The organism is Gluconobacter sp. ESL1110, from assembly GCF_058107395.1.
The window spans coordinates 1-57671 of the sequence record NZ_JBYLUK010000011.1; the positions used below are offsets into that span (position 1 = coordinate 1).

Here is a 57671-nt window from a genome sequence, read left to right on the forward strand (position 1 = left end):
CGCATTCTGCGGCTTCGGATCATGGGCGGAGGAATCCGCAGGAGGACGTGGCAGCAGAACAACCATCCTGCCCCCTTCATGCAAATTACCGGCCACATACTGGGCAAAAGCGCCCCATCCGGTGAACAGATCGGCCCGCCCTGCGCCTTTGATGTCCGTCCCGATATCCTGTGCAAAGACCAGATGCTGCCATGGCGCAGGCTGACCTTTGGCATCCGGCAGTTTTGTCTCGATCCAGAGCGGGGTCGCGAACGGAATAACAGACCGATCAACAGCGACAGACCGACCAGCCGTCAGCGGCACGCCAAATGCACCGGTTGCGCCCTGTGCCAGACTTCCATCATCACGACGGAAAAAAACGTAATTCGGATTACGCTCCATCATTGCCATCATGCGATCCGGATGCGCTTCCAGCCAGCCGCGGATGCTGTCCATGCTGACGGCCGAGGACGCCAATTCGTTATCCTGAACCAGCACCCGGCCCAGCGGCACATAAGGCTGACCGTTCTTCCCGTCGTAACTCATGCGGATCTGGGAACCATCAGGAAGAATTAATCGACCCGATCCCTGAATTTGCAGGAAGAACAGGTCCACCGGACTTTTCAGCCAGGCAATTTCCAACCCCTGCCCGTCCAGCGCGCCCTGATCAATCTGGGCACGATCGTAGTAAGGCTTGAACTGACCGTTTTCCCAGCGCCCCGTCACCATCTGACCATTGGTAGCCTTGGTCCGAACAAGATCTTTGGGCCGCCCGTAAACCGGGGTTTGATAAGGGCCACCGCGTGTCAGAGAGGCTTCAATCTGTGGTTCGAAATAGCCTGTGTAGAAGGCGTTTCCATCAACAGCATAAGGCTGGAACCATGTCTGAACATAGCTCCGGGCATCCGTCGTGGTCTCAAGAGCCGCACAGGCTGCAGACCAGTTCCCCGCTTCCCGGCCATAGGGCAGTTCGTCCGCGCCCCCCAAAGGGGTTTCTGGCGAAAGCTGCATGACCCGATGACAGTTCTGCCGCAGAACGGGCAGGAGAGAGGAAAAATCCTCCCTGTTCCAGCCTGCAAGGGCATCAAAGCTGGTCGCTGTCAGGGAAAGGGGAGCGAACGTCTCATTCTGTGTGGCGCAGCCCGCCACGAAGGCAAGCGCAGCCAGTGTCAGCAGTTTTTTCATGATGCGCGTATATAATCAGGCCGGGCAGGATGCCGCCAGACGCCATTGTGTTCCAGAGGCTCCAAACTCGCGTTCGAACAACCACAGATCATGGAACTCGGTCACGGCATCCGTGCCCTGTACTGGCTCGCCCTGACGATCCGTCAACATGTTCACCTGACGCGACACAATCCGTACTTCGATTCGACCGGTCTGCGTATTGGCGTTCCCGGCAACAAGCATCGCATCCAGAATAGCCATGCTATCGATGCCACGAAGATCACTACGCTGCGTCTCACCAGCTTCCGCTCGGGCGTTAATGGCAGCCAGAAATGCCTCTTCTGTCTGCGGTGTCATCAGACCTGACAGTGCCGCCCGGTCTCCCGCAGCGAAAGCAGGAACCACCTGTCGGAAAATAGTCTCGGCGTCTTTCAGGAAGCCCTGCGGCGTGAAACTGCCATCAAGCTGCGTCATCTGCCCCAGAATACCCCCCACACGCGTGGCTGGTGCGGGAATGTCATAATCGACCTGAACTGCAGGCTCGGCTTGCCCCTGTCCGGCAGCGGCTGGAAGAGGCGGCGGCGTCTGGCGCGTCTGAGCCTGTCCTGCCGCGCCCGAGAACACCGGGGGGCGTGCCTGACGAACGCCCTGCATCCCGATACGACGTCCCAGCACGCGATAAAGTCGGAAACCCAACGCAACCGCCAGAACGGCCAGCACCACGATGTCCCATGGGAAGTCGTGGCCAGTATGACCGATCAGGGCGGACGGGAGATGAATGTCGTCAGAAGACATGAAGGTTATGTTTCACGCAGATCGTTAAGGTTTCTATTCTCTTACAGATAGGGCGACCGCGGCCCAATCTCAACCTCATGCATGCAGGAAGCCTGTCTTGGCGTGCATGACACATCATGCTACCGCCACTGTATCGCAATCGTTCCATTGCTATCCGCCTCGCGGATCGGGAGACCGTTTTATGTCCGAGACCATCAACGACAACGCCACGCAAAATCTTGACGGCGCTCCGCCGCAGATGCCGCTTGCTGTTAACCTGCAGTACACGAAGGACCTGTCCTTCGAAGTCCCGGCTGGCGCTTCCATTTTCGCAACGCTCCGCACTGCACCGCAGATTTCCGTCAACATCGACGTTCAGGCAAACCGCCTCGAAGAAGAGCAGCCGGTTTATGAAGTGGCTCTGGCCGTCCGCGCCGAAGCTGCTGAACCCGCAGCAGAAGAAGGTGGCAAGGCTGGCCGTACGGTGTTCATCGCTGAACTGACCTACGCCGCTATCGTGACGCTGGGCAACGCCCCGCAGGAACTGGTTGAGCCAATTCTTCTGGTTGAAGTCCCGCGCCTGATCTTCCCGTATGTGCGCTCCATCATCAGCGACGTCACCCGTGACGGCGGCTTCCCCCCGGTGGTCCTGCAGCCGATCGACTTCGTGGCCCTGTGGCAGGCCAAGCGCGCCCAGCAGTTCCCGGAGCCAGCTGGCGAAGCCTGATCTTCCGATCAGTAAGGCCCGAGCCGTTCCAGCGGATCGGGCCACTCCACTGCACGCCAGTCCTTTTCGGTCAGGCGTGCAGCGATGGCCTCTGACAGACAGAGCGCCCTTACCCCGGACAGGCTTTTCCCGTCCTGTTCATCCAGCGCCTCCATGAAGGCGTCTGCTGTTTTCCCCGAATAAAAGACAACAGCCTCGACTTGATGCCTCAACAGGGCCTCCCGCGCGACATCCGTAAGCCTGACATTTTTGGTCACGCCATAAACGCTCACCCGGGATGCATTCAGTTCTTCTGCAAGATCCAGCCCGTAGCCTTCGCCGCAAGCCAGCAGGAGTGAGGGACCGATCAGATTATGGCTATGGCAATACGCAGCGAGAGAACGCGCATCACCATCGGCCGCCTCGACCCATTGAAATCCCATATCGCGAGCACGAGCAGCGGTACTTGAGCCCACAGCGACAATACGCTGATCGCGCGGCCAGTCCTGCAGCGCGACCAGAGCATTCGCACTGGTAATAGCGACAGCAACACATTCCCGCACCGCTATAGGCGCATAAGCCCGAACATCCAGCATTGGACAGGCGATCGCGTTCCACCCAAGGCGCCGGACGTCCTCCAGCGTGCCCGTCAGACCCGGTTCAGGACGCGTTACAAGAACGGCCTGCCGCTTCATGGTCAGGCGCGGATCATCTCAGCGAAAATGGCAGCAGGCGTATCCCGGCGCAGTTCCTCCGCCAGTTCCGTACCCATGCGGGCGGCCTCCAACGGTGCGCCAGCAATTTCACGGCGAATCAGGAATGTTCCATCTTCACTGGCAATCATACCGGTCAGCTTCAGAACGCCATTTTCGATGCGGGCATAACCGCCAATTGGTGTCCGGCAAGAGCCATCAAGCTCAGCCAGAAGCGCGCGCTCCGCCGTCGAAACAGCCCGGGCTTCCGGATCTTCGATCGCGGACAGCAACTCACGCAGTTCCGTATCGCTCTCACGCACCGTCACACCCACAATGCCCTGCCCGGCGGCAGGCAGCATCTGATCCGGCTCCAGCACGATATCAACGCGGTCTTCCATCCCGAGACGGCGCAAACCAGCAAGTGCCAGAAGCGTAGCATCACAAGCGCCAGCCTGAAGCTTGTCCAGGCGAGTCTGAACATTGCCACGCAGCAATCCGAACCGCAGATCAGGGCGGCGACTCAGCATCTGAGCCTGACGACGCACAGACGCACAGCCAATCAGAGCACCTTCTGGCAAGCACGCATACGGATCAGCTGGATCAACCCTGACCGTCCGATCACGCAGAATAATCGCATCCCGCGCATCTTCCCGCTTCAGCGTGCAGGCCAGAACCAGACCGGGAGGCAGATTTGTTTCAAGATCCTTGAGACTGTGAACCGCAAAATCAATCCGTCCAGCCACAAGTGCTTCGTGAATTTCCTTGGCGAACAGGCCTTTGCCACCAATTTCAGCCAAGCGCTGCGTAAGATTACGGTCGCCCTCAGTGCTGATCTGATGCTCCTGAAACGCTCCCATGTCTCGGAGGACAGGGCAAAATCGCGTCAGGCGGGTCAGAAACGTCCGTGTCTGCCAGAGCGCCAGCGGAGAGGCGCGTGAGCCAACTCTGAGCGGGAGTTTGCGCTGACCGGAGGGGCTGGCGGCATGAGATCGGCGGACGGCTTCCGCCGCGACCTTTTGGAGGGCGTCGGAAGACAGGACGGAAGCATTCATGGACGGCAGCTTTAGCTCATTCACGCGGGGCTGTCATGATGAGAGAGACTCGGTCATAATGCATGGCATGTCCGACCCTGCTGCATTGCGCCCGCTTCTGGCGATCGAAACGTCCTGTGATGATACTGCCTGCGCCATTCTTGCCTATGACGGCACCATTCTGGCCGAAGGCGTCCTTTCCCAGAATGATCATGCCATTCTGGGCGGCGTTGTTCCCGAAATTGCAGCCCGTGCGCATCTGGATGCCCTGCCCGCACTGGTCCAGTCCGTTCTCACCAAAGCATCTCTAACGCTGACTGACATCGATACCTTTGCAGGAACGACAGGTCCCGGCCTGATCGGTGGCCTGATTGTCGGCAGTTCCTATGCAAAAGGGCTGGCTCTTGCCCTCGGGCGGCCCTTCATTGCAGTCAATCACATCGAAGGCCATGTCCTGACGGCGCGACTACCCGCGCTTGACGCTAACCTTCAGTTCCCCTTTCTGACGATGCTGGTCTCTGGCGGCCATTGCCAGTGCATCTCTGTTGAGAAAGCCGGGCACTATACCCGCCTCGGAGGCACCATCGACGACGCCGCCGGTGAAGCTTTCGACAAGGTTGCCAAGATGCTCGGCCTCGGCTGGCCCGGCGGACCCGCTCTTGAAAAACTCGCCGCAGAAGGCCGGGATGATGCCTTCGCCCTGCCCCGTCCGCTCAAAGGACGCGAGGGATGCGACTTCTCGTTCTCTGGTCTGAAAACCGCCGTAAGCCGCCTTATCGAACCACAAGGGTTCGGCGCGCTCCCCCGCCAGTTCGCCGCTGATGTTGCCGCATCCTTTCAGCGCGCCGTTGCCGACGTCATGGCAGATCGTGCGGAACACGCGCTTGCCATGGCTCCCCATTCCACGGCCCTTGTCGTGGCCGGAGGGGTCGCGGCGAACCGCACGCTACGCAGCGCGCTCGAAGCTGTTGCCGAACGTCATGGTATCCCTTTCATCGCGCCGCCCCTACGCCTCTGCACGGATAACGCCGTCATGATCGGCTGGGCCGCCCTGGAACGTCTGCATGCAGGCGAACAGCCACACGAAATCGACGTCGCCGCACGTCCCCGCTGGCCTCTTTCGGAACGCCAGCCCGCCACCGCATTGTCCTGACCCCAAGCCGGAATACAGAACCCTTGAACTACCGCCACGCCTACCACGCGGGAAACTTCGCGGACTGCGTCAAACACGCGATCCTTCTGGTCCTTCTGAAAGCCCTTGCCCGCAAACCGGCCGGGTTCTGCGTTCTGGACACACATGCCGGCTGCGGACAATACGACCTCTCTTCCGAGGAAGCCCAGAAAACCGGCGAGTGGAAAACGGGGATCGGCCTCCTGGAAGATTCGGAAGACCCTGCGCTTCAGGAGTACCTGGCAGCCGTACGGGATCTCGGGCTCTATCCCGGTTCGCCGGCTTTCACGCGCCACGCCCTGCGCCCGCAGGATGAACTCATCGCCTGCGAACTCCATCCGGAAGACGTCCGCCCGTTGCGTCGCTTGTTTCGGGATGACCCACAGGTCTCCATCCATCATCGCAATGGCTACGAGGCCCTACGCGCACTCCTGCCACCGAAGCATTTGAAGCGCGGTCTGGTCCTGATTGATCCGCCCTTTGAAAAGCTGGATGATTTCCAGCAATGCGCGCAGGCCGTTTCACTTATCCGCAATCGCTTCCGCGCTGGGATCGTGGCTGTCTGGTACCCGATCAAACATCGCACACCTGTCCGCGCCTTCTACAATGCCCTGACCGATGCTGGCATCCGGGACATTATCGCCTGTGAATTCCTGCTACGCCCCGCCCTCGACCCCTCCCGCCTGAATGGATGTGGAATGCTGGTCGTGAACGCCCCATATGGGTTTGAGAACGAGGCCCGCACAATTCTGGAGGCTATGAAAACCGGACTGGCTACAGAGGATCGGGAAGACATGCAGGTGCATATCGAACGACTGGCCGAAGAATGAGCATGACGGGCCGCCATATCGCCGTCATCGGAGCAGGCGCCTGGGGAACGGCTCTCGCCTGCGCCGCAGCACGAACGGGAGCCCGTGTGACGCTTTGGATGCGTTCGCCTGTTGCCCCCGATGTTCGGGAACTCCCTCGCCTGCCAGGTATCCGCCTGCCCGATACAGTGCACGTCACGGGAGAATTTCCCACACAGGCCGATCTGGTCCTTCTGGTCGTCCCTGTTCAAACTGCTCGTCAGGTCTCGACCTCACTGGAGCAATCTTTAGCGCCCGGAATCCCCGTCATCACCTGTTGCAAAGGACTGGAACAGGACACATCCCTTCTCCCCCTCGATGTTCTCGCCGAGACCATGCCCGGTCGGCCAACAGCCGTCCTTTCCGGCCCGAATTTCGCCATTGAAGTCGCCCAAGGCCTGCCCGCTGCCGCAACGCTCGCCAGTGCGGATCTGTCGCTTGCCCAGCATCTGGCCAGTCAGCTTAATTCCTCATCATTCCGCCTCTATGCCAGCCAGGATATTGCGGGTGTACAGCTTGCTGGAGCCGCAAAAAACGTTGTGGCAATCGGTGCGGGCATCGTCATCGGCGCGGGGCTTGGTGAGAATGGACGCGCCGCCCTCATTACACGCGCTGTGGCAGAGATCGCCCGTCTGGCGGAAGCGCTCGGCGGTCGGGCATCCACCCTCGCAGGCCTCTCCGGCGTTGGAGACCTGATCCTGACCTGCACTGGCCGTGGGTCAAGAAACTACAGCCTGGGCATCGAACTTGGGGAAGGACGCTCACTAACGGACATCCTTGCCTCCCGCACAACCGTGGCTGAGGGTGTTCTGACAGCTCCGGCACTCGTGGCTTTGGCACGAAGCCTGAATGTTCAGGTGCCCATCATCGAAACCGTGACGCATCTGCTGTCAGAGAAGCTGACGATCGACGAGGCCCGATCCCTGCTGCTGGATCGTCCACCAACAGTTGAGTAGCTCATTATATTGAAACGACAAATATGAAGCTCTCGTAGCAATCTTTTCTGACGATGCTCATTTTTTCCCTACTCGGGATAAGCGTCAACCTACCGAAATTCTTCACGACCCAAGAGAACATCTTCAACAGCTTTCACTTCTGGGAATGGGTCGGGATCGCCATATCTTCCCTATGGGCAATGCTCGTTTTTAAAAGAACGTCGCCAAAGCCCTGACGCCCGTCTCCGAAGCCGCGTCAGACGAACAGTCCAGCGATAACAGCACTCATCGCGTTGGACAGCGTTCCAGCCACAACTGCCCGGACAGCCAGCTTCGCTACATCCGTCCGCCGACGTGGTTCCGCGCTCCCGAACGCGCCGATCAGAATTCCAATCGTGGAAATATTAGCAAACCCACACAGCGCAAAAGACAGGATCGTAATGGTTCTGTGAGACAGAGCATGCGCCTGAATCATCGGCGACAGGTTCACATAAGCCACAAACTCATTGAACGCGATTTTCTGACCCAACAGGCCACCCGCGACATTGCATTCCGCCCAAGGCACCCCGATCAGCCATGCGAAAGGCGCGAAAACCATTCCCAGAATGCGGGACAGAGACAGTCCGACCATAGCGAGAAGCCCATCCGTCAGCGCAATAATGCCCACAAACGCAATGAGAACCGCCCCAACGGCAACGGCAATTCTGGCCCCGTTCATCGCGCCTTCGGCCAAAGCTTCGAACATGCTGTGATGGCCATGATCCGCCCCGGCAATTTCCGTGCTGGCATGCCGCGGACCGGGGAACAGCACCCGGGAAAACAGCAAACCACCCGGAATAGCCATGGCAGACGCTGCAAGCAGGTTCTCCATCGGCACACCCAGAGACGCATACCCGGCCAGTACGGACCCCGCGATAGAGGACGTCCCGCTACACAGAACGGTCGCCAGTTCTCCCATCGACAATCCAGCCAGACAACTCTGAAGCACGATGGGCATTTCGCTTTGCCCGAGAAAAATCGTCAGAACTGCGGAGAAAGATTCAATCCGGGTGGTTCGCAAAATCTTGGCAAGACCCCGACCGATCAGTCGGGACAAAAACTGGAGAACGCCCCAGTGCTGCAACAGCGCCAGAAGGGCCGCGACATAAACGATTTCAGGCAGAACTTTCAGGGCAAAAACAAAGCCACCATTGCCCAGCACATTCGCCATTCTGGGCCCAACGAGCCCACCAAACAGAAAAGCGCTTCCCTGGTCGCCGTAAGACAGCACTTTTGTAATACCATCAGACACCAAATGCAGGAGATGCGCGCCCATCGGAACCCAGAGGATCACGGCAGCAATGGCAACCTGCAAAGCGAGTGCCCGCAGAACGAAAGCCCAGTCGATTGCCCGACGGTTCGTAGAAAACAGCGCGCCAAGACAAAGAAGACCGGCCATGCCGATCAGGACGCGCAGGATCACGAACAGAAGCTCCCTTTCAGAGACAGAACGGTTCCCAACCTGTCTGCATGACAGCGCCGTGTCCAGCCCTCCTCTCGCGTCCGACGCGTTATGCCATTACACTCATTCAAAACGAGAGGGAGAAATCCATGTCCTGCGCCTATGACTTCCACCTGCCGGGCCTGTCAGGTGAAACCATCGACCTCTCCGCCTATCGTGGCCGCCCACTTCTGGTGGTCAATACGGCATCAAAATGTGGTTTCACGCCTCAATATGAAGACCTGCAACATCTCTGGTCTCTCTACGGGCGAGACAAACCTGATGGACTGATGGTTCTTGGCGTCCCGTCAAATGATTTTGGCGAGCAGGAACCAGGATCAGCAGAAGAAATCAAAACATTCTGCTATCGGAATTATGGCGTGACTTTCCCCATGGCCGCAAAGGCTCATGTGAAAGGGCCAGAAGCCATTCCCCTTTTCCAGTGGCTTCGTCAGGAGGGCGGCTTCCTTTCGCGCCCACGCTGGAATTTCTACAAATACCTGATCGGCCGTGACGGTAATCTCACCCGCTGGTTCACGCCGCTGTCAAAACCGACTTCGGGACGGGTAGAAGAGTCCGTCCGCCGGATTCTTCTCGATCACTGATCCCGCATTATTCCGGAATGTCGTCAGCGCAAGAACCTCTTCAATCAGCGCAACATTCCGGAGATCAGCCTTGAAGACAGTATCAAACACATCTCCAAGAAGTGGCACCACACCAACAGCCGCTTCAATTCCGACATTCAGCAGCATCTTGCGAACAATGCGCCTTCCAACGCCCATCCGATGGCCTTCCCACACGATGTAAAGTGAAAGAAGCGTTCCGAACGCGAGCCCACCCGGAACAAGACCCAGAATCGTATCTGCACCCGCCCGCAGGCGCAGACCGGGAATGCGCACCGCAGCATTCAAAATCCAGGCAAGACGCCTCAGCTTCTCCAGCCTCTGCATGAGGTCTTCGGTGCTGGAGGGAGACGTAGTGAACAAAGTTTTGGTCATGATACAAAACAACACAGCAACGGGATCGGAAGTTGCGTCTTTTTCCTTGACGCCATGCACTCAAAAACACCAGCTTCATGACAGCAATATGACAGGAGGCTTGTCATGACGGTGTCTGTTCTGCGCCCTATTCTGCCGCTGCTGGTCGTCGCCGCTCTCGGGGCGCTCACGCCGTCTGTTGCCCATCACGTCTCAAGCTTTCTGGGCCTTCCCGGCATCTTCTGGGCCAGTGTCATGCTAACTCTGGAAATTGTCCTGCTCTGCATCGGGCTGGCCGCTGTTCGTCCGAGCATGACGCGCCCTTCCGAGAAGTTGTACGCCCGGGAAACCGTTCTGCGATAAAAATCGTTCCTCCTGCCCTCGGGAGGATATGTTACCCGCTGACGGGATAGGCTAGAGACGGGAAATGCTTCGCAATTTCCTGACCGTTGGCAGCTGGACCATGCTTTCGCGTGTTCTGGGCCTGATCCGTGACCAGCTTCTCGCAGCGTTCCTGGGTGCAGGCCCGGTTCAGGACGCCTATCTGGTCTCCCTGCGTCTACCCAACATGTTCAGACGCCTTTTCGGTGAAGGCGCGTTCAACGCGGCCTTCGTGCCAATGTTCACAGCGAAATATGAAACAGAAGGCCGAACGGCTGCCCTGCGTTTCGCGGGACAAGCCCTTTCGGCCCTTATCGCATGGCTCGTGATTCTGACGGTTCTCTGCGAACTGTTCATGCCGTTCATCATTTCAATTCTGGCTCCCGGCTTTCAGGGCGAACGTTTCGCACTGGCCCTGACACTGACGCAGATCACCTTCCCTTATATGATTATGATCTGTGCGGCGGCTCTTGTGTCCGGCGTACTGAATGGTCTTGGAAAATTCGGTGCTGCTTCCGCTGCCTATCTGAGTTTCAACATCATCGGCATCGCCGCCATCTTCCTGGGTGCGTATGTCTGGCACAATGTTGCCTTCACAAGCGCCTGGGGCGTGACGATTTCCGGCATTGTGCAGCTTGGCGCGCTCTACTGGGCAGCTCATCGTGCCGGAGTTGCTCCACACCTGATCCGCCCGAGTTTTTCACAGGACATCCGCGCCCTGCTGCGCCGCATGGGGCCGGGCCTTGTCGGGTCTGGCGTGACCCAGATGAACCTGATGGTAGACACCATCATTTCTACCCGTCTCCCGGTAGGTTCCCCCTCCATCCTGTACTTCGCAGACCGAATCAACCAGCTTCCTCTCGGCGTTCTGGGCGCTGCGGCTGGCACAACGCTCTTGCCGCTTCTGACCCGTCATGTCGCCAACAAGGATCGTGTTTCCCTTCACACCAGCCTGAACCGGGCCCTTGATTACGCGCTCCTCCTGACGCTGCCCGCCACCGTCGGGCTGATTGCGCTTGCACCATCCATCATGGCTGGCCTCTTCAGCTACGGACATTTCACGGTCGCAGACGCCATGAAATCCGCTCAGTCGCTCCGTGCCTATGCGCTTGGCCTGCCTGCCTTCGTGCTCATCAAGGTCTTTTCACCGGGCTTCTTTGCAGAAGGCGACACCAGTACGCCAGTCCGCATCGGCTTCTTCACACTTGCCCTGAACCTTGTTCTCAATCTGGCACTTTACAAACCGCTCGCCCATGTCGGCCCTCCGCTGGCCAGCACGATCGCCGCACTCGTCAACGTCGCCATTCTGGCCGTCCTTCTTCGTCGTCGTGACGTTTTCAAACCCGATCCTCGCCTGAAAAGTCGCGTCACACGTATCGTTGGAGCGGCCATCATGATGGGTCTGTGGGTTGCCGCCGCCCAGAAATTCGTCGCTCCCGATCTGCCCAACTGGCACGGTGTCTGGCGTCTGGGCATGCTTGGCGCACTGATCGTTTTTGGTGGCATGGTTTATGCCATTTCCCTCGACGCCCTGAAGGTCGTGCAGCTTCGGGACGTAGCCGCGGCGTTGCAAACGCGCATCGCCCGACGCCGCACTCGCTGAGAGAGTCATCCTGCCGGTTCACACACCGGCAGGGACAGGGTAGTTTCCCGCCCCTCCCCTTTCACTACCGGAGACTGGACCCATCGGCACGTTCATGCCCCTGCCTTCTGCTGCGAATGCCACGCCCTCCATGGCCCAGTGGTTTGACCTGAAGCATCAGGAGCCGGATGCCCTGCTGTTCTTCCGAATGGGGGATTTCTACGAGTTGTTCTTCGGGGACGCACAGGCAGCAGCCATAGCGCTCGATATCGCTCTGACAGCCCGTGGCAACCACAATGGCGAGCCGATTCCGATGTGCGGTGTGCCCGTCGCCGCCGCGCCAGCCTATCTCTCCCGCCTGATCCGCCGCGGCTTCCGCGTCGCCGTCGCAGAGCAGACGCAGACTCCGCAAAAAGGCCAGAAAGGCCCGCTGCCTCGCGCCATCGTCCGTGTCGTCACCCCCGGCACCCTGACCGAAGACGAACTGCTGGAAGCCGGACGGGCCAATCTTCTACTGGCCATTGCCCGCTCCGGAAATCGTCGGTCCGGTATGATCGGTGCCGCCTGGATCGACATTTCCACTGGGGCTTTCGAAACAACATCCGTTCCCGAAGCCGCATTGCCAGAACTCATGGCCCGGCTCGATGCAGCGGAAGTTCTGTCCGATCCGGAACTCATTCCCTCTGACCATGCGAGCCGTCTGGCGCCGGTTGCCGTCCCGCCGACCATAGATAGTGCCCGCACTCTGATCGCCCGCGCCTATGGCGTCGCCCAGCTTGATGCGCTGGGAGACTTCCCGGACGAACAGGCCATCGCCTGTGCCATGGCTCTGAATTACGTCCAGCGCAGTCAGGCGGGTGCACTTCCACGCCTGTCCCGCCCCATTCCGCAGGGTATCAGTGGCGTTCTGGGAATCGACCCGGCCACCCGCGCCAGCCTCGACATTCTCCGCACCCGCGATGGCGAAACGAAGTACAGTCTCTTTGGCGTCGTCTCCCGCACGGCTACAGCCGCCGGCTCACGCCTTCTTTCACAATGGCTGTCCTCACCGCTTACCAACGCCCAACAGATCACCGACAGACAGAACGCCTGGCTTTGGCTTCAATCCGTGCCGGGCCTCGTGGGATCGCTGGGTGACATCCTCAAACGCACCCCCGACCCAGCACGTGCCCTTGGGCGCCTGTCTGCCGGGCGCGGGCAGCCCCGTGACCTTGCCGCCATTCGGAACACGCTGATCGCCGCAGACGATCTCACCGGCCTGTTGCAACCCGTCTGTGACGCCCTGACCCCAACGCTGATCCGTACCCTGACAGCCGGATTGTACGGCAGGGCAGACACCCTGCTCGATCGCCTGAAAGCTGCTGTTGCCGAAGATCTTCCGGCCCGTATTGAAGATGGCGGGTTCATTGCTGCCGGATTTAATGAAGAACTGGATCGTTATCGCACGCTCCGGGACGAGAGCCGGCGTATTGTCGCAGCCCTTCAGGGGCGACTGTCAGAAGAATACGGCATCGGCAATCTGAAGATCCGCCACCATGCCCAGCTCGGCTATGTGATTGAGGTGCCGTCCGCTGCCGGTACGAAACTGAAGGATCGGCCCGAACTGTCCTTCCGGCAGGGAACAGCAAGCCTCGCCCGTTTTTCAACGGAAGAACTCGCTGCTTTGGACCGCGCCATTCTGGAAGCCGCCGACAACGCCAGCACGCTAGAACGTCGCCTCTTTGCCGAGCTCTGCACTCATATTCTCCAGACCCCCGCTCTGGACGAAGTAGCCGAATTTCTGGCGTTGGCAGACGTCCTGCGCTCCTGCGCGCTTCTGTCCGAAGGCGGATCATGGTGCCGCCCGGACGTCACAGACGGGACCGATTTCGAACTCATCGCCTGCCGTCATCCCGTTGTAGAAGCCGCACTGGCGGAATCAGGAAGTGCAGACGCACGCTTCATTCCCAATGACTGCAAACTGCCGCCTGAACATCGCGCCATGCTTCTCACCGGCCCGAACATGGCGGGTAAATCGACATTCCTCCGTCAGACAGCCCTAGCCGTCATCATGGCGCAGGCAGGGCTACCTGTTCCCGCGACGAGCGCCAAAATCGGCGTCGTGGATCGGCTATTTTCCCGCGTCGGCGGCGCGGACGACCTCGCCCGTGGCCGCTCGACCTTCATGGTTGAAATGACCGAGACCGCCGCCATTCTCAATCAGGCCGGACCAAAATCCCTCGTCGTCGTCGATGAAATTGGTCGGGGCACGGCCACGCTGGACGGTCTTTCCATCGCCTGGGCCACGCTTGAAGCGCTCCATACGCAACTCGGCTCCCGCACAATCTTTGCCACGCATTTCCATGAACTCGGTGCATTGACGGAGTTTCTTCCTCGTCTCGCACCTTACACCATGGCCGTGAAGGAATGGCGCGGCGAAGTCATCTTCCAGCATGAAGTCCGCCCCGGATCGGCACGGAAAAGCTGGGGGCTGCATGTCGCCAAGCTTGCAGGCATCCCGCAGTCGGTCGTCAATCGTGCCTCGCGCCTGCTAGCAACATTCGAACGTGAACAGGCCGAAGCACGCTCTTCCCTGCCATTATTTGAAGCCGTGGCGGACACACCAGACCCGGCCAGTGAGACATCAGAGCCACAGTCGCCCGCCCTGGAAGCACTCACAACGCTAAATCCCGATGAACTCTCTCCCCGGGAAGCATTAGCGGCATTATATGAACTTAAACGCCTCGCCTCAGGAGACAGGACTTGAAAAAAGCGGGTTTCTGGGGCGAAAGTCATCCTTCCCCTTTCGCTGACGATACGGATACGACCCTGTCTGACCGCAAAGCCATGACCCCGTCGCTGCAAACAGCCCTCCAGAATGCTGCAGCCAAGGGGCTGACATCCCGTGAAGATGTTCTCTCCATCCTCCGTCGTCATCTCGGAAATGGTCATGCAGCCATCCGTCAGCGGTTTGAAACCCGCCAGATGTCCGGGATTTCCGCCGCACGCGCTCTTGCGGCTCAGGCAGACAGTGTCGTCTGCGCGCTGGCAGACCTGTCAGCCCAGCAGGAAGGCGCATCCGATGAACCGCTCTGTCTTTGTGCAACAGGCGGTTATGGTGCGGGCCTTCTCGCGCCTTTCAGTGACATCGATATTCTCTTCCTGATTCCGGAAGACGCTTCCACCGCTCTCACAACCCGAATCGAGTTCATCCTCTACGCTCTGTGGGATCTCGGCCTGCGAGTCGGACATGCCACGCGTTCCATCAGTGCCTGCATCAAAGACGTCGCTGAAGACCTGACAATCCGCACCGCATTACTGGATCTGCGCCCGCTCTACGGAGATCGCACTCTTGCCCGCGATCTGCGCTCCGCCCTTGGTGCCGATCTTCAAAACGATACGCTGTGCGATTTCGTGCGCGGCAAGATTGAAGAACGCGAACTGCGGCACCGCCGCTTTGGCGACAATCCATACATGGTGGAGCCAAACATCAAGGAAGGTCGTGGCGGCCTGAGAGACCTCCAGACCCTGAACTGGATGGGCCGCGCCGCCCTTGGCTGCGCGATTACGACAGTTGACCAGACGGCAGCCCCAGCAGAAGCTGTGCCCACACCGTCCTTCATTTCCTTTGGCCTCCTGACCAACCGTGAAACCCACCGCGCCCGGCGCGCGTGGGATTTTTTCTGGACTGTCCGCCTGCATCTTCACTACATCACCGGCCGTGCTGAGGAACGTCTGACCTTCGATGTTCAGCCCGTCATCGGTGGCCGCATGGGCTATGCGACGCATGGTCGTCAGCGCGGCGTCGAGCGCTTCATGCGCCACTATTTCCTGACGGCCCGTGATGTCATGCGTCTGACGCATGTGCTTCAGCCCATCGTCCTGATGCGCCTTCAGGATCAGGCCAGCGACACCCAGCCGGAAACCCTGGCCGGACCTGAAGGCTTCGAGCGCATTGCGGGGCGTCTATGCCCTGTCGAACCTGTGACGTTCGCGAAAAATCCGCGTGACATGTTCCGCATGCTGGATTGTGCCCGTCGCCATGATCTGGAACTTCACCCCCTCGCCATCCAGCAACTCATTCGCAACGAACGTCATGCGGTCGAACTTCGGGATGATCCGGAAACGGCTCAGATCTTCCTGAACCTGCTCTGTGAACCCAGTGCGGATGAGACCAAAAATGTTCCGTTCTGGCTTCCGATCCTGAACGAAACAGGCCTGCTCGGACGTTTGCTGCCAGACTGGTCCCGCGTTGTCGGGCAAATGCAGTTCGACAGCTATCATATCTATACGGTGGACGAGCACATCATCGAGGCCGTCCGCATGATGGGGCAAATCGAAGCGGGGCACATGGCGGATGAAATTCCGCTGGCTTATGCCTTGGCCAAGGATCTGCGCTCCCGTCGTGCCCTGTATGTCGCCGTTCTTCTGCATGACATCGCCAAAGGCCGTGGCGGTGACCATTCAGAACTGGGGGCTGATCTGGCCTTGGAAATCTGCCCCCAGCTTGGACTTGATCCGGAAGAAACAGACACCGTTTCCTGGCTGGTCCTGCACCATCTCCTGCTGTCACAAACGGCCTTTACACGCGACATCGACGATCCACGCACCATTCTGGATCTCGCAGACACCATCCAATCTCCCGAACGCCTACGCCTCCTGCTTCTGCTGACCATTGCGGACATGCGCGCCGTCAGCCCGAAAGTCTGGAACGCCTGGAAAGCAACGCTGCTGCGCGAACTGTTTTCCCGTGTTGCCGAAGTTCTGGAAGGCGGACTGGCCGCTACGGAACAGGATGGACGCGTCAGCCATGCCCGCGAACTTGCCCGCGACGGTCTGACCCCTCTCCTGCCCGAGAGCAGCGTCGAACACTTCCTGTCTCTCGGCTATCCGAGCTACTGGCTGGGTTTTGATACCGACACGCACATGCGCCACGCCCGCATGATCCACGATTCGGACCGCTACCGCTCTCCCGTTACGGTAGAAGCTTATCCCATTCCGGACCGTGGCGTGACGGAGCTGACCGTGCTCTGCGCTGATCATCCGGGCCTGTTCTCACAGATCGCCGGAGCCCTCGCCGTTGCCGGAGCCTCCATCGTGGACGCCCGCATTCACACGCTCAGCGACGGTATGGCTCTGGACACGTTCTGGGTTCAGGACGCAGATGGATGCTCTTTCGAAGACCCGCACCAGCTTGGTCGTCTGAATCATCTCGTTGAGCAGGCTTTGTCTGGTCGTCTGGATCTGGAAAAGGGAATTGCCGAAGCCCGCCACCGTGGCGCATCGCGCCGGATGCGCGCCATTCATGTTCCGCCCCGGGTGGTCATGGATAACACAGCCTCAGACCGTCATACCGTCATTGAAATCAATGGCCGTGACAGACCAGGCCTGCTCCATGACATTACGCGTACCCTGAGCCAGCAATCCCTCCAGATTTCCTCGGCCCATATTACGACTTACGGGATGCGCGCTGTGGACGTCTTCTACGTCCGCGACCTTCTGGGCATGAAAATCACGGACCCAGTTCGCCTAGCCCATATCCGTGACTCCCTGCTGTCTTCACTGACACCACTCCCTGTCAAGAAATCGGCTGCTGCTCCCACACTCTGAGGGCTTCGGCCACTCGTTCAATAACGAGTGGCCAGTCCTCAGGCAGAAAGCCATCAGGCCGAAACTGTCGAACATTCTGATACCAAGGCACATTTTTCCAGCGCCAGTCTCCCCCTCGCCGATTGAGAATCCAGAGAGGACGGCCTGTCGCCCCCGCAACATGCGCCACCAATGTATCAACACTGATCACCAGTTCGCATTGGCTGACAGCACGTGTCAGAGCCTGCAAAGTCGAGAGATCGACCTTTTCCATCCAGTCCGGACATTCTCCCCGCTGAAGAGACACGAATCTCAAGCCTGAAACGTCTCTCAACGGGTCCAGCCACTCTGGCTTCAACGAACGTCTCGAATCAAAGCGGTATGATGGATTGCCCGCCCAACACACACCAATCGTCTTCGGTACCGGGTCCAAACCTGTTTCAAGATAAGATTCTGAGTCTGGTGCGCCCTGAAGACCCAGAACAAACGGCAAGCTGAGAAGGCTGACTTCGCTCTCTACCGGGCCCTGGCGATCCAGAATTCGGGATGCCCCCAGTTGAGGCATGAAAGACACAAGATCAGCAGCCGGGAACTGAAGCCTCAAAGGACGGCGCTTTGCAGCTTCCCTCAGAAACCGCAAAAACTGCACGCTATCGCCCAGCCCCTGCTCCGCCGTGACCGCAATCGGTTCTTCCCCGGAGGAACCATCCCAGGCGGGAACCTGCGGCCTATACCCCAACAAAGAATGGCGGCTTTCAAATTCCTTCCATCCCTGAGCAAAAACGCCCTGCCCCAGAAGAAGTGTCGCATGGTTAAAGCGCGCCTGCTCCCGGTCAAAACCGCTCTCACGCTCCATAACAGCACTAAAAAGCGCTCCCGCTACGGTATCCTCATCCATTTCCATGAGAACCGTACCCAGACTGTTGGCAACACGGCCATCCTCCGGTCGAAGCGACAGCGCCTCTTCGAGAACGGATCGCGCCTGTGGCAAATCTCCCAGCGCCATCAGAACAAGACCAAAATTATTCAGCGTCTCCGCCGTTCGCGGCCCCAGCTCACAGGACCGCAGTAAAGTTTCCCGCGCCTCTCCATACTGCCCCAGCCCGAACAGAACGGCTCCGAGATTTGCCCAGGCCCGTCCGTCCTGTGCACAGCGGCGCGTGACTGTTTCAAAGCAGATAACAGCCTGATCCCCCTGACCATCCTCAAGATAAATCTGCCCCAGCCTTGTAAGATAATCCGTCTCATCTGAAGCAAGTTTGACCGCTTCTCCAAAGGCCTCTTTCGCCTCGTCTCGCCGCCCCAGAAGCAGCAACGCCTCACCAAGAGCCGCCGACGTACGCGGATCAGAAGGCTGAAGCGTTTGAGCCACAACAAGAGCAGCACGTGCAGGCTCCGAATGACCTTCCGCCATTAAGGCCAGACCCAGCGTGAGATGAATACGGGCCAGCCGGGATCGCGGGAGGCCCTCAGCCGCTTTAAGGGCCTTTCCACATAGCGCAATCGCCACAGCGTTTCGGCCGTTGGCACGTGCCAGACAGGCCATACCATGCAGAGCATCCGGCTGCGTCGGATCAGACGTCAGAATATCCTGAAACCAGCGCGCCGCTTCGCTCAGATCTCCCCGAGCAAAGCATTCAAAAGCATATCGGGTGGGATCAGAAGAAAGGCTGCGCATCGTGTTTCCGTCAAACCGGAAGGAGAAAGAAAAGCCGGTACATCTCCGTCACAACGTACCGATATATCCGGTGAATATTAAAAGCCGTTAACGAAGTATTCAGTCTTTGGACAGCATGGTGCGTGTGAACAAGACAATCAGAGGCGTCTGACCATGCATCTTGAACAACGGACAGGCAATGTTCCCGGCCTGGTTTTCGCGACAGTCCGTCAGGGTATGACGACACGAACCTTCCCGATTGAAGTCAGACAAACTGCGTCAGGGCACTACATTTCCCGTATGCCCGATCAACGCTGGTCCATTGAATGCCAGACCATCGATTCCGCTCTCCTGATGCATGCGGCTGTTCTTTTCCCTGTGGAGCATGAACATGCCCCCTGGCTATCCAATCCGCGCCCAGCGCCCCTCCCAACAAACCAGGATTCCCGCATTCCGGAAAAAGCAGGCTCATCTTCTCCAAGTGCGAAGTTTACTGACAAAGCCTGCTCAGAGCTGACACTGGAGAATTAATCCCTTTTCGGTCTTGTCAAATTTTCCAGACAGGCCGATGTCTCGAACCATGAAAAGCTGGCTTCTGCATTCCGTCTCCGCCGTTCTTCTGGGAACGTCCTGTCTGTTCGCTTTTCCTGCGTATGCCGATCATCCGTGGAAAGACGCGCCTCAGTCAGCAAGGATTACGACGGATGCCCAACTTGAGAATATTCAGCTTACGGCCCTGACGCAGCATAATGCCCTGTCTCTCCTGGGGCTGGATGTAGATGGACGACCTGTCCTCATCGATTCGGCCAATCAGGAACATCCGTTTCCTGAAAATGGGGCTGAAAGAGCAAAAATTCCGCCTCTTTCCGCGCTCACCAAACAGGACACTATTTTTTGGGGACTGGCGGCCTCCCCAGAAGCCGCGCTCGTTCAGTTATCCTCAGACGGAAAACTGCTTCAAACAATTCCTCTTCAAGGTGCCCACAGCGCAGACAGCCGTTTTACGGCCATTCAGGTCTATGGAAATTACGCTTATCTGACCGATGAAGGACAGGCTGCTCTCGTTGTAGTGGCGCTCAGAGACGGCAAGGCACAGCGTTTTCTTCCCTATGATCCATCCGTAACAGGTCGTCGCCCCCTTAAACGGAACGGCCAGATAACCAATGGTCCTGACAATCATCCGCTGACAGGCGGAAATGTGCGGTTTCTAGCGCTGGATGCAAAAGGCCAGTGGCTCTTCTATATGCCAGCCTGTGGTCCTCTCTACCGCATCGGCAGCGCCCTTCTTACCGACCCGGCTTTCACGCCCGTGGAACAACTTGATGGGATCGTCGAATGGCGTGACACACCTAGCCTGGGCGGTCTCACCCTGTCCGCAGACAATATTTTCTATATGTCTGACATCACTGATGGGGCATTGCTGAAATTCGGTAGCGACCGCAATCCGCTGATCCTTCTTCGGGACAAACGTCTTCTTGATGCTGGGGCACTGGCGGTTTCAGGCGATCATGAGGTCAGTGTTCTGACATCAGAAGATGGAAAACCGCACATTCTTCGCATCGCCTTGCCATAGAAGGTCGTGATATAAAGGCGGCATGCGCTACCGATCTACTCGCGGCGACCTGACCGCCGACGCCCCCAACTTTTCCGACATTCTGCTTGCCGGCCTTGCTGGAGACGGCGGTCTCTACATGCCGGAGACCTGGCCCAAAATCAGCGCCCAGACATTCCGGGACTGGCGCGCCCTGTCCTACGCAGATCTGACGGCTGAAGTCATTTCCCTGTTCTCTGAAGGCGCCATTGATCGCGATACCCTGCGCGATATGGCCCGGGATGCCTATGCCGGCTTCGATCACGCGGCCGTAGCACCGCTTTGCGAAGTCGAGCAGGATCTGTTCTCGCTCGAATTGTTCCATGGTCCGACGCTCGCCTTCAAAGATATGGCGATGCAGATGCTTGGCCGCCTGTTCGACCATGTTCTGACCCAGCGAAACCAGAAGGTCACGATCGTCGGCGCAACATCCGGCGATACCGGTTCGGCTGCCATTGAAGCCTGCCGAGGCCGTGAACGCCTCTCGGTTGTGATTCTCCACCCGAAGGGTCGCACCTCGGAAGTCCAACGTCGCCAGATGACGACTGTACCGGACGACAACATTCTGAATATTGCTGTCGAAGGTGACTTCGATACCTGTCAGGATATCGTCAAGGCGCTCTTCGCCGACCAGCCGTTCCGGGACGAAGTCTCCCTGTCCGCCGTCAATTCCATCAACTGGGCACGTATCGCCGCACAGATTCCCTATTACGTTCGTGCAGCGCTGGCTCTCGGCGCACCAGATCGGGAAGTGTCCTTCTCCGTTCCGACTGGCAATTTCGGTAATGTGCTTGCGGCATGGGCTGCCCGCCAGATGGGCCTCCCCATTCGCCGTTTGTGCATCGGATCAAACCGCAACGACATTCTCACGCGCTTCCTTCTGGAAAACGACATGAGCGTCCGCACGGTTGAGCCCAGCCTGTCGCCATCGATGGATATTCAGGTTTCGTCCAACTTCGAACGCCTCCTCTTCGAACTTCTGGACCGTAACCCAACGCGTTGCGCTGCGATCATGAGAGAGTTCCGCGAAACTGGCCGTATGGCTGTTCCGCATGATGCCTGGACGCGCATGAAAGACGTCTTCGATGGTATGACGCTCAATGATGAGCAGACCAGCGAAGCCATGCGTCATTTCTATGATGAGAGCCTCTATCTGGCTGATCCGCATACGGCCATCGGTCTGGCTGTCGGCAAACGCTTTCAGGAACCCGGTATTCCAATGGTCGCCGCAGCGACGGCCCATCCTGCCAAATTCCCGGATGCCGTCTTCTCAGCGACCGGCATCAGAGCTGCCCTGCCTCCACATCTGGCTGATCTTTTCGAGCGTCCGGAACGCTATGACACGATGAGCAGTCAGATCGCTGGCATTCAGGATGCGGTCCGTACCCATCTCAAAAGCCACTAATACCTTGTTCCTTCCCGCAGGCTCCCCATCTCAGGGAGCCTGTCTTTTTATGACTTACGGAAACTCATGCCCGATACGATTGAAGTCACTACGCTCGACAACGGTCTGACCATCATTACGGAACGCATGGATCGCGTTGAGACCGTCTCGTTCGGGGCGTATGTCTCGATTGGCACCCGTGACGAAACCGCCGAAAACAACGGTGTGTCCCATTTCCTTGAACATATGGCCTTCAAGGGAACCGAGCGCCGCTCCGCCTCCCGGATCGCCGAGGAAATCGAGAATGTCGGCGGTTACATCAACGCGTATACCGCCCGTGAAACCACAGCCTACTACGTCAAACTTCTCAAGGAAGATCTGGCTCTCGGCGTGGACATCATCGGCGATATCCTGACGCACAGCACGTTTCTGGATGCCGAGATCGAGCGTGAACGCGGCGTGATCCTTCAGGAAATCGGTCAGGCGAATGACACGCCGGATGACATCATCTTCGATCAGTTTCAGGAACGCGCTTTCCCGGAACAGCCCATGGGTCGCCCGACACTCGGTACGGAACAGCTCGTCTCCGGCATGACGCGTGAGACACTGATGGGCTACATGCGTGAGCACTATACCACGCACAACATCACGATCGCCGCCGCCGGAAACCTGCATCATCAGCAGGTTGTCGATCTGGTGAAAGAGCACTTCCGGGACCTTCCAACACATCAGACGCCGCGCCCTCGTGGAGCAGCTTATGCGGGTGGTGACCTGCGCACGACACGCGAACTGGATCAGGCCCATCTGGTCATGGGCTTCCCGTCCGTCAGCTATCACCATCCCGATCATTACGCGGTTATGATTCTGTCCACCCTTCTGGGTGGCGGCATGTCCTCACGCCTGTTCCAGGAAATCCGGGAACGGCGCGGGCTGGTCTACAGCGTTTATTCCTTCGCCTCCCCCTTCAGCGACAGCGGACTGTTTGGCCTCTACGCAGGCACTGGTGAAGCCGAGACGGCCGAGCTTGTCCCGGTCATGATCGACGAACTCAAGCGCCTTCAGGATGGCCTGACAGCAGAAGAACTGTCCCGTGCCCGTGCCCAGCTTAAATCCTCTCTGTTGATGTCTCTGGAAAGCACAGGCAGCCGCTGTGAGCAGCTCGCCCGCCAGATCCAGATCCATGGTCGCCCCGTCCCCGTAACCGAAACGGTTGGAAAGATTGATGCCGTGACGGAAGAGGACATCCTGCGCGTCGCCCGCGAAATCTTCGCTGGCACACCCACCTTCACAGCCATCGGCCCGGTCAAGAACATGCCGACGATGGATGACATCACCGCGAGGCTTGCTGCATGAGTACAACCCGTCACGTTGAAGCCCTTCTTGCTGCGGCAAAACGTCACGGCGCCGACCATGCCGACGCCATTTTCATCCGGAACGAATCCGAGTCCGCCATGGTGCGAAAAGGCGTTCCCGAAGGCATTGAGCGCTCCGAAAGCGTAGCCCTCGGCCTGCGGGTTTTCCGTGGCCAGAAAGCAGCTTCAGTTTCGACAAGCGTGCTGGATGATGCCGAATTCGACCGTCTGGCCGAACAGGCCTGCGCCATGGCGCTTGTGGTGCCGGAGGACCGCTTTGGGGGTTTGGCACCTGACGCCATGATCGGACATTTCGATGCTGAAGGGCTGGATCTGTCCGATACGGCATCACCAGATATGGACACCCTGTTGAGCCGCGCCCGAGAAGCCGAGGAGGCCGCTCTGGCGGTATCAGGCGTCACCAACACTAACGGCGCATCCGTCGGACACGGCCGCACTGTGATTGCCTTAGGCACGTCCGCTGGCTTCATGGGCAGCTACAGCCGCACCGGCCACTCCCTCAGCGCCAGCGTTCTTGCGGGCGAAGGGGCGTCCATGCAGCGCGATTACGCGTATCACAGCACCGTCCATCTGGAAGATCTGGACGCGCCTGAGAGCGTTGGCCGCCTCGCTGGTGAACGCGCTGTTGCCCGCATCAATCCAAGCCGCCCCAAAACCGGCACTTATGACGTCATCTATGATCCCCGCGTTTCCTCCAGTCTGCTCGGACATCTGGTCAGCGCGATCAATGGTGCGTCGATTGCGCGCGGTACGTCCTTCCTGAAAGAAGCAATGGGGACACAAATCCTCAGCACAGGTCTGACGGTCAGGGACAATCCACGCCTTGTCCGCGGTCCTGCTTCGCGTCCATTCGATGGGGAAGGCTGTGCAGCCAATGTTCTGGATCTCGTCATCGACGGTGTTTTGCAAACATGGCTGCTGGACTCACGGAGCGCCCGCCAGTTGGACCTGCGTTCAAATGGTCGGGCCAGCCGGGGCGTTTCGGGGCCGCCAAGTCCAAGTGTGACAAATCTTCATCTTGCACCGGGTGATCTTTCCGCCGTTGAACTGCGTTCCGATATAAAGGAAGGGATTCTGGTTACGGAACTCATGGGATCGTCCGTCAATATGCTGACGGGAGATTACAGCCGTGGGGCTTCCGGCTTCATGATTCGCAACGGTGAACTTGCTGAGCCGGTAGCGGAACTCACGATTGCCGGGAATCTGCGGGACATGTTCACCCGGATGGTTCCAGCCAGTGATCTTTCCTTCCGGAACAGCGTGAATGCGCCGAGCATCCGGATTGATGGTATGAGCATTGCAGGACTTTGATGCGTAATTTTCGTCTTTTCTCTATCGCCTGTGCGCTTCTCTGCGTACTGGGTTCCGCTGATGCCCGTCCGGGTGGAGGGTCGTCCATGGGCAGCCGTGGATCCCGTACCTGGAGCGCGCCTCCCCGGACCTCCATTACGCCGAGCTGGACACGCCCGATGGACCGGACCATGACGCCGCAGTCCAACTACGGTGCCCAGTCCGCCACCCCTCGTCCGATGGCGCCTATGACACCAGGGTATCGTCCCTCTTTCCCAAGCCGCCACCCGTTCATGACGGGCTTTGCAGGCGGTCTACTGGGGGCTGGGCTTTTTGGAATGCTGAGTGGGCACGGTTTCTTTGGGGGTATGACAGGCGGGACGTCGATCCTTGGCTTCCTGTTCCAGGTTTTCGTGATTGGCGCGCTGATCATGTTCGTTCTGCGCCTGTTTAATCGCCGTCAGGGCGCCTCCGGTTCATCTGCTACAACGCCATTTGGTGCAGCCAAAGGCAATGCGCCAGTGACGCTAAGCAACGACGATTACACCAGCTTCCAGCGTCTGCTGCTCGACATCCAGTCTGCCTGGAGCGCACAGAACATGCGCGCCCTGTCGTCCATGACAACGCCGGAAATGGCAGGCTACTTCAACGAACAGTTGTCCGATCTGGCGAGCCGGGGCGCACGGAATATCGTTTCCAACGTCCGGTTCCTGCGTGGTGATCTTTCGGAAGCCTGGCGTGAGCGCAACCTGACCTACGCCACAGTCGCCATGCAGTATTCCATGACCGACGTGACGACAGACTCGTTTGGTAATGTCATTGACGGCAGTTCGACCGAACCAGTTACAGTAACGGAACTCTGGACGTTTGTTCGTGCTGACGGGCGCGGAAACTGGATCCTCTCAGCCATCCAGCAGGGTGGCTGAGAAACTTCCTCAGAAGCGGATCAGGGTAATCACGTAAAAGATTGCAGCGAGGGTGATAACCCCTCCTGCAATTCCCACGATCCGGCTTTGACGCCGCTTGGTGGCAAGATCGGTTGTTGTTTTCATGACAGCAGCACCCGATCCACCAACAAGCCACAGAACAGGAAAAACAGATACGCCAGCGAGTAACGGAACGCGAACCGTGCTGGCTTGTCTTTCGTAAGGCTGACGCCCTGAGCGTCCTGCTGATCCATCAGCACACGAACCGCGCAGAGAATAAAGCCCAGATCAAGCAGGCTGGTTGTAACCGTGTAGAACAGCCCACATTCATGGACGAAAGACGGAACCAGCGAAACAGCCGTCAAAATGAATGTGTAGAGCAGGATCTGCCAGCGTGTATGCCGTGCGCCCTTGACGACCGGTAGCATCGGAATCCCGGCTTTGTCGTAATCCTTGCAGGCATACAGCGACAGGGACCAGAAATGCGGCGGCGTCCACAGAAACACGATGGCAAACATGGCAACAGGCAATACAGCCATGGAATCCATGGTTGCAGCCCAGCCAATCATGGGTGGGAATGCGCCCGCTGCACCGCCAATAACGATATTCTGTGGTGTGCTCCGCTTGAGCCACATCGTGTAGATCACGCTGTAGAAGAAGATCGAGAACGCCAGAATACCAGCGGCCAGAGCATTGGTTGCGAGCCAAAGCACCAGCACAGACAGCACTGACAGCACCACGCCGTAGATCAGCGCACTATCGGCTGGCATCCGTCCGTCTGGGATAGGCCGGACATTCGTACGCTTCATAATCGCGTCGATATCGCGGTCGTACCACATGTTGATCGCACCGGCGGCTCCTGCCCCAATGCAGATACACAGGATGGTAATGATCCCGATGGGGATGGAAGGCCATCGCGGCGCAACCGCCATGCCTGCTGCGCCCGTAAAGACCACGAGTGAAATGACGCGTGGTTTCAGGAGCGCAAGCCAGTCCTTCAAAGACGAGTCGCCGTCAGCGCCCAGAACAGAAAAAAGCCCCGACGGGGCTAGAGGGGTTGTCTCGCTCATGCTCTGACCCGGGCACGCCCGGTCTCCCTGATCAGGAACAGTCCCAGCAGCCCGAATGTCAGCAGGCTAAGGCCCATCAGTCCTTCGCCAACAGGCATCAGAACCGGCGTCAGGGAGCAAAGAGCCCCCACGAACGTCAGTCCTGCATGAAGACGACTGAGAGGCGCAGGAATATGATCTGGCAGAAGGCGCATCATCCAGGCGTAGAACCCGCCACAGAGTGCCATCACGCCGCCAAATGCCGCAGCAGTATGATCGAGCGCATGACCCGGCATGAACTCCGCAATCCAGCCCGCGGAGAAAAGAACGAGGCTTCCCAGCGCCCAAAGCGTTGTACCGTCCAAGGCGCGCTTCTGCTTCCAGACATCCACGCAAAGTGCCGCCACAAGCACAAAAGACGGAAAAAGCTGCGTCAGAGCAACAAGGCTGCTCTGAGAAAGACCTGACATTCCACCGAAAAGACTATCCATCCAGCAAAGAGGCCCCAGAACGGCCATACATCCGAACACATAAGGCGCAACGCGGCCTGAAAAGCCATTCGTATCCGGACGCGGCATCAGAAGATGGCACACCAGACCAAGAGCAGGCGTCAGCATCAACGCCGTCTCAGGAAGATGAAGCATCCCAATCAGACCCTGAGCCGCACTGTCAGGGGCATCATTGATCAGCATGTGGGTCACAACAGCCGCAAGCGTTGGGGCCACAATTGCCACGCCTGAAGCCGTGGCCAACATGGACCAAGCAAGTGGAGACAGCGTACGAAAAAGGCGCGTCCGGCCCTCGAGGACAGTCGTGATGATATCCACTGCGAGCGCAAGAACGCCGACGGCCCAGAGTGCAAGAGCCAGAAGAGGTTGCAACGGCAGCAGGACAACGCCCGAAGACAGAAAACCGAAACCGGCTAGGCTAAAGGCAGGAAGCGTAGTTCTGTCCGTCCCCAGTTCAGCAGGAAGCAGCCACTGGCCAAACCCGCCGAGCGCAGCCGGACAAATCACGAAAAATGCCATCAGAATCCCGTGGCAGAACGCGAGCCCTGCTGTCGGATGTGTCTGAAGAAATGGCAACGCCAACGACCCACCCAGAAGACCGGCAAACAGCGCCAGCAGAATGAAGGATGTTCCGATCCGTCTATTGGAAAGAACGGGGGTAGAGTCGAAGGCCTGATAAGTCATGGTCGCGTAGTCGGTCCCTGCCAAGGAATACCGCAGCGAGCGTCGGAATACTCGGCGCCGGTTATACCGGAACCATACGCCGATCAGGCGACCAGGGCTGCGGCGTCGCTTTTACTCTCGCATTGCGGCAATGTCACGAGCGTAAACAGCCCTGCAGGCGGAACAGGCGTCAGAGTAGCGCGTTTCAGGTCTTCCGGGGGAAGAAGAGACTCGATTGCGAAGTCCGGATGCCAGCCCAGTGAACGGGATGCACGGGCCATTCCCCGCTCAACTGTCAGGCGCAATCCACCCGTTGCAAGAAAGTGATTTACAAACAGGATATGCCCGCCCGGCCGAACAACACGCTTGAGTTCTGCCAGAAGGCGATCTGGATGTGGCACAACGGAAGCCACGAACATCGCTACAGCAATATCGAAACTGTCATCTTCAAAAGTCGTGGCTTCAGCATCCATTTCCAGAAGATCGTCCACATTCGTCAGACGATCCTGCAGAACGCGCATCCGTGCCCGGTCAAGCATGTCTTCTGAAAGATCAATGCCGGTGATCCGTTTCTCTGGCGTATAGGACGGCAGAGCGAGTCCCGTTCCCACACCGACTTCGAGCACCCGTTCACCCGGAAGAGCATTGACAGCCTCAACAGCCCTCTTGCGCCCATAACCGGAAATACCGCCAAAAACAGTATCGTAAACGCGGGCCCATCGACGATAGGCCGCTTTGACGGCCTCCGCATCCAGTGCGGAACGCGGGGAGAGGGTTGAAGACATATTCTATGCGACCTTCTGTGTCCGCTCCCCTCAAGACTGGAGAGCATATCCGGAAACGTAGTTCAGTTGGCTCCTTCTTGCCCTTCCGGATATGCATCTGGCAAGACACGGGTTGCGGATGGTCACTAACTCGACCGTTTTTCATCATTTTGGACGCAACAGATGCTGAATGTGTTTCTGATCCTGCTTTGCCTTGTGGTGTGGATAGGCATCTACACCCTGTATTTCCGCAAACAGATCGCAGTCTGGTTTGCAAACCGGTTTGAAAAAGACAAAACCCCGGTTTCCGACGCCCCTCCAGAACCAATCCGCTACAAGCCGGAACCGGAAGGGAAAATCGACGGCTGAAGTCGCTTTCAGCCGTCGATTTTCCCTTTCAATCAGGACGGATAACGCCGTTCAATGGCATCCCAGATCAGCCCTGCACTATTGATGCCTTCGAAACGATCGAGTTCCTGAAGTCCGGTTGGTGAGGTGACGTTGATTTCCGTCAGCCAGTCTCCAATCACGTCGATTCCTGTGAAAATCAGGCCGTGATCGCGAAGATACGGGCCAATCGCTTCACAGATTTCCTTGTCCCGGGCCGTCAGCTCCACACGCTCGGCGCGACCACCAACATGCATATTTGAACGCGCCTCACCTGTTGCGGGAACACGGTTAATCGCTCCGATCGGGTGCCCGTCCACGAGGATAATGCGCTTGTCGCCCTGACGGACAGCCGGTTCATAACGCTGGACCATCAGAGGCTCGTTGGTCCGTGCAAAATGCATTTCCAACAGGGCTTTCAGGTTCTCATCATCCGGCTTGATGCGGAAAATCCCAGCACCACCATTGCCGTAAAGTGGCTTGACGATGATGTCCTGATGCTTCTCTCGGAAAGCCAGAATATCCCGTGGGTCCCACGCCACCAGTGTCGGCGGCATCAGATGTGGAAAATGCGTCACCAGCAGCTTTTCCGGCGCATTCCGGACCGCAACCGGATCATTCACGACCAGAGATAGGCCCTCACCAACGCCATGAACATGCTCCAGCATATGCGTTGCTGTGATGTATCCCATGTCGAACGGAGGATCCTGACGCATCAGAATGACGTCCGTCTCACCCAGCGGAAGGATTTCTTCTTCCCCAAACGCCGCATGATCGCCACGAACACGGCGGACTTCAACACGGCGTGCACGGGCCTGAAGACGACCGCCCTTACCCTGCCCTTCCGTTAGGCTGAGAGTAGAAACAGGATAAACCCAGAGCTCGTGTCCACGCGCCTGCGCTTCAAGCATGAGGGCAAAAGTGGAGTCGCCGTCGATATTGACCTGTTCTAGCGGGTCCATCTGTACGGCAACCCGGAGTGAGCGGGACATGTCGGAAACTCCAACTGAAAAAACGTTGAGAATTCTTCTGTAGCGGGCAGCAGAACTTTTTCAAAGCCGGGGCATGAACCTGCTGTTAGAGTGGATGCCCGTGAAGTGCCTCTACGGCCTGAATGGTCGGCGTTGTCAGCGGAGAGGGTAATTCCCCGAGAGTGAACCAGCCGAAAGCACTGTGTTTTTCAGGCTCCATGAGGGCTGGTACGCCTGTGAATTCGGTGACCAGATAAACGGGCGCAATCCAGTGCGTACCTGCGGCGGGATCCGGCTGTTCCACCAGACACAGCATCTGTCGGGCGTGAATCGTAACGCCGAGTTCTTCAGCCACTTCTCGCTCAACCGCCCGGGCAACAGGTTCAAAGAGATCAACCTTGCCGCCTGGAAGCCCCCAGCATTCGACTTCCGGCTCTCTTTTACGGCGGATCAACAGAAGTTTCCCGTCAACGAGAATAGCAGCACCACATCCGATGCGAGGTTCAGATTGCACAGATGCCTCTTCAGTCCTGCAGATCAGGGTAAGTAATTTTCAGGATTTCGATCTCAACAGGCCCGCGCGGCGTCTGCAACATCGCGACATCGCCAACCCGTGTCCGCATCAGTGCCCGGGCTATAGGAGAAATGAGACTGACTTCCCCCCGCACGAGATCCGACTCGTCCACACCCAGGATCGTCACGGTATGTTCCGTGTCATCCTCATCAACATACGTCACTGTCGCCCCGAAGAACACGCGATCACGCGTGGTCTGAGCCGCCGGATCGACGATCACGGCGTTTTCCAGCCGCTTCCCCAGAAAGCGCAGCCGACGATCAATCTCGCGCAGACGACGCTTGCCGTACTGGTAATCCGCGTTTTCGGACCGATCTCCATTCCCTGCCGCCCAGGATACGATCTCGACAATACGAGGCCGCTCCTTCTGCGCCAGTTCCTTGAGTTCCGCGCGCATGACAGCGGCACCTTTTGGAGACAGATAATGCGAGAGCGGCGTCTTTTCAGACATCAGACAACCCCGACACGAAAACGCATCCGGCCACCAATCCGCGTTTTCGGCTTAAGAATATGTAGCCCCCGGCCAGGAATATCAGGTCGATTGATCGCATCCGTCATGTTCGTCACCGGCTCTACAGCGACGAAAGGTCCATCAGGAGACGTAAAAACGACCAGATGTGTAAAGATCGGGTCAGCTTCTACTGAAACTTTTACGCCTACGCCCGGACGATCAAGCCCGACCGTTCCCCCGAAACCTGCAAAGCAATTATCAATGGACCGCGCGTGAGCATCCTTTGCAGCGTGAAAAGACCATTCGCCTTCACACGGAACGGACTCAACAGGGAGGCCATCCGGTGAAGTCAGCCAGACTTTTTCCGCATCGAACGAAAGTGTCGCCGGCCCTTCGGCGGCCAGAAACGGATGAAAGCCAAACCCGACCGGCTGATCGACCGTATCGCGGTTTTCGACAACCATCTGCACGTCCAGCGTGTCGTCAGTCAGCAGATAGGACAAAACCGCGCGATAAGCGAAGGGCCATTGCCGGTCATTGTCCTGCGGAACATGATCCAGCGTCAGGACAGCATGGCTCGCACCCTGATGGGCGACCGTCCATTCCTGCTCCCACGCATTGCCATGAATTGTATGAGGATGATCGCCCATATTGGGGGCCAGATCGTAATCCTCCCCGTTAAATGAAAAACGTCCGTTCGCGATCCGGTTGGAGTAGGGAATCAGCGGATACGCGCCCACAGCCTCCCCCTTCTGCGCGGCCAGAGCTTCGTTCCGTACCGGCAGAAAAATATCTTTCCCGTCCCGTTGCCAGACACCCACAGCGCCCCCCGTTTCGGGAAGAATGGTCAGGCGGCTCTTACCGCGGCTCAATTCGATCATGACAGTCTGCAATCCTGATAGTGGCGGTCGGTCATGGGCAACCGGGGTCGCCCCATATACCCCGATCAGCGACGACCGCCACGTTTGCGTTTGGCCGGATCATACCCGCCGCCGCCTGGGCCAAGTGGCGTCGGACCTTTCGGCTTCTTGCCCCCTCCAGGCCTCCCGGCCGTCGATGTGGCGACCGGCGGCGGCTCCAGCCCCATATCAATCGCTTCAAGACGACGCACTTCATCACGCAAACGCGCCGCCTGTTCAAAGTCCAGATTGGCAGCGGCTTCACGCATCCGCTTTTCAAGTTCCTGAATGGTGACTGGCAGGGATTTCCCGACAAACTGCTCGGTGTCCCCAGCCTCGTCCGGCGCAACAGTGACGTAATCCTGCTCGAAGATGGACGACAACGCATCGCCAATCTTGGAACGAACCGTCATCGGCGTAATGTCGTGCGCCTCATTCCATTCCATCTGACGGGTCCGACGTCGAGCCGTTTCCTCAATGGCGAAGGTCAGGCTGTCCGTCATCTTGTCCGCATAGAGCAAGACACGGCCATCAACGTTACGGGCGGCACGACCAATCGTCTGGATCAGTGACGTCCGTGAGCGCAGGAAGCCTTCCTTGTCCGCATCCAGAATGGCGACGAGCGCACATTCCGGAATATCCAGCCCCTCACGCAGAAGGTTAATGCCAACCAGTACGTCAAAAGCGCCAAGACGCAGATCACGGATGATCTCGATGCGCTCCAGCGTATCCACATCGGAATGCAGATACCGGACCTTGATCCCGGCTTCACTCAGATAATCCGTCAGATCCTCAGCCATACGCTTGGTCAGCGTCGTGACAAGAACACGGCCACCCTGCGCAATGGTCTCACGCGCTTCATGCAGCAGATCATCCACCTGCCCTTCAACGGGCTTCACGATCGTGACCGGGTCAATCAGACCTGTCGGGCGAATGATCTGCTCGGCAAAGACGCCGCCTGTCTGTTCCATTTCCCATGGACCCGGCGTGGCAGACACAAAAATACTTTGGGGCCGGAAGGCATTCCACTCCCCGAAGGCCAATGGCCGGTTATCGATGCAGGACGGGAGACGGAACCCATAATCAGAAAGGACGGATTTCCGGGCCCTGTCCCCACGCTCCATGCCACCAATCTGCGGAACCGTGACGTGACTCTCATCGACGATAAGAAGCGCATCTTCGGGCAAATATTCGAACAATGTAGGCGGTGGATCGCCCGCCCCACGGCCAGACAGATACCGGGAATAGTTCTCGATGCCTTTGCACGCGCCGGTCGTCTCGATCATTTCCAGATCGAATGTGGTTCGCTGGGACAGGCGCTCGGCTTCCAGCAGCTTACCCTCGGCCGTGAACTGCTCCAGCCGTTTCCGAAGCTCGTTCTTGATTCCGATCATCGCCTGATTGAGCGTTGGGCGCGGCGTGACGTAATGGGAGTTTGCGTAAACGCTGATTTCTGCCAGATCCGCCGTTTTATTGCCCGTCAGCGGGTCAAACTCGGTGATCTGGTCAATCTCATCGCCAAACAGCGAAACACGCCAGGCGCGGTCTTCATTCTGGACCGGGAAGATATCGATCTGCTCCCCGCGCACCCGGAACGTCCCACGCTCGAACCCGGCATCGTTTCGACGATATTGAAGTTCGACAAGGGCCTTGATGAGCTTCTCACGATCAATCTCACCCCCGACCTCAAGCCGGACGACCATTTTCGAGTACGTCTCAACCGACCCGATACCGTAAATACAGGACACGGATGCAACGATGATAACGTCATTCCGCTCCAGAAGCGCCTGCGTGGCCGCATGGCGCATCCGGTCGATCTGCTCGTTGATCTGACTGTCTTTCTCGATATACGTGTCCGACCGCGGAACATAGGCTTCCGGCTGGTAGTAGTCGTAGTACGAGACGAAATATTCGACAGCATTATCAGGGAAAAACTGCCGCATCTCGCCATAAAGCTGCGCGGCCAGTGTCTTGTTCGGGGCCAGAATGAGCGTCGGCTTCTGCGTCGCTTCAATGACCTTCGCCATGCTGAACGTCTTGCCGGACCCCGTCACGCCCAGCAGAACCTGATCGCGCTCTCCATTCTCCACGCCCTGCACAAGCTCGGAAATAGCCGTGGGCTGATCGCCTGCCGGCTCATAGTCCGCCTTGACCACGAACTTCCGCGTCTTGGCCTTTGCAGGCTGCTTTTCAGGAATAAATGCCGTCATGGGCATTGCGGTCGCATTGCGGAGGGCGGAGGGTTTTTTGACCATGAGATCCAAGATGGGAAAGAAACGGGAACATCACAAGAGCGCAGCAGCACGGAAGGCGTTCCGACAACGTATCTTTATGTCATTCTATTGCTGAAAAGGATGGAGGGACTCGCCAAGAGGGCGTATTCAGGCCGCGTATCTTTGAAGGGAAACCGATCATGGACATCCACGCGATCGAGCAGACATACAATCAGCTTCAGGAACAGGCCCAGCAATCTGCACACTCTCTCCAGACGCTAGGCGCCAAGATGCAGAGTGCGGCCCAGAGCGGAGACATGCAGGCTCGGGAATGGGCACTGGATCTGCGGGAAGTCGCGCTCTCGTTTCAGGCCGAGCAGCAACAGGTCACAACCCTGCTCCAGCAGTTGCATGCAGCGCTTGAAAGCGCGGCAAACAGCCAGAATACCTATGTCTCGCCCCAGCCATATCAAGCACAGCCTCCTGTTCAGGCCGTGGAACAACCTGCTGAAAACAGCTTCTTTTCCAATATCCTCAATTCTGGCTTTGCCCGTTCCGTTGAAGCTGGCGCCGGTTTCAGTATCGGGAATGATCTCATCAAGGAAATCTTCTGAGACTATTTGACCCGATCATCCACGGACAAAAGCAGAACTCATCAGGCCGCAAGATCCATGACTGGCAGCGTCTCGCGGGCTGAATACCTGCGGTGAACGGCAACGCAGGACAGAACGCTTCCGATCACCAGAGCAAACGCCGCCATTTCCAGAACACGCGGCGCTCGCTGCTCCCACAAAAATCCGTAAGTCAGACCAAACAGTGTCTCGAACAGGATCATCTGGCCCGTCATGGTCAGCGGCAAAAGTCGGGACATTCGGTTCCACAGGGCATTTCCGAACAAAGAGGCAATCACGGCAACACTTGCCGAAACAAGTGCAAAGCGCCCCCATTCCGGCAGGGAGTGACTGCCTGAAGACACCAGCACAGCAATAGGCAACAGAACCACCGCCTGCCCTCCCGTGACCAGCCCGGTCAGCAGATTCCAGTCATGCACCGAAAGATGATGCAGACGCATCAGGCATCGACTGTTCCACACGGCATAGGTCGTCCAGCACGTCAAAGCGGCCAGCGCATAAACCAACCCCATCACGGATTGCCCTGATGATGAGGGCATGGTCAACGCCTGCCACCCGATACACACCGCACCCGCCGCACATAATCCTAATGACGGGAGCAGAGACCTGAGCGGCACCGCACCTTTATCCCGACTGCCAATGATCGTCACAGCCACCGGCATGAACCCCAGCACAAGCGACGTCAGGGCAATCCCCCCGGCATGCACGGCAGAAGACACCAGAACGTAATAGAGCGTGTTACCAAACAAAGAGAGCCAGAACAGGGCCTTCCAGTCCTGAAATTTGACGGCGTAGAAAACACGGTTCCAGCGGGGAGCAATCAGAATGACGGCGATAAGACCGTAAGCGAGGTACCGTCCCACCGAAAGCTGAAGAGGCGCAAAAGACCGCACCAGTTCGGGAGCCAGAAAAACCAACCCCCACAACGCCCCCGCCCCTGCACCACACAGAACTCCCAATGTGGTCTGACTGGATCTGTCTGAATGATGCGACGATGTGTTCACGATGATCTTTCCTCTGGGGACGAGAGGCATATCATCGGTTCGGCGAGTTTTGCGCTCTTGATTGGGGGATCAAATGCAACAAAAACTCATCCCATGACCAAGAAGCCTCCTGCGCCCTCCCGCTCCCTGGACCCGTTTGACCGCGCCATCCTGCGGATCATTCAGAAAGACAACAAAATGCCGCAGCGCCAGATTGCCGAGAAGGTCAATCTGTCTGCTGCGGCTGTGCAGAGACGCATTGCCGCCATGGAAAAATCCGGCGTCATTACCCGCAACAGCGCCACAGTAGAGGCCCGTGCCGTTCAGATGGGCATCACCTCCATTGTTGAAGTCATGCTGACGGACGAACGGATTCAGACTGTTGATACGGCCAAGGCTCTCTTTCGCGCCGCGCCAGAAGTCCAGCAATGCTATTATGTGAGCGGCGGCGTCAGCTTCATGCTGATCATCGTCTCACAGGACATGACAACATACGAAGAAACAACGCGCCGCCTGTTTGCGCAGAACGAAGCCGTTGCCAGCTATCGCAGTCTGATTGCGCTGGACCGCGTCAAAACCGGAAGCGAGATCCTCATTCCATGAAAAAAGGCGCCTCCCTGAGAGAAGCGCCTTTTCAATTGGTTCAGCGAGACGAAATCGCTGGAGGAACCTTGGCTTTAGCGAGTGCTTCTTTCTGGCGCTCAGCCAGAACATTCACGTCAAAGCCTTCAATCAACTCCTGGAACATCTGATGCCAGTTCAGACGTGCTCCCAAACGCAGGAACGCACTACCCAGCCCAATGGCTGACCGGTCCATCAAAACGAACTCACGAGGCAGCTTTACGCCCCCCGTACGCTTCAGCCCTTCATAGACCCGTTCCAGAACCTGTTTGGCTTCTGCCGGATCATTACTCTCCTGCATGGCACAAACGCGATCCGTCATGAGCGGACGGTAGAAGAACCGCGCCCATTCATTCAGCACAGCAGCCGTTTCGCGGGAAAGCCCTTCAAAGCCCCATTTGCTGTAAGCATGGAAGGCCCGATCTTCGTCATTGTCCCGCAGAGCCGCGAACAGATCGACCACGCCCTCAACAAAGCGGGGGGAGAAAATACGGACGGCTCCGAAATCCAGCAGGTTCAGACCGTAATCATCCCGCACGGTGAAATTACCCATATGCGGGTCACCGTGAATGACGCCATAGCGATAGACCGGCGTGTACCAAGCCCGGAACAACGCCCGCGCCATATCGTCCCGCTGTTCCTGCGTGGCATCAGACGCCAGCACCGTTTTCATGCTGCGACCCGACACCCAATCCATGGTCAGCAAGCGGCCGGTGGACAGTTCTTCAATAGGAGCCGGAACCGTCACAGTCGGGGTTTCGGACAGCATGTCCCGATACAGGCGCAGATGGCTGGCTTCCCGACGGTAATCCAGCTCTTCCCGAAGGCGGTCGGACAATTCGGTGTAAACCTCGTCCTGACGGATCGTCGTCTCAAACCGCTTATACACGCCCAGCGCCGCACGGAATTGCCGTAGATCGGAATCAACCGCCCCCTGCATGTCCGGATACTGGAGCTTGCAGGCCACTTCCCGCCCATCCGTCAGCCGGGCCCGATGAACCTGCCCCAATGAGGCAGCCGCCACGGCGTCATGGCTGAAAGAGCGGAAGTTCTTTTCCCAGCCGGCCCCCAGTTCCGCCGTCATTCGACGGCGCACGAAGTTCCAGCCCATCGGGGGTGCATTGGCCTGAAGATGAGCCAGTTCTTCCGCATACTCATCCGGGAGGGCACCGGGAATGGTGGAAAGAAGCTGGGCCGCCTTCATAAGCGGCCCCTTCAGATTGCCCAGCGAAGACTTCAGACCTTCCGCGTGAACACCCTTGTCCGTCTTGATGCCAAGACGGTTTCCAGCCAGGCGCGCAGCGATGCCGCCGACTGCACCAGATGTCCGAGCCATCCGGCGAAGTTCGCCCATCAAACCGGTATTATCGAGATCGCGCGCCATGGTGCCCTCAGCCCTCCTGCTCGAGCTGATCGATCAGACCCGAGATTACATCCAGTCCTTTACGCCAGAAACCCGGATCCGTCGCATCAAGACCGAACGGTGCCAGTAATTCCTGGTGGCGAAGCGTTCCGCCAGCTTCGAGCATGGTCCGATATTTGTCAGCAAAACCCTCAGGCTGATCCTGATAGACGCCATACAGCGCATTCACCAGACAGTCCCCGAAGGCATAGGCATACACATAGAACGGTGAATGCACGAAGTGCGGAATGTAGGACCAGTAGGCATCATAATCCGGCGTGAAGTGGAACGCCGGGCCAAGGCTGCGTTCCTGTACCTCGCGCCAGATGGAGCCAAGCTGCTCTGCGGACAATTCACCTTTGGCCCGTTCATCATGCACGCGCACTTCAAACTGATAGAACGCAATCTGGCGGACTACCGTGTTCAGCATGTCCTCCACTTTCGCCGCCAGAAGATGGCGGCGGCGCTTCGGATCGGTTTCTCGATCAAGCAGAGACTGGAACGTCAGCATCTCACCGAAGACAGACGCTGTTTCAGCCAGCGTCAGAGGTGTCGCGGAGTTCAGATAACCCTGCTTCTGACCTGCAAGAATCTGGTGCACACCATGACCCAGTTCATGAGCCAGCGTCATCACGTCGCGAGAGCGGCCATGATAGTTCATCAGGATATAGGGATGAACGGACGGTACGGTCGGATGGGCAAAAGCACCCGAGGATTTGCCCGGCGCAGCTTCCGCATCAATCCACGGGTGCGTCAGGAAGCGGTCTACCAGTGTCCCAAGCGCCGGATCGAAACCCGTATAGGCGTTCAGAACAATCTCCTTACCAGTCTCCCAAGAAATCACTGTATCCGCCACGCCCGGCAGAGGCGCATTCCGGTCCCAGTGCTCCAGCTTGTCCAGACCAAGCCACTTGGCCTTCATTGCATAGTAGCGATGAGACAGACGCGGATAAGCCTCATCAACAGCGCTGACCAGCGCGTCCACAACTTCGTCTTCAACCATATTGCCACGGTTGCGACTGCTGGACGGACGTGGGTAGCCTCGGAGCTTGTCCCCGATCGCCTTGTCCTTGGCGAGCGTGTTCGTAATCATTGTCAGAAGACGGGAATTGTCGGCCAGAACAGCACTGATCTGCTCCGCAGCCGCAGCACGCTTTTCACGTTCTGCACTCGTGAGGGTGTTGAACGCCGCACCGAGGGGCTTTGTCTCCCCATCAAGCGTGACAGTCAGGCTGGCCATGGTTTCATCGAATAGTCGGTTCCAGGCATTACGCCCCGTCACCGACTTGTCCATCAGAACCTGCTCAACCTCATCGGAAAGCTGGTAAGGGCGGAAAACACGCAGATCCCGTAGGAACGGCTGCCATTTTGCCATGTCCGGTGACGCAGAAATCTTTGCAAGAACGTCATCTTCAAGACGGTTTAGTTCCAGCGAGAAGAACAACAGATCCGCCGAAATATCCGTGATGCGTTCCTGCACACCCTGTGTGAAACGACCCAAAGTCGGATCCGTCGTATGAGCGGCAAAGCCAAGCTGGGCGAAGGAGCCGATGCGCCCCAGCCCTTCCTCGATCCGCTCATACTCGGCAAAAGCAGCGGCCAGAGCGGCGCCATCAGCCTGTCCCAGCTTGCCCTTCCAGGTTTCGCTGAACGTTCGGGCAGCGGATGTCAGAGCCGCGAAATCCTGTTCAATCGCAGGATCGTCCAGCGACGCGTACAGATCGGACAGGTCCCAGCGCGGCGGAGTCACGCTCTCGGCTGAAGGAGCAGAAAGGCCTGTGGCCGCGGAGAGATTCTGACTGTTCATCCTTTGAATTTAGACATCCCTGCCGCCGGGTCAAACGGGCGGTTGATGACAAATCTGTAGTAAATGAACCGACGCCGTTTAAAGCGGGATTTAACTGGCCTGCTGGAGCGCGGCCCTCAGATCTTCAATCGTGTCCTGACTGAAGACCTGAATCCCGTTCTGACGCAGAAGTGCGGCTGTTACACCCGCTCCGGCATGTTTCTGCCCGCTGAAACTGCCGTCATAAATTAGCTGGCTTCCGCAGGACGGGCTGCCCTCCATGAGTAACGCGAACCGACACCCCTGTGCCTGCGCGACAGACAGGGCAACCCGAGCTCCCGCTATGAACTCATCCGTTACATCTGCACCGGACGTGTCAGTCACACGCGCTTCGCCCAGAAGAACGTCCTTTCCATCCTGCCGTGCCCCAATTTCCGCTGGCGGGCGTGGAACAGGCATCCCGCCTGCAAGCTCCGGACAGACCACAACCAGCCGTCCCTCTTCCTGCCATTGCTGAAGCAGCGGATGCAGAAGGGCCTTTGCCTTGCCATCGTATCGGACAGGCTGACCCAGCAGACAGGCACTCACCAGAATTCGGTTCTTCACAAGCGGCACTATCCTACTTCCGGGGTCTCTGAGAATTTTCTTCTGATAGCCTCATCTACCAGAAAACAGAACGTCTTCTGGTTCTGACTCAGTTCAGACCCGCCGGCATCGGCCCCAACACGAACGTTGCAAATCCATCCGGCCGAACATAGCTTTTGAATGCTGCCTGAACACTTTCAGGTGTCGCAGCCTGATAGGCTTTGGCTGCATCGTTCAAATGCTCCCAGCCTTGCCCCCGCAGCGTCAGATCTGCATCAAGGCTGCTTGGCGCCGTCATAATCGTATTTGAGAGAATCATATCGCGAATCAAATGGGCTTTGGCCCTGTTCAGTTCCTCAACAGGGACCGGCTTTGCTGCCATGATCTGCAATTCCTGCGCGACATGCTGCCGTGCGGCTTTCACAGAACCCGGATCAGCGCCGAACGAAACACCGTAAATCCCGAAATTTTTCTGGGCAGAAGCCTGCGATCTAACCGTATAAACATATCCCGTCCTGACCCGAAGATCCTGATACAGGCGGCTGTCAAATCCTTTCGTCAACATGGTATCGGCCAGTCCCACTTCAAAACGCCGGGGATCGGTCCATTCGTGCGCATTGGTCTGAATCATGACTACCATATCCTGTGATCGAACAGGGTCGGGGACAGACTGAACCGCCGGAATGGGATTAAACGGGATAGTAAGCAAATCCACCTCCGGCTTTGGCCCCTTGGCTTTCCATTCCCCGAACGCTGTCGTAATTTTTCTACGGGCCTCTTCAACAGAAATATCGCCGACAACTTCTATCGTCGTCATGTCTGGCCGATAAACGGACCGATAATAGGAGAGCACGTCTTCGCGCGTCAGGCCTGACAGGCTCTTTACACTCTGCATACGAAGAGCCGGAGAGTTCGCAGGATACAGTGTCTTCGTAATGGTTTGCTGAAGGCGATAGCCAGGCGTCTGCTCAATACCTGCCTGCACACGGATCATATTCTGGCGCGTCAGATCAAACGCATATTGCGGGAATGCGGGATGCAATTCGAGATCTGCCAGAATAGCGAGAGCCGCATCGAAATCCTGCGTCCGACCACTGACGGAAAAATCCACCCCGCCTCTGGCATTGGCCGCCAGATCATCCAGGCTTTTCTCCAGTGTCTCCCGATCGCGCGTTACTGAACCAAACGGAAATAACTGGGCCGTCAGAGCGCCAACACCCTCTTTCCCCGCCGGTGTCTGAATATTCGCATTGGACTTTATATGGCCGAACAGAAAGATCGTTGGGCTGACATGCTTGGTCCGCACCACAATACGCAGACCGTTCGGAAGTGTGAAATCTGCATCCGGGGCTGTGTACACTGGCGGTGCAGGTACGTTTCTAACAGGTTGGGCCCAATCCGGAAGCGGTCCTGTCGCACTTCCCTGCCCTGCGAAACTTTCCGAGCCTCCAAAGCCTTTACCGGCTGGCGGCTTGCCATGATCTGAGGCCAACATTGTCATCGCAACACCATGTTCCGGATCAAGCAGCTTGCGAGCCAGAGCATTGACGTCCTGCACAGTCACTTTCGCATAGCGATCAAAGGACGCATCAGGGCTATCAGTATTTTCTGCCGTAACAGCACCGGACCAGAGGCCGCCCAAGTCTAGGATGGAGTTTTTTTCAAAGTCTTTTGATGCCAGCCACCGCTTTTTCATGCCTTCCACGACATCTGACGACACGCCTTTGGTCCGGATATCATCAAGCGTCGCCTTGAGAAGAGCCAAGGCAGCCTTCGTGTCACCCCCTTTGGGAATTGTCAGAGAAGCTTCAATGGTTCCTGTATAAATGTTTCTGTCGACGTTCAGTCCCGTCGCCAAGACCTTGTGCTGGAGAACCAGCGGGTAAAGAGGGCCACGGCGGCTTGAAAGAACGGCATCCAGAACGGCTGCCGCAGGACCGTCCTTGTCCCGAAGGGATGGCCCTCTCCAGAGCAGGGCCACGATATCAACAGCATAGTTCGTCTGCACAGTGAGCGCCTGCGGAACAACAGCCCCAACGGGAATGGGTGGACGCTCTGGCAACGGGCGCGCTGGGATGGAACCAAAAGTCCTCCCAACTTTCTTCAGGGTTGCCGAAGGATCAACGTCCCCTACAATGACCAGAACCGCGTTATTCGGGACATACCATTTGGTATAGAAGTCCCGCAGCAGTTTTACATCTGTTGCCTCAAAGGAGGACCGCGTTCCAAGAGGTGTATGGTCATAAGAACTATGGGCAAACAGAACAGGCAGGAGTTGGTCTTCCGCTTTGTACCTCGGATTTGAAAAGTCCCTCGAGACTTCCTGCTCAATGGCTCCCCGCTCTTTCGCCCATTCCCCTGCATCCAGAGAAAGATGCTGCATCCGGTCTGCTTCCATATGCAGAACCACATCCAGATCCTGCGCCGGGATCAAACAGTGATAACGGGTCAGGTCCGTTTGCGTGAAAGCATTGAACTGATCGCCCAACGTTCCCATTACCGTTAAAAGCTGATCCCCGCTAAGGGAGGGCGTTCCGCGGAACATCATGTGTTCCAGCGCATGAGCAGTTCTCGGAAAGCCTTTTGGCGCCTCGGCAGACCCTACCATATAGGTCAGTTGCACACTGACGGCAGGCGCAAGCGGATCGCGAACCACAACGACACGCATACCATTCGGCAAAGTCTCGCGTGCCATATCTGCGGCATAAGCCGTTGAGCAGACCAGCCCTGCAAGCAGAGAAACGGCTAGAAATGTCTTTTGAAAAATATGCATCGACATGACTTCATTGGTGTATCGGTCAATGTAACGTAACAGTTACAATCCCAGAGTCATGTGGATATTTTATGACCTGCCTCTCATGGCAGGGTGACAGCCCCTGCGATTGCAGGGGCGATCCTTTTTAGTGACGAATAACTTCGTGAGCGTCTTCGTCATCCTCATCATCGTCTTCGTCTTCGTCATCAACATCCGGTGGCCCGGCGATTTCATCGTCATCCACCAGACGGCGTGGATCAATGGCACGCCAGTCGCGCTCCATATCCGTTGTCGGATTGGCGGCAAAATCTTCCAGTTCCGTGGAAGACTTCCAGCCATCTTCCCCAGCGTCCACCACTTCGGCATTCTCACCGAACGCAAACCAGCTTTCCAGAACTTCCTTGCTCGTCGCACCCGGAACCCGGCAACGCTCAATGCTATCCCGCACATAGGCACGGGCATAGGCATTCGCGTGCATCAGATCCATGAAGTCTTTCACAACTTCAACAGTGTCATCCTCGGATGCACCGGACAGATCAATAATCCGGACATTCCAGGACTGGGCCTGTCCTGCAGTTTCGGCTTCGGTGTTTTCCGGTTCGTCGCTCATGAGGCCCCCTGTTCGGCTCGTGCCTTGTTCAGCAGAAATTCACGCCCAACCTTGACGCGAAGCGTGCCGTCATAGGCCACGATGTCTGCTGTTGCATAGGTCTCGGACCAGCGATCCGGAATAAAAGAACCACTGCCCACGACGTCGATCGGTGCATGGGCATCCCGCATCGTGGTGCATTTAGACGCGTTGAACCCTGAAGACACCGTGATCTTCACCTTCGGAAAACCAGCCTCATTCAGCGCTTCCCGCATTCGCCAGATGGCAGCGGCCGAAACACCAGTCCCGACCAGATCACGCAATTCCGCATCCGAGCGATAACGGCGGATCGTACCCGGTGTGTAGCGTTCCAGTACGGCATAGGATGACTGGGGGTCCAGCCCCTCAAGGAAGCGACCACCATGCGTATCCAGACGAACACTCAACTGACCGGCTGCCGCTTTTTCCGGAAAGCGCCGGCAGACTTCCAGAGCATCCGTCACTTCCTGCCCGAAATAATCTACCAGGATTGTCAGCGGATCATCCGGATAAACATCCACATACATTTCAGCAGCGCGCAGGGTCGAACCCGCATACCCAATCAGGGCATGCGGCATGGTGCCAAGTCCATGATCCTGCCCGAAGAAACCCGACGTCGCGTCATTGGCATTCCCAATGAACCCGCGAGCCCCTTCTTTCTGGGCTGCCTGAGACCCAACGGCCGCCGCATAGCCCATCTGCTCCTGCATTTCGAAACCGGCACAGTGGCGGGCTTCCATAGCCAGAAATGCAACATCCGGGAGCGCCATGGACATCTGATAGGCATTATGTGCCGCCACGCAGCACGCCCCGAGACGCTGAAGCAAGAGTGTTTCCAGAGGAGCGAGGCAGCTGAAAGGGCCGGTCAGGTACAGGATGGGCTCACCGGCTCCAATCCATTGCCCTTCTTCATATACCTCGCGGATGTGAAGATCGAAGCCCTGCTCTTTGGCGACATTACGAAGCCAGGTGACGGCAATGCCACAGGCCGCAATCACCGGACGGCGGATGAACACTGCATAGGTGACCTGTGAGTCCCCGAAATGTTCAACGATCTGTCGGGTTCGCGCGAAATACGCGTCCGTCCGGGATTCTATTGTTTTCCGATCCAGCGGGCCAAGGACGCCGCTGGACTGGTTTAGTGCACGTTGAGAAACGGAAGAGTTCATTCCTGCTTTCCTGCTCGTCGTCCTGTCAGTTCATGAGCAAGAAGGAACGCCATTTCAAGCGACTGTTCCGCATTTAGACGCGGATCACAGAATGTTTCATACCGATCTCCCAGATCGGCCTCCGTCAGGCACTGCGCGCCACCAATGCATTCGGTGACGTCCTGACCCGTCATTTCAAGGTGAATACCGCCCGGACGACGGCCTGCAGCCTCGAAAACATCGAAGAAGCCAAGGACTTCCCCGAGGATACTTTCGAAGGAACGCGTCTTGACCTTGCTGGACGTCGTCGTCGTGTTGCCGTGCATCGGGTCACACAGCCATGTAACCGTACGGCCCGTCTTGATGACGGCATCCAGAAGCGGCGGCAGATGCTCGCGCACCTTGTCCTTACCCATACGCGAGATCAGCGTGATACGACCTGCCTCGTCATTCGGGTTCAGGATTTCGAGCAGCTTTTCCAGATCCTCAACCGTGGTCGTCGGACCAACCTTGATGCCGATCGGGTTCTGAACGCCGCGCAGGAATTCCACATGCGCGCCATCCGGCTGACGGGTGCGATCCCCAATCCACAGGAAGTGCGCCGAGCAATCGTAGTAGTCACCGCTGGTGCTGTCGATGCGGGTCAGAGCCTGCTCATATGGCAGCAGAAGCGCCTCATGAGAGGTATAGAACTCTGTCTCATCAATCTGGGACGCAGCCGCGTCAAAACCACAGGCGCGCATGAAAGACAGCGTCTCATCAATGCGATGAGCCAGATCCCGATAGCGGGCTGCCAGCGGGGAACGCTCAACAAAGCCAAGGTTCCAGCTATGGACCTGATGCAGGTTCGCATAACCGCCGTTTGCGAAAGCGCGCAGCAGGTTCATCACACCAGCAGACTGGAAATACCCGGTCTCCATGCGTGCTGGATCAGGAATACGCGCCGCCGCAGTGAATTCCGGACCATTGATGATGTCACCGCGATAGCATGGCAGCGTCAGACCATCGATCGTTTCCGTATTGGACGAGCGTGGCTTGGCGTACTGGCCTGCCATACGCCCAATCTTCACGACCGGCACCTTGGCCGCGAATGTCAGAACCACGGCCATCTGAAGCAGCACGCGGAACGTATCGCGGACGATATCGGCCGTGAACTCGTCAAAGCTCTCAGCGCAGGCGCCGCCCTGAAGCACAAAGGCCTCTCCACGGGAGGCTGCGGCCAGACGCGTCTTCAGACGGCGGGCTTCCCCCGCAAAAACCAGCGGTGGATATCGATGCAGACGTGCCTCGACAGCGGCAAGCGCAGCTTCGTCTTCATAAGACGGAGCCTGGACGATCGGACGGGAACGCCAGCTTGCAGGAGACCATGACATCGTGTTGTCGGACGTCTGGGTCTTGGTCGAGGGGTGCATTGAATGCCCTCCGGAGGTCAGTAAGTGAACAGAATTGCGGGGCGCTGTTTATGGCTGAAAAAGCGCAGCGTTGATAGCGCGAAAAGTTAGATTGTAACGCATGGCACCTGTCTGCGGATGGAATGTTTCGCGTATGGGCGAAACCCCATGCCAGGCAAGGCGGGAGATGCCTCCCCACACGACCACATCTCCATGGAAGAGATCATGCCGTTGCACCGGGTCCGTCTTTAATAAACCACCAAACGCAAAGCGGGCCGGAACCCCAAGAGAGACCGAAACGATGGGGGAGGACAGATCATCCTCATCCCGATCCTGATGCAGCCCCATCTTTGCCCCCGGCTCATAGCGGTTGATCAAACATGAAGACGGAGAAAAATCCGGATAGCCAGCCTCTTTTGCTGCGGTACAGGCCAGTTCAAAAAACATATCTGGCATTTGGGGCCATGGCTTCCCGGTTAATGGATCTGTCCGCACATACCGATATCCCTTCTGGTCCGTATACCAGCCACAGTCCCCACAACTGGTTGTCGCAACAGATAAGGCCCGGCCGGCGGGCGTTTTCATGATCCGAAAAGGCGCTTCATGAGCAAGACGCCGGATACCTTCCAGCAGTTGCTCCGCACAAGATATGGCAAAACCGGGAAGAAGCACCGCTCCATCCGCAAGGTCGGTACGACATCTCAGCGTCGCAAAGAGATCCTCCATATCATCCCCCGCTTCCCTGATCCGGGAAAAGAACTCTTGAACCGCAGCCCAACCGGGCCGATTATAAAAGAGAGTATGCGGTTCTGCTTCCCATATGGTGATGGGGCCGTTGATTTCCATGATTGGTTCAGGACCAGACTCCATGCTGCCCTTTTCCCGCTTTTTCTGCCACGCTCTGCTGGCAACCGCCCTGCTGGGCGGGGTAGCTCAGGCTCAGACCACGACATTTGGTCAGCCATACGATGCCGCCCCTCAACAGAACAGCACACAGGCGCAGGCTCCATCCACGCAGCAGAAAACCAATGGCGGCGAGCATTTCCGTGCCCGTGGCCATCGTTCTCTCCCGCCCGGATATCAGGATGCCCCAAGCACCGAATTCGAGCATGGCCCTGATCCGGATCATGAAGCTGGCGTTGAGCGTGACAGCGTAACAGGCGCCAATCTGTCCAAGTTCGGCTCAGCCTATCAAGGCAGCAACAACACCCAGTCCGGGCAGTTGGGCGATGCGACCGGAAACGGCTGGACGGCCCCGCGCGGTAACGGCTGGTAAGACGCAACCAATCTTCCGCAAAAGGGTTCTGCTCTTCAGGATGGGGCTGGTATCATCCAGCCAGATCATATGAGGAGCAGAACCCATGCCCTATATTACTGCAACTGACGGAACCAGCCTTCATGTGAAGGATATGGGCGCAGGCCGCCCCGTTGTTCTCATTCATGGCTGGCCACTAACGGGGGATATGTGGGAAAAACAGACCCTCGCCCTCGTTGAAGCCGGATATCGTGTCATTACCTATGACCGTCGCGGCTTCGGTCTCTCAGGCCACCCCATCAACTGCTACAACTATGACGTTCTGGCAGATGATCTGGCCGTCATTCTGGAACAGCTCGACCTCTGGGACGCAACACTTGTCGGTTTCTCAATGGGTGGCGGCGAAGTCGCCCGTTATCTGAGCCGCCATGGCCGCGCCAGAATTTCCAAAGCCGTGCTTCTGGCGTCTATCGTTCCGTTCCTGCTGAAAACCTCGGACAATCCGGACGGCGTCGATATCTCCGTGTTCGACGGAATCAAGCAGGAAATCCGGCAGGACCGTTTTGCGTTCCTGAAAAGCTTCCTCCCCGGCTTTTATGGCATGAGCATGCTGCATCATCCGGTCAGCGAAGGCGTGCTTGACTGGTCCTTCACGCTGGCCAGCATGGCAAGCCCGATGGCAACCCTCGACTGCGTGGATGCATGGGGAAAAACAGATTTCCGCAGTGACCTTCAGGCGTTCACTATTCCAACACTCATCATCCACGGCACTGCCGACAGCGCCGTTCCAGCTGATATCGCCGGACGCCGCGCAGCAGATCTGATCCCAGGCTCGGTCTTCCTGGAATATGATGGTGCGCCACACGGTCTGTTCCTGACCCACGCGGAACAGGTCAACGAGGATCTTCTGAAGTTCCTCGCGTCCTGAACAGCACGACCTGCTTCAGGTCGTCGCTCTAAGGAATGCCCTGCTGGTTGGCAGTTCCGATTGCACAATCAGCAGGGACCCAATGGCGAGAACGAGGTCATGCCGAATGGATGTGTCCTGTGATTCCCGCTCCAGTGCATAAAGTTCTGCAAGGGTCGGCTCGATAGTTGCTGCCGTATGGGTCAGCGGCAGCTTGCGGCGTAGCAGGTTCCGGATCAGTCCGTCCACGGCGGCTACCGCGGTATCTGGCAGGCTTCCATGCTGGGCCAGCTTTCGCAGCATCAACACGTTTCGCCCTACGGTCATGACAGACAGGGTGCCGCGCAACATTTCTTCCGCACGATCACTCTCCAGAGACCCGGCAAAGCGAACCGCACGCTCCATGCTCTGCGTGCCGTCGTTGATCCAGACATATTCGTCCATCACAACACCCGGCAGCGCCAGCCGCCGCAGACTGCGCTTGAGCTGATAACGCAGAACTTCCGCCGCCCGACGCGGCGTAAACGGCAGAACAGCCCGGAAGATCACCACACCGGCCCCAAGACCCAACAGAAGCGCAATGGTGGTATTAAGCCATGACAGCTCATCCATACGCCCCTGATTGTCCATACCCAGCAGGAAGGGGAAGAACGTTCCATAAGACGCGGCCATAACAGCCGTGGCGGGATTACGGGTCGCAAGGCCGCCAAGCATCATGAAGAAGCCGACTGTCAGACAGAAAAACACATAACTGGCTGTAACTGGCATCACGACAAACACAGGAATAATGCTGGCCAACGCCGCAAAAACGGCTCCATAGAAAAACGCCGCACTCAAAAGCACCGTATTCTCGAAAGTCGCAAACCGGGCACAGACCACCGCAATAAAGGTCAGGAAGACGCTGCCCTGCGGCCACGCCGTCACTTCCCAGACATACGCTCCGAAAAGAAGCGCGGCCATGGTCCGCACCCCGTTTCGGACGGCTGCTCGCCAGTCCGTATTGCGAGTCAGACGGTGCCGCTCGGAAATCGGTGCACCGTCCACACTTGCCCGATAAGAACGGAGTGTTTCACAGAGATCCGAAATCATGACCTCCACACCCGTCAGGATGATTCCTTCATTCAGAGAGTCCTCATCGTCCTTTGGAAGGACGGCCTGCATCCGCCCTCGACATTCCGCCAGCAGAGCCTCGGTCTGAACAAGGGCCGCAATACCGCGTCGATCGCTTTCCAGACGTGCGGGCAGCCCTTCAATCGCCACCGCCATATCCCGCAGGAACGGAAGAAGCGCTTGTGGAATATGGGACACAGATGTCATGCGCGTCTTGAGGCCAAGCCCGCGTGACAGCACACGCGCTACAAGACCCAGCGTCACATAGGCATGTTCGACTTCATTGCCTTGACTGCGAATTTCGATGCGGGAGAACTCGATCTGATCGCTGGAGGCCTGAAGCGACCCCATCAGTGCACAAAGCGTATCCGTGGCGTTCGGCTTCTGGTTCAGAACATCCGTCAGAGCCGCGCTTGCTTTGGTAAGAATAGCCTGAAGGCGCTTGCGCAGCTCTTCCCGAGCCCGATCCGCCACATTGGGAACGAACACCATTCCCATAACCATCTCACAGATCACGCCGAGAAAAATATATGTTCCGCGGGCCATGGCAATATTGAACACATTGTCTGGCTCTTTAACGGCACCAAGCGCGATAATCGTGCAGGTGTAGCCCGCCAGAACGAGTGCATACCCCCGGAAGTTATGCGTCAGCGTGGCGAGGCCGGCACAAAGCCCGACCCAAATCGCCAGCGCTGGCAGGAACAGCCACGGATATTGCGGAAACATCCCCATCAAGGCGATGGCAGTAATCATGCCGACAACTGTGCCGACAAGCCGCCAGCGCCCTTTGGAAATACTTTCTCCACGAGAGTTTTGTGCGACGATCCAGACCGTCATTGCCGCCCATTGCGGCTCACCAAGCTCCATCCACAGAGCAATCGCAAGCGCCAGCAAAGCAGCAATCGTCGTGCGCAGGGCGAACATCACGGACGTGATGGACGGCGCAAACAGCCAGCCGAGTTTCACGCCTGCACCTGCCCTGTTGTGTGATGGCTCATGATCTTCAGGGGCGGCAAAGGATCGTCGTGAGCCATCGGAATATCAGTTCTGTTTATCGGAGGAAGGAGGAACATGGCGCGTTGGCGTCCGCATGGTCACGAACTCCTCCGCACTTGTAGGGTGGAGGCCGATCGTGCGGTCCAAATCACGCTTGGTCAGGCCAGCCGTGACGGCAATGGCCAGCCCTTGGATGATTTCCGGTGAATCCGGGCCAATCATGTGAGCACCCAGCACGACCTGGCTTTTTGAATCCACGACCAGCTTCATAAACGCCTTGCCCTTACGGCCGGACAGCGACTGGCGCATCGGCGTGAAGGTCGACGTATAGATATCGAGCGTGTGGTGTTCGGCAGCCTCTTCTTCCGTCAGACCAACCGAAGCGAGCGGCTGGCTGAAGAACACGGCTTTTGGCGTCGTGGCAAAAGACCACTCGCGGCCTGTTTCACCAAACAGACGCTCCGCCAGAAGATGCCCCTCGGCGATCGCTGTCGGCGTAAGGTTATAGGTATCGGTCACGTCCCCGATGGCATAAATGCCCCGAACATTCGTCTTGGCATCTTCAAGGCGCGTGACAATCCGACCATCCGTGACCTCTACCCCGGCCAGATCCAGACGCAGGGATTTCAGGTTCGGATGACGCCCGGTTGCCATAAAGACGCAGTCGGTCTCAATGACCTTCCCGCCTTTCAGATGCAGGCGATAACCGTTAGACGTCTTTTCAATCCGCTCTGGCGTGCTGCCTGGATGGGAGGTGATACCGTTCAGAGGCACCAGTTCTGCGATATGGCGACGCATTTCCTCGTCAAACCCGCGCAGTGGCAGGTCCTGACGGTAAACGAAGTCCACCTGCGAGCCGAGACCCGCGAAAATCCCTGCAAATTCAATCCCAATATAACCACTGCCAATAATGGCAACGCGCTCGGGCCGGTTCTCCAGATGAAACGCATCATCCGAGACAATCGCGTGCTCCGCGCCGGGAATATCGAGGCGCGTCGGTGCACCACCCGTCGCAATGACGATGTTCTTGGCACGAACGGTCTGAACCGCAGCATCCGGAGCAAGCTCAGACGGACCAATTTCAACCGTGTTCGCGTCCACAAAGCGCGCATCGCCCGTGAACAGCTCAACGCCAGCCTTCTTAAGCATCGAGACGTAAATGCCGTTCAGCCGCTCGATCTCGCGGTCCTTGGCATCAATCAGCGTGCGCCAGTCATGCTGTCCTGGCGTCACGTCCCACCCATAGGCGCGGGCATCGTCGATCTCGCGGCCATATTCCGCCGCGTAGACCATCAGCTTTTTCGGCACGCAGCCGAGATTGACGCAGGTTCCGCCCCAGTGACGACGCTCCGCAATCGCGACGCGCGCGCCGTTCTGGGCAGCGATACGCGCACAACGTACCCCACCCGATCCGGCTCCGATGACGAAAAGATCGAATTCCTGCATAAATCCCGGCCTTCCGTGCCTCTGGTCTCAGCGCTCTGCGAACGCCTTTTCAACAACATAAGAACCCTGACGGCTCATGTTGCCTTCCTCAAAGCCCATACGCTCCAGCAGTGCTTCCGTATCCGCAAGCATTTCCGGCGAACCGCAGATCATGACGCGGTCATGTTCAGGGTCGAGCTTGTCGATGCTCAGATCCTCGAAAATCTTGCCGCTTTCGATCAGCTTCGTGATGCGATCCGTGACGGCATAATCTTCACGCGTCACAGCCGGATAGTACTTCAGCTTCTCGGCAACAAACTCACCCAGGAACTCATGTTCCGGCAGTTCATGACGGATGTGGTTCTCATAAGCCAGCTCGCCAGAGATACGGACCGTGTGGCTGAGGATCACATTTTCATAGCGCTCGTAGGCTTCCGGGTCCTTGATGAGGCTCATGAACGGCGCAAGGCCGGTACCCGTGGACAGGAAGTACAGGTTGCGACCCGGCTTCAGGTTGTCGAGCAGCAGCGTCCCCACCGGCTTGCGACCGATCAGAACCGTATCCCCAACCTTCACATGACGCAGACGGGAGGTCAGCGGACCATCCGGCACAGCGATGGAAAGGAATTCCATGTGATCTTCATAATTGGCTGAGGCAATGGAGTACGCACGCAGAAGCGGCTTGCCCTCGACCTCGATGCCAATCATCGCGAACTGACCGTTCTCGAACCGAAGGCCCGGATCGCGCGTTGTCGTGAAGCTGAAAAGACGATCCGTCCAGTGGTGAACGGTCAAAACCTTTGCAGGATACAGATGAGCGTATTCCTTGCTTGGCTCGGCCAGACGGTACTGTTTCGGATGGCCTTCATACGGCGCCAGACCCGTTAGGGGCTCGTCGATCTCAGGAGTCGGGGCGGCAAAACTCGGTGTGGACATATCGGTTTCTGTCTCCGGTGTGGCGCGGATAAAAGGTCTCGGACCTGATAAGAGCCGGACCTTTTAGCGCAATCATCACATTTCGGAAAACCCATCTGCGTTGAACCTGATAGCTGAATGACGCAAAAGTCTTTTCATGACAGACGACTCCGTGAGCGACGCCCCCCTCTCCCCCGCCGAACGCGCCCTGAATCAGGCTGAAGCCGACTTCGGAACGCCGCTGGATATTACTCCACGTGAGCGACCCGCCCTTTTGCGGCAGGTGGCGCGTCGGCTTGAGGGGAACGAGGCGACCCTCCCTCCTGAAGCCCTGATCGACGCGTTGTGTATTGTGCGCCGCAAAACATGGGCCTCCCAGCTCATGAATGTGGCCCGTCGCGCCGGCGAAGTCTGGGTCACGAAAGCCGACACACAGGAAGCCGCAGCCCGCACACACGATCCCCGTGCCGACATTGCGGCTCTGCGTCTGACGCTCGACGATGTTTTGGTTTCGCGCTGGCAGGATCTTGGGGACTCGCCCCGCAACGTACTGGAAGAAGTCCGGGCTGATCTGGCGGATGCCGGGCTGATTCTTTCAGGCGGGCAGCTTGAAAAGCTTTCCCGCAGCATTGCTGGCGCTTTCGGCAGCGTTGATCTGGGCTTCGAGGACGACCTGCGTCTGGCCGAAGAGCGTCGCGCCCGTGAGCAGGCTGACATTCAGGCCCGTGCCGAGCGCCGTCGGGAGCGCGAACTCGAACGCCTGAAGGAATGGGAAGCCAATCTTGTCAGCTTCGATGAGGTCCCAGGCATTCTCCATTGCTCACGGCGTGAAGCCCTGCGCTGGGTTGCGGAAAACCGTCTCCCAATTGCCAAGCGCGAAACGCGTGATGACGGGATCGAACTGTTCTTCTTCGATCCGGACGAACTGAAGAAGCTGCGGGCGCGCCTTCCCGAATGGCGCGGTACAACACCGGCCCGACCAGAAGTTCTGGAACGTGGCACCAAAGTCGGTAATGCCGCCATCGCCCGCGTTGCCGCACTGGACCGGTTTGCAGCCCATTTCCGGACAGCACGTTCCCTCAAGCGCCGCATCACGCTCGTTACGGGACCAACCAACTCGGGCAAGTCCTATACAGCACTGAACGCCCTCGCCAACGCGGAGAGCGGTCTGGCCCTCGCTCCCCTTCGTCTTCTGGCGCATGAATTCCGGGAAGCCCTCCTTAATCGTGGCGTCCCTGCATCCCTTGCCACGGGTGAAGAGCGCATCGAGATGCCGGGCGCACGTCATCTGGCGGCGACGGTTGAAATGTGCCCGTTCCACAAACCTGTGGACGTCGCCATCATCGACGAAGCCCAGATGCTGGCGGACCCCGATCGTGGTGCGGCATGGACCGCCGCCATTATGGGCGTTCCAGCACGCCATGTGTTTATTCTGGGTGCCGCCGACTGCATCCCGCTGGTCAAGCGTATTGCCGAACTTTGCGATGACCCGGTTGACGAAATCCACCTCGAACGAAAAAGCCCTCTCAAGGCGGGAGGCACACTTCATCTCAGCGAACTCACAGCTGGCGATGCGGTCATTGCGTTCTCACGCCGCGAAGTGCTGGACATGCGCGCCGAACTCATGGCGCGCGGGCGACGGGTCGCGGTGGTTTATGGTGCTCTCAGTCCCGAAGTCCGCCGCGCGGAAGCCGCCCGCTTCAACAGCGGCGACGCGGATATTCTGATCGCCACCGATGCCATCGGGATGGGCCTTAACCTCTCCATTCGTCGCGTCGTTTTCAGCGCTCTCAGGAAGTTTGACGGACGCCAGACACGCGATCTCATCTCGCAGGAAGTCAAACAGATTGGTGGCCGGGCCGGGCGCTTCGGCAAGCACGAAGAAGGTCTGGTCTGTGTTCTGGCAGAATCCGGAAGCCCTGCGTTTGTGCGCCAGATGCTGGCTGCCCCACCGGAACCGGTCACGGAACTGCGCCCTCTGGTTCAGCCGGATTCCGACATCGTCCGGGCCGTTGCCGAAGAAATTGGCAGCGACAGCCTCTACGGCGTCCTGACCCGCATCAAACGCGCTGTTCTACGGCCAGACGACCCCAATTACCGTCTGGCGGACATGGAGCAGTCTCTTGAGATCGCAGCGGCCCTAGAAGGCGTGGAAGGTCTGGATCTGACCACCCGCTGGACCTATGCCATGTGCCCGATTGATGAACGGGACAATGGCATCCAGCGTCTGGTCTCCTGGGCTGCGGACCATGCCGCTGGCCGCCCCGTCCCTCCCCCAGGAACCGGTCGTCTGCCCCATCCGGAACAGGCGGGTCGCGAAGAACTCGAACGCGCTGAAAAACGCCACAAGCGTCTCGTCGCATGGCGCTGGCTGGCTCTGCGTTTTCCGGAGGCCTATCCGGCGCAACAAAACGCAGAAATCAATACGTCCATTCTGAATGACTGGATCGAACAGGTTCTCCGCACTCAGAGCCGGATGCGCGAAAGCCAGAAGCAGCAGCGCGGCAACTTCAAGCCCAAGGGACGAAGCGATCGGCCCTTTGCTGGCAAATCTGGCAAGCCCCCCTTCAAGGAAGGTTTCAAAAAGCGCGGGAAAGCCTCTGGGCCGAAAAAAAGGAACTAAAAAAAGCCCCTCCTGTTTCCCCGGAGGGGCTCGCTCTTTTCTGAAGAGAGACGCGCAGGAAAAGCTTCTTCAGTCCTCTGCGCCCTCTTCAGCCTGACGAACCCGACGTTCAATCCACTTCTGCGCCTGAAGTTTGATTAGCGGATTCAACTGACGATACAGATTCAGGAACATGCTTTCATCCGGCGTCAGCGTTTCCTGAATTTCCTTATAGGCCATGCCCGTCAGCAGGACTTCCGCATCCACGCCCAGCGCTTCGGCAAGATCACCAAGATGCTTCCCCACATGTCCTGACCGACCCGTTTCCCAGAACGCTACGGCAGAACGGGAAATTCCTACTTTGTTGGCCAGCTGCTGCTGATTCAATCCTGCCATTTCCCGTAGCAGGCGAATACGCCTTCCAAGTTCCAGACCCGGCGAAATCCGTGCCTTCTCAGCACTATCCGTCACGTCACTCATGTCTTCATCCACCCTACGCTCAATACCTGCCTCCCGACACATCCCGAAAAGTCCGTCAGTCCTGACCAGTCGTGACACCACGACACCCCGCGCTTGACTGCTCTACTCCACATTCCGGTATCTGCCGGGTTCTGTGCCCCCTATCGAACTTCGAGAGACGTACTCTCAAGACCGTAAAAAACGACAACAACGAGTCTGCTATCGTAAAAACATGCCAATATTGCAAATAATTTTTATTTCAGCTCAAAGTTTACAATAAATTGACAAATAACTCTACTTTACCAAAAAATATAAAAAGTAACTTTCCGAAATACTCATAAGTTTATTTTACTCTGCCAGACGCATCACTCAGAATGAAGAAGAACAACTTGAGCCTCATTGTCAGAATGTAAGATCAGACGTCCCGCTTCGTCTCTGGACCAGAAACGGATACCGTCCAGTGTTTTCACCAAAAGATTTTCAAAGACCATTCCGGATCCAATACACGCCATGCGTGTCATGGCAAACGATTTGAATTTTATCGCATGATCCACGATCTCAGCCTGTCCCATCAACCTGTTGCAGCCACCGTATCCAAACACTCGACCATCACGCCCAATCGTCAGTTGAGGCGGGCGCCCAGTTTTTGGTATCGCTTTTCCGTTGAGAGACTGAACCGTCCAGCTTCCATAAGGCAGCTCAGTCGCAGGCGCTGAAACTCTCGTGACCAAAATATCTGGCTCACTCACAGAATGCATTTCCGTGGTTGTGAAAAGAATTTCGTCTCCCGCACGGATTTCGGCATGCAGACTATACTGCCTGCCACGCTCCAGACCAGGAACGCGCAACGTGTAAGATAGAGGCGGAGCGCCCTGAATGGTCTGCCGACTTTCGGCCAGAACCTTGGCTGGAACATCAGCCAGAGACACATCCTCCAGCTTGACAAAAAGCACGGCGCCTACAGGAAGCACCATTTTTTCCCGATACACCACCGTTCCGCTGAGAGTCTTTGGAGATGCTGCCTGAGATGTAAAAACAAAAGCACTCCCAGCCAGAACAGACAAAGCAAAACGGCGTGTCATCATGTCAGAAATAATCCTCAACTTATACGGGTCAATCCACCCATATAGGAACGCAGGACTTCCGGAATGGTTATGCTGCCATCTTCGTTCTGGTACGTTTCCATGACGGCAATCATGGTGCGTCCGACAGCCAGACCGGAACCATTCAGCGTATTCACGAAGGCCGGGCCATTCTCGGAGCGATACCGGGCTTTCATGCGCCGTGCCTGAAATGCGCGAGTATTGGAGCAGGAAGAAATCTCTCGCCAAGCCTGCTGGCCAGGGATCCACGCTTCCAGATCATACGTCTTGGCCGCACCAAAACCCGTATCACCAGCACAGAGCAGAATACGGCGGAACGTGATGCCAAGGCGCTCCAGAATGGTCTCGGCAGCCTGCGTCATGCGCTCATGTTCAGCATCGCTGTCTTCCGGCTTCACGATGGAAACGAGTTCGCACTTCGTGAACTGATGCTGGCGCAGCATACCGCGCACATCACGGCCCGCAGAGCCTGCTTCAGAACGGAAACACTGGGACAGTGCCGTCAAACGGATCGGCAGCGCATCTGCGGGCAGAATGTCGCCCATGACAGAGGCCGTCAGCGGAACTTCGGCTGTCGGGATCAGCCAGCGACCATCTTCCGTACGGAAAGAATCTTCCGCAAATTTTGGGAGCTTGTCCGTGCCATACATGGCATCGTCATTGACCAGCAGCGGAACGCTGGTTTCGCTGTAACCAAACTCGGTCGTATGCGTGTCCAGCATGAACTGACCCAGTGCACGCTCCAGACGCGCCAGAGCACCACGGAGAACGACAAAGCGCGTCCCGGACAGCTTGGCCGCCGTCGGGAAATCCATCAGGCCAAGAGCTTCACCCAGCTCGAAATGCTGCTTGGGCTCGAACGTGAAGTCACGCTTCTCGCCGCGATAATGAACGACGACGTTCTCATCCTCGCTCTTTCCATCCGGCACGGACGGATCAAGCTGGTTTGGCAGGGACGCCAGAACATCGTCGATGC

51 protein-coding genes (1 of these 51 running past the window's edge) are annotated in these 57671 nt (G+C 57.7%); 21 read left to right on the forward strand and 30 right to left on the reverse strand.

From position 1 onward, the window contains the following. Both mltA and AC3B6F_RS13150 read right to left on the reverse strand, forming a co-directional pair. A partial coding sequence (mltA, locus tag AC3B6F_RS13145) for a murein transglycosylase A (RefSeq protein WP_489824702.1) occupies positions 1 to 1164 on the reverse strand: 1164 nt, incomplete at its 3' end. A gap of 15 nt (positions 1165 to 1179) precedes the next feature. Next, on the reverse strand, positions 1180 to 1938 hold the full coding sequence (locus tag AC3B6F_RS13150; RefSeq protein WP_489824703.1) for a Tim44/TimA family putative adaptor protein: 759 nt from the start codon (positions 1936 to 1938) through the stop codon (positions 1180 to 1182). A gap of 181 nt (positions 1939 to 2119) precedes the next feature. Here AC3B6F_RS13150 and secB point away from each other — a divergent pair, with 181 nt between their 5' ends. Then, positions 2120 to 2644 (forward strand): protein-export chaperone SecB, encoded by a 525-nt coding sequence (gene secB, locus AC3B6F_RS13155; protein ID WP_489824704.1) that lies wholly within the window; start codon positions 2120 to 2122, stop codon positions 2642 to 2644. Between the two features lie 8 nt (positions 2645 to 2652). Here the strand turns inward: secB and AC3B6F_RS13160 are convergent, their stop codons facing one another. Both AC3B6F_RS13160 and hemC read right to left on the reverse strand, forming a co-directional pair. Next, positions 2653 to 3318, reverse strand: a complete 666-nt coding sequence (locus AC3B6F_RS13160) for a uroporphyrinogen-III synthase (RefSeq protein WP_489824705.1) — start codon at positions 3316 to 3318, stop codon at positions 2653 to 2655. Positions 3319 to 3320: 2 nt separating this feature from the next. Further along, positions 3321 to 4394, reverse strand: a complete 1074-nt coding sequence (hemC, locus tag AC3B6F_RS13165) for a hydroxymethylbilane synthase (protein WP_489824706.1) — start codon at positions 4392 to 4394, stop codon at positions 3321 to 3323. Between the two features lie 34 nt (positions 4395 to 4428). Here hemC and tsaD point away from each other — a divergent pair, with 34 nt between their 5' ends. The 3 genes from tsaD to AC3B6F_RS13180 are packed head-to-tail and all read left to right on the forward strand — an operon-like array spanning position 4429 to position 7324. Beyond that, complete coding sequence (gene tsaD / locus AC3B6F_RS13170) at positions 4429 to 5502, forward strand: tRNA (adenosine(37)-N6)-threonylcarbamoyltransferase complex transferase subunit TsaD (protein WP_489824707.1); 1074 nt, start codon at positions 4429 to 4431, stop codon at positions 5500 to 5502. 23 nt (positions 5503 to 5525) lie between these two features. Next, complete coding sequence (locus tag AC3B6F_RS13175; RefSeq protein ID WP_489824708.1) at positions 5526 to 6350, forward strand: 23S rRNA (adenine(2030)-N(6))-methyltransferase RlmJ; 825 nt, start codon at positions 5526 to 5528, stop codon at positions 6348 to 6350. After that, a complete protein-coding gene (locus AC3B6F_RS13180) occupies positions 6347 to 7324 on the forward strand; it encodes an NAD(P)H-dependent glycerol-3-phosphate dehydrogenase (protein WP_489824709.1) in 978 nt (325 codons plus the stop codon). Before AC3B6F_RS13175 ends, AC3B6F_RS13180 begins: the two co-directional genes overlap by 4 nt. Positions 7325 to 7559: 235 nt before the next feature. On the opposite strand, the gene AC3B6F_RS13185 is transcribed toward AC3B6F_RS13180, so the two are convergent. Next, complete coding sequence (locus tag AC3B6F_RS13185) at positions 7560 to 8741, reverse strand: NupC/NupG family nucleoside CNT transporter (protein ID WP_489824974.1); 1182 nt, start codon at positions 8739 to 8741, stop codon at positions 7560 to 7562. Between the two features lie 152 nt (positions 8742 to 8893). Between AC3B6F_RS13185 and AC3B6F_RS13190 the strand changes: the two genes are divergently transcribed. Further along, positions 8894 to 9388 carry a glutathione peroxidase gene (locus AC3B6F_RS13190; protein WP_010502768.1) on the forward strand — a complete coding sequence of 165 codons (495 nt, stop codon included), beginning with the start codon at positions 8894 to 8896 and terminating at the stop codon, positions 9386 to 9388. Here AC3B6F_RS13190 and AC3B6F_RS13195 read toward each other — a convergent pair. Next, positions 9329 to 9781 carry a DUF4112 domain-containing protein gene (locus AC3B6F_RS13195; protein WP_489824710.1) on the reverse strand — a complete coding sequence of 151 codons (453 nt, stop codon included), beginning with the start codon at positions 9779 to 9781 and terminating at the stop codon, positions 9329 to 9331. The two genes, AC3B6F_RS13190 and AC3B6F_RS13195, sit on opposite strands and share 60 nt — an antisense overlap. 105 nt (positions 9782 to 9886) lie before the next feature. On the opposite strand from AC3B6F_RS13195, the gene AC3B6F_RS13200 reads away from it, so the two are divergent. The 4 genes from AC3B6F_RS13200 (at position 9887) to AC3B6F_RS13215 (ending at position 17312) form a co-directional block, all read left to right on the forward strand. After that, on the forward strand, positions 9887 to 10123 hold the full coding sequence (locus AC3B6F_RS13200; RefSeq protein WP_007282397.1) for a hypothetical protein: 237 nt from the start codon (positions 9887 to 9889) through the stop codon (positions 10121 to 10123). Positions 10124 to 10187: 64 nt separating this feature from the next. Continuing rightward, entirely contained in the window at positions 10188 to 11744 is a 1557-nt protein-coding gene (murJ, locus tag AC3B6F_RS13205; protein WP_489824711.1) for a murein biosynthesis integral membrane protein MurJ, read from the forward strand. 94 nt (positions 11745 to 11838) lie between these two features. Beyond that, positions 11839 to 14469: a DNA mismatch repair protein MutS gene (gene mutS, locus AC3B6F_RS13210; RefSeq protein WP_489824712.1), complete on the forward strand. Its 2631-nt coding sequence runs from the start codon at positions 11839 to 11841 to the stop codon at positions 14467 to 14469. Beyond that, positions 14466 to 17312 (forward strand): [protein-PII] uridylyltransferase, encoded by a 2847-nt coding sequence (locus AC3B6F_RS13215; protein WP_489824713.1) that lies wholly within the window; start codon positions 14466 to 14468, stop codon positions 17310 to 17312. Before mutS ends, AC3B6F_RS13215 begins: the two co-directional genes overlap by 4 nt. Here the strand turns inward: AC3B6F_RS13215 and AC3B6F_RS13220 are convergent. Further along, on the reverse strand, positions 17281 to 18969 hold the full coding sequence (locus tag AC3B6F_RS13220) for a tetratricopeptide repeat protein (RefSeq protein ID WP_489824714.1): 1689 nt from the start codon (positions 18967 to 18969) through the stop codon (positions 17281 to 17283). The two genes, AC3B6F_RS13215 and AC3B6F_RS13220, sit on opposite strands and share 32 nt — an antisense overlap. A 153-nt stretch (positions 18970 to 19122) precedes the next feature. Here AC3B6F_RS13220 and AC3B6F_RS13225 point away from each other — a divergent pair, with 153 nt between their 5' ends. The 6 genes from AC3B6F_RS13225 to AC3B6F_RS13250 all read left to right on the forward strand — a co-directional run bounded on the left by AC3B6F_RS13225 (position 19123) and on the right by AC3B6F_RS13250 (position 25512). After that, positions 19123 to 19479 carry a hypothetical protein gene (locus AC3B6F_RS13225; protein WP_061931586.1) on the forward strand — a complete coding sequence of 119 codons (357 nt, stop codon included), beginning with the start codon at positions 19123 to 19125 and terminating at the stop codon, positions 19477 to 19479. Positions 19480 to 19516: 37 nt separating this feature from the next. Next, positions 19517 to 20521, forward strand: a complete 1005-nt coding sequence (locus tag AC3B6F_RS13230) for an SdiA-regulated/phytase-like domain-containing protein (RefSeq protein WP_489824715.1) — start codon at positions 19517 to 19519, stop codon at positions 20519 to 20521. 22 nt (positions 20522 to 20543) lie between these two features. Continuing rightward, positions 20544 to 21944: a threonine synthase gene (thrC, locus tag AC3B6F_RS13235; protein WP_489824716.1), complete on the forward strand. Its 1401-nt coding sequence runs from the start codon at positions 20544 to 20546 to the stop codon at positions 21942 to 21944. A 66-nt stretch (positions 21945 to 22010) separates the two neighbouring features. Further along, positions 22011 to 23276: a M16 family metallopeptidase gene (locus AC3B6F_RS13240; protein WP_211567411.1), complete on the forward strand. Its 1266-nt coding sequence runs from the start codon at positions 22011 to 22013 to the stop codon at positions 23274 to 23276. Continuing rightward, positions 23273 to 24607, forward strand: a complete 1335-nt coding sequence (locus tag AC3B6F_RS13245) for a TldD/PmbA family protein (protein WP_062023877.1) — start codon at positions 23273 to 23275, stop codon at positions 24605 to 24607. The genes AC3B6F_RS13240 and AC3B6F_RS13245 overlap by 4 nt, the downstream gene beginning before the upstream one ends. Then, positions 24607 to 25512 carry a Tim44 domain-containing protein gene (locus AC3B6F_RS13250; protein ID WP_489824717.1) on the forward strand — a complete coding sequence of 302 codons (906 nt, stop codon included), beginning with the start codon at positions 24607 to 24609 and terminating at the stop codon, positions 25510 to 25512. The genes AC3B6F_RS13245 and AC3B6F_RS13250 overlap by 1 nt, the downstream gene beginning before the upstream one ends. A 122-nt stretch (positions 25513 to 25634) precedes the next feature. On the opposite strand, the gene AC3B6F_RS13255 is transcribed toward AC3B6F_RS13250, so the two are convergent. The 3 genes from AC3B6F_RS13255 to AC3B6F_RS13265 form a co-directional block, all read right to left on the reverse strand. Next, a complete protein-coding gene (locus AC3B6F_RS13255) occupies positions 25635 to 26582 on the reverse strand; it encodes a heme o synthase (RefSeq protein WP_082785530.1) in 948 nt (315 codons plus the stop codon). Next, positions 26579 to 27754, reverse strand: coding sequence for a cbb3-type cytochrome c oxidase subunit I (locus AC3B6F_RS13260; RefSeq protein WP_489824718.1), 1176 nt, complete (start codon positions 27752 to 27754; stop codon positions 26579 to 26581). The genes AC3B6F_RS13255 and AC3B6F_RS13260 overlap by 4 nt, the downstream gene beginning before the upstream one ends. Before the next feature lie 83 nt (positions 27755 to 27837). Beyond that, positions 27838 to 28518, reverse strand: a complete 681-nt coding sequence (locus AC3B6F_RS13265; protein WP_010502747.1) for a class I SAM-dependent methyltransferase — start codon at positions 28516 to 28518, stop codon at positions 27838 to 27840. Between the two features lie 162 nt (positions 28519 to 28680). On the opposite strand from AC3B6F_RS13265, the gene AC3B6F_RS13270 reads away from it, so the two are divergent. Further along, entirely contained in the window at positions 28681 to 28866 is a 186-nt protein-coding gene (locus AC3B6F_RS13270; RefSeq protein ID WP_489824719.1) for a hypothetical protein, read from the forward strand. Between the two features lie 32 nt (positions 28867 to 28898). Here the strand turns inward: AC3B6F_RS13270 and gshB are convergent, their stop codons facing one another. From gshB to uvrB, 5 genes are all read right to left on the reverse strand, one after another. Further along, positions 28899 to 29876 carry a glutathione synthase gene (gene gshB, locus AC3B6F_RS13275; RefSeq protein WP_489824720.1) on the reverse strand — a complete coding sequence of 326 codons (978 nt, stop codon included), beginning with the start codon at positions 29874 to 29876 and terminating at the stop codon, positions 28899 to 28901. Between the two features lie 85 nt (positions 29877 to 29961). Then, on the reverse strand, positions 29962 to 30369 hold the full coding sequence (locus AC3B6F_RS13280; protein WP_489824721.1) for an NUDIX hydrolase: 408 nt from the start codon (positions 30367 to 30369) through the stop codon (positions 29962 to 29964). A gap of 10 nt (positions 30370 to 30379) precedes the next feature. Continuing rightward, positions 30380 to 30880, reverse strand: a complete 501-nt coding sequence (gene greB / locus AC3B6F_RS13285) for a transcription elongation factor GreB (RefSeq protein WP_010502741.1) — start codon at positions 30878 to 30880, stop codon at positions 30380 to 30382. Then, the gene (locus AC3B6F_RS13290) at positions 30880 to 31761 is read right to left on the reverse strand and encodes an aldose 1-epimerase (RefSeq protein ID WP_489824722.1); all 882 of its coding nucleotides are present in this window, start codon (positions 31759 to 31761) and stop codon (positions 30880 to 30882) included. Before AC3B6F_RS13290 ends, greB begins: the two co-directional genes overlap by 1 nt. A 65-nt stretch (positions 31762 to 31826) precedes the next feature. Then, complete coding sequence (gene uvrB / locus AC3B6F_RS13295; RefSeq protein WP_489824723.1) at positions 31827 to 34034, reverse strand: excinuclease ABC subunit UvrB; 2208 nt, start codon at positions 34032 to 34034, stop codon at positions 31827 to 31829. Positions 34035 to 34192: 158 nt separating this feature from the next. Here uvrB and AC3B6F_RS13300 point away from each other — a divergent pair, with 158 nt between their 5' ends. Beyond that, positions 34193 to 34606: a hypothetical protein gene (locus AC3B6F_RS13300; RefSeq protein ID WP_061931565.1), complete on the forward strand. Its 414-nt coding sequence runs from the start codon at positions 34193 to 34195 to the stop codon at positions 34604 to 34606. Between the two features lie 41 nt (positions 34607 to 34647). Here AC3B6F_RS13300 and AC3B6F_RS13305 read toward each other — a convergent pair whose 3' ends face one another. Further along, the gene (locus AC3B6F_RS13305; protein ID WP_489824724.1) at positions 34648 to 35628 is read right to left on the reverse strand and encodes a DMT family transporter; all 981 of its coding nucleotides are present in this window, start codon (positions 35626 to 35628) and stop codon (positions 34648 to 34650) included. A 93-nt stretch (positions 35629 to 35721) separates the two neighbouring features. Here AC3B6F_RS13305 and AC3B6F_RS13310 point away from each other — a divergent pair, with 93 nt between their 5' ends. Further along, positions 35722 to 36210: an Lrp/AsnC family transcriptional regulator gene (locus AC3B6F_RS13310; RefSeq protein WP_489824725.1), complete on the forward strand. Its 489-nt coding sequence runs from the start codon at positions 35722 to 35724 to the stop codon at positions 36208 to 36210. Between the two features lie 40 nt (positions 36211 to 36250). Here the strand turns inward: AC3B6F_RS13310 and AC3B6F_RS13315 are convergent, their stop codons facing one another. From AC3B6F_RS13315 to alkB, 8 genes are all read right to left on the reverse strand, one after another. After that, complete coding sequence (locus AC3B6F_RS13315) at positions 36251 to 37612, reverse strand: ABC1 kinase family protein (protein WP_023945183.1); 1362 nt, start codon at positions 37610 to 37612, stop codon at positions 36251 to 36253. Between the two features lie 7 nt (positions 37613 to 37619). Beyond that, the gene (locus AC3B6F_RS13320) at positions 37620 to 39437 is read right to left on the reverse strand and encodes a M3 family oligoendopeptidase (protein WP_489824726.1); all 1818 of its coding nucleotides are present in this window, start codon (positions 39435 to 39437) and stop codon (positions 37620 to 37622) included. A gap of 90 nt (positions 39438 to 39527) precedes the next feature. Beyond that, positions 39528 to 40022, reverse strand: a complete 495-nt coding sequence (locus AC3B6F_RS13325; RefSeq protein ID WP_489824727.1) for a 2-thiouracil desulfurase family protein — start codon at positions 40020 to 40022, stop codon at positions 39528 to 39530. An 88-nt stretch (positions 40023 to 40110) separates the two neighbouring features. Next, entirely contained in the window at positions 40111 to 42774 is a 2664-nt protein-coding gene (locus tag AC3B6F_RS13330; RefSeq protein WP_489824728.1) for a M16 family metallopeptidase, read from the reverse strand. Between the two features lie 127 nt (positions 42775 to 42901). After that, positions 42902 to 43366, reverse strand: coding sequence for a hypothetical protein (locus tag AC3B6F_RS13335; protein ID WP_489824729.1), 465 nt, complete (start codon positions 43364 to 43366; stop codon positions 42902 to 42904). Beyond that, complete coding sequence (locus AC3B6F_RS13340) at positions 43363 to 44553, reverse strand: nicotinate phosphoribosyltransferase (RefSeq protein ID WP_211567423.1); 1191 nt, start codon at positions 44551 to 44553, stop codon at positions 43363 to 43365. Before AC3B6F_RS13340 ends, AC3B6F_RS13335 begins: the two co-directional genes overlap by 4 nt. Next, complete coding sequence (locus AC3B6F_RS13345) at positions 44550 to 45944, reverse strand: class II 3-deoxy-7-phosphoheptulonate synthase (protein WP_063904100.1); 1395 nt, start codon at positions 45942 to 45944, stop codon at positions 44550 to 44552. The genes AC3B6F_RS13340 and AC3B6F_RS13345 overlap by 4 nt, the downstream gene beginning before the upstream one ends. 48 nt (positions 45945 to 45992) lie before the next feature. After that, positions 45993 to 46649, reverse strand: a complete 657-nt coding sequence (gene alkB / locus AC3B6F_RS13350) for a DNA oxidative demethylase AlkB (protein ID WP_489824730.1) — start codon at positions 46647 to 46649, stop codon at positions 45993 to 45995. A 94-nt stretch (positions 46650 to 46743) separates the two neighbouring features. Here alkB and AC3B6F_RS13355 point away from each other — a divergent pair, with 94 nt between their 5' ends. Both AC3B6F_RS13355 and AC3B6F_RS13360 read left to right on the forward strand, forming a co-directional pair. Beyond that, positions 46744 to 47199 carry a hypothetical protein gene (locus AC3B6F_RS13355; RefSeq protein ID WP_026017498.1) on the forward strand — a complete coding sequence of 152 codons (456 nt, stop codon included), beginning with the start codon at positions 46744 to 46746 and terminating at the stop codon, positions 47197 to 47199. Positions 47200 to 47284: 85 nt separating this feature from the next. Further along, on the forward strand, positions 47285 to 48106 hold the full coding sequence (locus AC3B6F_RS13360; RefSeq protein ID WP_489824731.1) for an alpha/beta fold hydrolase: 822 nt from the start codon (positions 47285 to 47287) through the stop codon (positions 48104 to 48106). Between the two features lie 15 nt (positions 48107 to 48121). On the opposite strand, the gene AC3B6F_RS13365 is transcribed toward AC3B6F_RS13360, so the two are convergent. From AC3B6F_RS13365 to AC3B6F_RS13375, 3 genes are all read right to left on the reverse strand, one after another. After that, complete coding sequence (locus tag AC3B6F_RS13365; RefSeq protein ID WP_062023906.1) at positions 48122 to 50161, reverse strand: FUSC family protein; 2040 nt, start codon at positions 50159 to 50161, stop codon at positions 48122 to 48124. A 75-nt stretch (positions 50162 to 50236) separates the two neighbouring features. Next, positions 50237 to 51637, reverse strand: a complete 1401-nt coding sequence (gene gorA, locus AC3B6F_RS13370) for a glutathione-disulfide reductase (protein ID WP_489824732.1) — start codon at positions 51635 to 51637, stop codon at positions 50237 to 50239. 27 nt (positions 51638 to 51664) lie between these two features. Continuing rightward, positions 51665 to 52552 carry a ferredoxin--NADP reductase gene (locus AC3B6F_RS13375; protein WP_426065961.1) on the reverse strand — a complete coding sequence of 296 codons (888 nt, stop codon included), beginning with the start codon at positions 52550 to 52552 and terminating at the stop codon, positions 51665 to 51667. Between the two features lie 136 nt (positions 52553 to 52688). Here AC3B6F_RS13375 and AC3B6F_RS13380 point away from each other — a divergent pair, with 136 nt between their 5' ends. After that, complete coding sequence (locus AC3B6F_RS13380) at positions 52689 to 55154, forward strand: helicase-related protein (protein WP_489824733.1); 2466 nt, start codon at positions 52689 to 52691, stop codon at positions 55152 to 55154. Between the two features lie 69 nt (positions 55155 to 55223). Here the strand turns inward: AC3B6F_RS13380 and AC3B6F_RS13385 are convergent, their stop codons facing one another. From AC3B6F_RS13385 to serS, 3 genes are all read right to left on the reverse strand, one after another. Beyond that, positions 55224 to 55613, reverse strand: coding sequence for a helix-turn-helix domain-containing protein (locus AC3B6F_RS13385; RefSeq protein WP_489824734.1), 390 nt, complete (start codon positions 55611 to 55613; stop codon positions 55224 to 55226). 344 nt (positions 55614 to 55957) lie between these two features. Next, a complete protein-coding gene (locus tag AC3B6F_RS13390) occupies positions 55958 to 56677 on the reverse strand; it encodes an META domain-containing protein (RefSeq protein WP_489824735.1) in 720 nt (239 codons plus the stop codon). A gap of 14 nt (positions 56678 to 56691) precedes the next feature. Beyond that, positions 56692 to 57671: the 3' portion of a serine--tRNA ligase gene (serS, locus tag AC3B6F_RS13395; protein WP_489824736.1), read on the reverse strand. It continues 283 nt past the right edge of the window; the window shows 980 of its 1263 coding nt (coding positions 284–1263); its start codon lies off the right edge, out of view — the gene reads right to left on this strand; the stop codon is at positions 56692 to 56694.

Coding starts and splice junctions, on each gene's coding strand:
- secB (WP_489824704.1), top strand. CDS start 2,120: ATGTCCGAGACCATCAACGACAACGCCACGCAAAATCTTGACGGCGCT.
- AC3B6F_RS13345 (WP_063904100.1), bottom strand. CDS start 45,944: ATGCACCCCTCGACCAAGACCCAGACGTCCGACAACACGATGTCATGG.
- AC3B6F_RS13330 (WP_489824728.1), bottom strand. CDS start 42,774: ATGCATATTTTTCAAAAGACATTTCTAGCCGTTTCTCTGCTTGCAGGG.
- greB (WP_010502741.1), bottom strand. CDS start 30,880: ATGTCTGAAAAGACGCCGCTCTCGCATTATCTGTCTCCAAAAGGTGCC.
- AC3B6F_RS13200 (WP_007282397.1), top strand. CDS start 9,887: ATGACGGTGTCTGTTCTGCGCCCTATTCTGCCGCTGCTGGTCGTCGCC.
- alkB (WP_489824730.1), bottom strand. CDS start 46,649: ATGGAGGATCTCTTTGCGACGCTGAGATGTCGTACCGACCTTGCGGAT.
- AC3B6F_RS13360 (WP_489824731.1), top strand. CDS start 47,285: ATGCCCTATATTACTGCAACTGACGGAACCAGCCTTCATGTGAAGGAT.
- AC3B6F_RS13320 (WP_489824726.1), bottom strand. CDS start 39,437: ATGAACAGTCAGAATCTCTCCGCGGCCACAGGCCTTTCTGCTCCTTCA.
- AC3B6F_RS13265 (WP_010502747.1), bottom strand. CDS start 28,518: ATGTCTTCAACCCTCTCCCCGCGTTCCGCACTGGATGCGGAGGCCGTC.
- AC3B6F_RS13255 (WP_082785530.1), bottom strand. CDS start 26,582: ATGAGCGAGACAACCCCTCTAGCCCCGTCGGGGCTTTTTTCTGTTCTG.
- AC3B6F_RS13150 (WP_489824703.1), bottom strand. CDS start 1,938: ATGTCTTCTGACGACATTCATCTCCCGTCCGCCCTGATCGGTCATACT.
- AC3B6F_RS13240 (WP_211567411.1), top strand. CDS start 22,011: ATGCCCGATACGATTGAAGTCACTACGCTCGACAACGGTCTGACCATC.
- AC3B6F_RS13290 (WP_489824722.1), bottom strand. CDS start 31,761: ATGATCGAATTGAGCCGCGGTAAGAGCCGCCTGACCATTCTTCCCGAA.
- thrC (WP_489824716.1), top strand. CDS start 20,544: ATGCGCTACCGATCTACTCGCGGCGACCTGACCGCCGACGCCCCCAAC.
- mutS (WP_489824712.1), top strand. CDS start 11,839: ATGCCCCTGCCTTCTGCTGCGAATGCCACGCCCTCCATGGCCCAGTGG.
- tsaD (WP_489824707.1), top strand. CDS start 4,429: ATGCATGGCATGTCCGACCCTGCTGCATTGCGCCCGCTTCTGGCGATC.
- AC3B6F_RS13385 (WP_489824734.1), bottom strand. CDS start 55,613: ATGAGTGACGTGACGGATAGTGCTGAGAAGGCACGGATTTCGCCGGGT.
- AC3B6F_RS13160 (WP_489824705.1), bottom strand. CDS start 3,318: ATGAAGCGGCAGGCCGTTCTTGTAACGCGTCCTGAACCGGGTCTGACG.
- AC3B6F_RS13335 (WP_489824729.1), bottom strand. CDS start 43,366: ATGAGCGACGAACCGGAAAACACCGAAGCCGAAACTGCAGGACAGGCC.
- AC3B6F_RS13300 (WP_061931565.1), top strand. CDS start 34,193: ATGGACATCCACGCGATCGAGCAGACATACAATCAGCTTCAGGAACAG.
- AC3B6F_RS13180 (WP_489824709.1), top strand. CDS start 6,347: ATGAGCATGACGGGCCGCCATATCGCCGTCATCGGAGCAGGCGCCTGG.
- AC3B6F_RS13340 (WP_211567423.1), bottom strand. CDS start 44,553: ATGAACTCTTCCGTTTCTCAACGTGCACTAAACCAGTCCAGCGGCGTC.
- gshB (WP_489824720.1), bottom strand. CDS start 29,876: ATGTCCCGCTCACTCCGGGTTGCCGTACAGATGGACCCGCTAGAACAG.
- AC3B6F_RS13355 (WP_026017498.1), top strand. CDS start 46,744: ATGGTGATGGGGCCGTTGATTTCCATGATTGGTTCAGGACCAGACTCC.
- uvrB (WP_489824723.1), bottom strand. CDS start 34,034: ATGGTCAAAAAACCCTCCGCCCTCCGCAATGCGACCGCAATGCCCATG.
- AC3B6F_RS13375 (WP_426065961.1), bottom strand. CDS start 52,552: ATGTCCACACCGAGTTTTGCCGCCCCGACTCCTGAGATCGACGAGCCC.
- AC3B6F_RS13245 (WP_062023877.1), top strand. CDS start 23,273: ATGAGTACAACCCGTCACGTTGAAGCCCTTCTTGCTGCGGCAAAACGT.
- AC3B6F_RS13380 (WP_489824733.1), top strand. CDS start 52,689: ATGACAGACGACTCCGTGAGCGACGCCCCCCTCTCCCCCGCCGAACGC.
- AC3B6F_RS13315 (WP_023945183.1), bottom strand. CDS start 37,612: ATGGCGCGCGATCTCGATAATACCGGTTTGATGGGCGAACTTCGCCGG.
- AC3B6F_RS13225 (WP_061931586.1), top strand. CDS start 19,123: ATGCATCTTGAACAACGGACAGGCAATGTTCCCGGCCTGGTTTTCGCG.
- AC3B6F_RS13260 (WP_489824718.1), bottom strand. CDS start 27,754: ATGACTTATCAGGCCTTCGACTCTACCCCCGTTCTTTCCAATAGACGG.
- AC3B6F_RS13190 (WP_010502768.1), top strand. CDS start 8,894: ATGTCCTGCGCCTATGACTTCCACCTGCCGGGCCTGTCAGGTGAAACC.
- AC3B6F_RS13250 (WP_489824717.1), top strand. CDS start 24,607: ATGCGTAATTTTCGTCTTTTCTCTATCGCCTGTGCGCTTCTCTGCGTA.
- AC3B6F_RS13310 (WP_489824725.1), top strand. CDS start 35,722: ATGACCAAGAAGCCTCCTGCGCCCTCCCGCTCCCTGGACCCGTTTGAC.
- AC3B6F_RS13390 (WP_489824735.1), bottom strand. CDS start 56,677: ATGATGACACGCCGTTTTGCTTTGTCTGTTCTGGCTGGGAGTGCTTTT.
- murJ (WP_489824711.1), top strand. CDS start 10,188: ATGCTTCGCAATTTCCTGACCGTTGGCAGCTGGACCATGCTTTCGCGT.
- gorA (WP_489824732.1), bottom strand. CDS start 51,637: ATGCAGGAATTCGATCTTTTCGTCATCGGAGCCGGATCGGGTGGGGTA.
- AC3B6F_RS13270 (WP_489824719.1), top strand. CDS start 28,681: ATGCTGAATGTGTTTCTGATCCTGCTTTGCCTTGTGGTGTGGATAGGC.
- AC3B6F_RS13185 (WP_489824974.1), bottom strand. CDS start 8,741: ATGGCCGGTCTTCTTTGTCTTGGCGCGCTGTTTTCTACGAACCGTCGG.
- AC3B6F_RS13195 (WP_489824710.1), bottom strand. CDS start 9,781: ATGACCAAAACTTTGTTCACTACGTCTCCCTCCAGCACCGAAGACCTC.
- AC3B6F_RS13230 (WP_489824715.1), top strand. CDS start 19,517: ATGTCTCGAACCATGAAAAGCTGGCTTCTGCATTCCGTCTCCGCCGTT.
- AC3B6F_RS13220 (WP_489824714.1), bottom strand. CDS start 18,969: ATGCGCAGCCTTTCTTCTGATCCCACCCGATATGCTTTTGAATGCTTT.